Source organism: Streptosporangium sp. NPDC002544, from assembly GCF_040295965.1.
GTDB lineage: Bacteria > Actinomycetota > Actinomycetes > Streptosporangiales > Streptosporangiaceae > Streptosporangium.
This window is the reverse complement of sequence record NZ_JBEOWJ010000018.1, coordinates 114,461-171,967: the sequence shown is the minus strand read 5'-3', so window position 1 is coordinate 171,967 and position 57,507 is coordinate 114,461. Positions and strand designations below refer to the sequence as shown.

General features: G+C 69.5%; 52 protein-coding genes and 1 tRNA gene (1 of these 53 running past the window's edge). 35 read left to right on the top strand and 18 right to left on the bottom strand.

Going from position 1 to position 57,507, the window contains the following annotated elements:
* Positions 1-213: 213 nt before the first annotated feature.
* Together ABT061_RS26740 and ABT061_RS26735 are read right to left on the bottom strand one after the other, a co-directional pair.
* Positions 214-375 carry a hypothetical protein gene (locus ABT061_RS26740; RefSeq protein WP_169750203.1) on the bottom strand — a complete coding sequence of 54 codons (162 nt, stop codon included), beginning with the start codon at positions 373-375 and terminating at the stop codon, positions 214-216.
* 407 nt (positions 376-782) lie between these two features.
* Positions 783-1,415, bottom strand: coding sequence for a TIGR03085 family metal-binding protein (locus ABT061_RS26735; protein ID WP_350922838.1), 633 nt, complete (start codon positions 1,413-1,415; stop codon positions 783-785).
* A gap of 168 nt (positions 1,416-1,583) precedes the next feature.
* Here ABT061_RS26735 and ABT061_RS26730 point away from each other — a divergent pair, with 168 nt between their 5' ends.
* Together ABT061_RS26730 and ABT061_RS26725 are read left to right on the top strand one after the other, a co-directional pair.
* Positions 1,584-3,383, top strand: coding sequence for an ABC transporter ATP-binding protein (locus ABT061_RS26730; protein WP_350922906.1), 1,800 nt, complete (start codon positions 1,584-1,586; stop codon positions 3,381-3,383).
* A complete protein-coding gene (locus ABT061_RS26725) occupies positions 3,380-5,152 on the top strand; it encodes an ABC transporter ATP-binding protein (RefSeq protein WP_350922835.1) in 1,773 nt (590 codons plus the stop codon). Before ABT061_RS26730 ends, ABT061_RS26725 begins: the two co-directional genes overlap by 4 nt.
* Before the next feature lie 65 nt (positions 5,153-5,217).
* On the opposite strand, the gene ABT061_RS26720 is transcribed toward ABT061_RS26725, so the two are convergent.
* The 4 genes from ABT061_RS26720 to ABT061_RS26705 are packed head-to-tail and all read right to left on the bottom strand — an operon-like array spanning position 5,218 to position 8,575.
* Positions 5,218-5,775: a GNAT family N-acetyltransferase gene (locus tag ABT061_RS26720; protein WP_350922833.1), complete on the bottom strand. Its 558-nt coding sequence runs from the start codon at positions 5,773-5,775 to the stop codon at positions 5,218-5,220.
* Positions 5,772-6,767 (bottom strand): ABC transporter substrate-binding protein, encoded by a 996-nt coding sequence (locus ABT061_RS26715; RefSeq protein ID WP_350922831.1) that lies wholly within the window; start codon positions 6,765-6,767, stop codon positions 5,772-5,774. The genes ABT061_RS26720 and ABT061_RS26715 overlap by 4 nt, the downstream gene beginning before the upstream one ends.
* A 27-nt stretch (positions 6,768-6,794) precedes the next feature.
* Entirely contained in the window at positions 6,795-7,559 is a 765-nt protein-coding gene (locus tag ABT061_RS26710; protein ID WP_350922828.1) for an amino acid ABC transporter ATP-binding protein, read from the bottom strand.
* Positions 7,556-8,575: an amino acid ABC transporter permease gene (locus ABT061_RS26705; RefSeq protein WP_350922826.1), complete on the bottom strand. Its 1,020-nt coding sequence runs from the start codon at positions 8,573-8,575 to the stop codon at positions 7,556-7,558. Before ABT061_RS26705 ends, ABT061_RS26710 begins: the two co-directional genes overlap by 4 nt.
* Positions 8,576-8,908: 333 nt before the next feature.
* Here ABT061_RS26705 and ppk2 point away from each other — a divergent pair, with 333 nt between their 5' ends.
* A complete protein-coding gene (gene ppk2 / locus ABT061_RS26700; RefSeq protein ID WP_350922824.1) occupies positions 8,909-9,856 on the top strand; it encodes a polyphosphate kinase 2 in 948 nt (315 codons plus the stop codon).
* A gap of 11 nt (positions 9,857-9,867) precedes the next feature.
* Here the strand turns inward: ppk2 and ABT061_RS26695 are convergent, their stop codons facing one another.
* From ABT061_RS26695 to ABT061_RS26680, 4 genes are all read right to left on the bottom strand, one after another.
* Entirely contained in the window at positions 9,868-10,677 is an 810-nt protein-coding gene (locus ABT061_RS26695; RefSeq protein WP_350922821.1) for an ABC transporter permease, read from the bottom strand.
* A complete protein-coding gene (locus ABT061_RS26690; protein ID WP_350922819.1) occupies positions 10,674-11,549 on the bottom strand; it encodes an ABC transporter permease in 876 nt (291 codons plus the stop codon). The genes ABT061_RS26695 and ABT061_RS26690 overlap by 4 nt, the downstream gene beginning before the upstream one ends.
* Positions 11,550-11,670: 121 nt before the next feature.
* On the bottom strand, positions 11,671-12,903 hold the full coding sequence (locus tag ABT061_RS26685; RefSeq protein ID WP_350922817.1) for an ABC transporter substrate-binding protein: 1,233 nt from the start codon (positions 12,901-12,903) through the stop codon (positions 11,671-11,673).
* A gap of 16 nt (positions 12,904-12,919) precedes the next feature.
* The gene (locus tag ABT061_RS26680; protein ID WP_350922814.1) at positions 12,920-13,948 is read right to left on the bottom strand and encodes an ABC transporter ATP-binding protein; all 1,029 of its coding nucleotides are present in this window, start codon (positions 13,946-13,948) and stop codon (positions 12,920-12,922) included.
* 150 nt (positions 13,949-14,098) lie between these two features.
* Here ABT061_RS26680 and ABT061_RS26675 point away from each other — a divergent pair, with 150 nt between their 5' ends.
* The 15 genes from ABT061_RS26675 (at position 14,099) to ABT061_RS26605 (ending at position 25,603) form a co-directional block, all read left to right on the top strand.
* Entirely contained in the window at positions 14,099-14,854 is a 756-nt protein-coding gene (locus tag ABT061_RS26675) for a FadR/GntR family transcriptional regulator (protein WP_350922812.1), read from the top strand.
* A 29-nt stretch (positions 14,855-14,883) separates the two neighbouring features.
* Positions 14,884-15,591: a cache domain-containing protein gene (locus ABT061_RS26670; RefSeq protein ID WP_350922810.1), complete on the top strand. Its 708-nt coding sequence runs from the start codon at positions 14,884-14,886 to the stop codon at positions 15,589-15,591.
* Positions 15,581-15,928 (top strand): phosphoribosyl-AMP cyclohydrolase, encoded by a 348-nt coding sequence (hisI, locus tag ABT061_RS26665; protein ID WP_350922807.1) that lies wholly within the window; start codon positions 15,581-15,583, stop codon positions 15,926-15,928. The genes ABT061_RS26670 and hisI overlap by 11 nt, the downstream gene beginning before the upstream one ends.
* Positions 15,925-16,500, top strand: coding sequence for a Trp biosynthesis-associated membrane protein (locus ABT061_RS26660; protein WP_350922805.1), 576 nt, complete (start codon positions 15,925-15,927; stop codon positions 16,498-16,500). Before hisI ends, ABT061_RS26660 begins: the two co-directional genes overlap by 4 nt.
* Before the next feature lie 182 nt (positions 16,501-16,682).
* Positions 16,683-17,117, top strand: coding sequence for a DUF4190 domain-containing protein (locus ABT061_RS26655; RefSeq protein WP_350922802.1), 435 nt, complete (start codon positions 16,683-16,685; stop codon positions 17,115-17,117).
* Positions 17,118-17,194: 77 nt separating this feature from the next.
* The gene (locus ABT061_RS26650; RefSeq protein WP_350922800.1) at positions 17,195-17,635 is read left to right on the top strand and encodes a DUF2752 domain-containing protein; all 441 of its coding nucleotides are present in this window, start codon (positions 17,195-17,197) and stop codon (positions 17,633-17,635) included.
* Between the two features lie 169 nt (positions 17,636-17,804).
* On the top strand, positions 17,805-18,614 hold the full coding sequence (gene trpC / locus ABT061_RS26645) for an indole-3-glycerol phosphate synthase TrpC (RefSeq protein ID WP_350922798.1): 810 nt from the start codon (positions 17,805-17,807) through the stop codon (positions 18,612-18,614).
* Positions 18,615-18,692: 78 nt separating this feature from the next.
* Positions 18,693-19,862, top strand: a complete 1,170-nt coding sequence (gene trpB / locus ABT061_RS26640) for a tryptophan synthase subunit beta (protein ID WP_350922904.1) — start codon at positions 18,693-18,695, stop codon at positions 19,860-19,862.
* Positions 19,863-19,920: 58 nt separating this feature from the next.
* On the top strand, positions 19,921-20,715 hold the full coding sequence (trpA, locus tag ABT061_RS26635) for a tryptophan synthase subunit alpha (protein ID WP_350922796.1): 795 nt from the start codon (positions 19,921-19,923) through the stop codon (positions 20,713-20,715).
* A gap of 211 nt (positions 20,716-20,926) precedes the next feature.
* Positions 20,927-21,457 (top strand): MauE/DoxX family redox-associated membrane protein, encoded by a 531-nt coding sequence (locus ABT061_RS26630; RefSeq protein WP_342666858.1) that lies wholly within the window; start codon positions 20,927-20,929, stop codon positions 21,455-21,457.
* On the top strand, positions 21,457-22,221 hold the full coding sequence (locus ABT061_RS26625; RefSeq protein WP_350922793.1) for a DsbA family protein: 765 nt from the start codon (positions 21,457-21,459) through the stop codon (positions 22,219-22,221). Before ABT061_RS26630 ends, ABT061_RS26625 begins: the two co-directional genes overlap by 1 nt.
* 26 nt (positions 22,222-22,247) lie before the next feature.
* Positions 22,248-23,357, top strand: a complete 1,110-nt coding sequence (gene lgt, locus ABT061_RS26620) for a prolipoprotein diacylglyceryl transferase (RefSeq protein WP_350922790.1) — start codon at positions 22,248-22,250, stop codon at positions 23,355-23,357.
* Entirely contained in the window at positions 23,354-24,073 is a 720-nt protein-coding gene (locus ABT061_RS26615) for a VIT1/CCC1 transporter family protein (protein WP_350922787.1), read from the top strand. Before lgt ends, ABT061_RS26615 begins: the two co-directional genes overlap by 4 nt.
* Positions 24,070-24,909 carry a hypothetical protein gene (locus tag ABT061_RS26610; RefSeq protein ID WP_350922784.1) on the top strand — a complete coding sequence of 280 codons (840 nt, stop codon included), beginning with the start codon at positions 24,070-24,072 and terminating at the stop codon, positions 24,907-24,909. The genes ABT061_RS26615 and ABT061_RS26610 overlap by 4 nt, the downstream gene beginning before the upstream one ends.
* A 73-nt stretch (positions 24,910-24,982) precedes the next feature.
* Complete coding sequence (locus ABT061_RS26605) at positions 24,983-25,603, top strand: hypothetical protein (RefSeq protein ID WP_350922781.1); 621 nt, start codon at positions 24,983-24,985, stop codon at positions 25,601-25,603.
* On the opposite strand, the gene ABT061_RS26600 is transcribed toward ABT061_RS26605, so the two are convergent.
* Positions 25,569-27,251 (bottom strand): bis-aminopropyl spermidine synthase family protein, encoded by a 1,683-nt coding sequence (locus ABT061_RS26600; RefSeq protein ID WP_350922778.1) that lies wholly within the window; start codon positions 27,249-27,251, stop codon positions 25,569-25,571. The genes ABT061_RS26605 and ABT061_RS26600 overlap by 35 nt on opposite strands.
* A gap of 199 nt (positions 27,252-27,450) precedes the next feature.
* On the opposite strand from ABT061_RS26600, the gene gltB reads away from it, so the two are divergent.
* The 3 genes from gltB (at position 27,451) to ABT061_RS26585 (ending at position 35,440) form a co-directional block, all read left to right on the top strand.
* Positions 27,451-31,956 (top strand): glutamate synthase large subunit, encoded by a 4,506-nt coding sequence (gene gltB / locus ABT061_RS26595; RefSeq protein WP_350922776.1) that lies wholly within the window; start codon positions 27,451-27,453, stop codon positions 31,954-31,956.
* An 88-nt stretch (positions 31,957-32,044) separates the two neighbouring features.
* A complete protein-coding gene (locus ABT061_RS26590; RefSeq protein ID WP_350922774.1) occupies positions 32,045-33,532 on the top strand; it encodes a glutamate synthase subunit beta in 1,488 nt (495 codons plus the stop codon).
* A 237-nt stretch (positions 33,533-33,769) separates the two neighbouring features.
* A complete protein-coding gene (locus tag ABT061_RS26585; protein ID WP_350922771.1) occupies positions 33,770-35,440 on the top strand; it encodes a S8 family peptidase in 1,671 nt (556 codons plus the stop codon).
* Between the two features lie 30 nt (positions 35,441-35,470).
* On the opposite strand, the gene ABT061_RS26580 is transcribed toward ABT061_RS26585, so the two are convergent.
* Positions 35,471-37,633 carry an ArnT family glycosyltransferase gene (locus ABT061_RS26580; protein WP_350922769.1) on the bottom strand — a complete coding sequence of 721 codons (2,163 nt, stop codon included), beginning with the start codon at positions 37,631-37,633 and terminating at the stop codon, positions 35,471-35,473.
* Between the two features lie 222 nt (positions 37,634-37,855).
* On the opposite strand from ABT061_RS26580, the gene ABT061_RS26575 reads away from it, so the two are divergent.
* On the top strand, positions 37,856-38,275 hold the full coding sequence (locus tag ABT061_RS26575; RefSeq protein WP_350922767.1) for a hypothetical protein: 420 nt from the start codon (positions 37,856-37,858) through the stop codon (positions 38,273-38,275).
* Between the two features lie 274 nt (positions 38,276-38,549).
* A complete protein-coding gene (gene pyk, locus ABT061_RS26570) occupies positions 38,550-39,980 on the top strand; it encodes a pyruvate kinase (RefSeq protein ID WP_350922764.1) in 1,431 nt (476 codons plus the stop codon).
* Positions 39,981-40,060: 80 nt separating this feature from the next.
* On the opposite strand, the gene ABT061_RS26565 is transcribed toward pyk, so the two are convergent.
* From ABT061_RS26565 to ABT061_RS26550, 4 genes are all read right to left on the bottom strand, one after another.
* The gene (locus tag ABT061_RS26565; protein WP_350922763.1) at positions 40,061-40,867 is read right to left on the bottom strand and encodes a maleylpyruvate isomerase family mycothiol-dependent enzyme; all 807 of its coding nucleotides are present in this window, start codon (positions 40,865-40,867) and stop codon (positions 40,061-40,063) included.
* Positions 40,868-40,967: 100 nt separating this feature from the next.
* Positions 40,968-41,558: a GNAT family N-acetyltransferase gene (locus tag ABT061_RS26560; protein WP_350922761.1), complete on the bottom strand. Its 591-nt coding sequence runs from the start codon at positions 41,556-41,558 to the stop codon at positions 40,968-40,970.
* Between the two features lie 70 nt (positions 41,559-41,628).
* Positions 41,629-42,399 (bottom strand): helix-turn-helix domain-containing protein, encoded by a 771-nt coding sequence (locus tag ABT061_RS26555; RefSeq protein WP_350922758.1) that lies wholly within the window; start codon positions 42,397-42,399, stop codon positions 41,629-41,631.
* 64 nt (positions 42,400-42,463) lie between these two features.
* A tRNA-Leu gene (locus tag ABT061_RS26550) sits at positions 42,464-42,536 on the bottom strand.
* A gap of 93 nt (positions 42,537-42,629) precedes the next feature.
* Between ABT061_RS26550 and ABT061_RS26545 the strand changes: the two genes are divergently transcribed.
* The 6 genes from ABT061_RS26545 to ABT061_RS26520 all read left to right on the top strand — a co-directional run bounded on the left by ABT061_RS26545 (position 42,630) and on the right by ABT061_RS26520 (position 48,640).
* Positions 42,630-43,244, top strand: coding sequence for an ANTAR domain-containing response regulator (locus tag ABT061_RS26545; protein ID WP_350922756.1), 615 nt, complete (start codon positions 42,630-42,632; stop codon positions 43,242-43,244).
* A 337-nt stretch (positions 43,245-43,581) separates the two neighbouring features.
* Positions 43,582-44,754 carry a branched-chain amino acid ABC transporter substrate-binding protein gene (locus ABT061_RS26540; RefSeq protein ID WP_350922901.1) on the top strand — a complete coding sequence of 391 codons (1,173 nt, stop codon included), beginning with the start codon at positions 43,582-43,584 and terminating at the stop codon, positions 44,752-44,754.
* Positions 44,755-44,912: 158 nt separating this feature from the next.
* Entirely contained in the window at positions 44,913-45,881 is a 969-nt protein-coding gene (locus ABT061_RS26535) for a branched-chain amino acid ABC transporter permease (RefSeq protein ID WP_350922754.1), read from the top strand.
* Complete coding sequence (locus ABT061_RS26530; RefSeq protein ID WP_350922751.1) at positions 45,878-47,047, top strand: branched-chain amino acid ABC transporter permease; 1,170 nt, start codon at positions 45,878-45,880, stop codon at positions 47,045-47,047. Before ABT061_RS26535 ends, ABT061_RS26530 begins: the two co-directional genes overlap by 4 nt.
* Positions 47,044-47,877: an ABC transporter ATP-binding protein gene (locus ABT061_RS26525; protein WP_451935899.1), complete on the top strand. Its 834-nt coding sequence runs from the start codon at positions 47,044-47,046 to the stop codon at positions 47,875-47,877. Before ABT061_RS26530 ends, ABT061_RS26525 begins: the two co-directional genes overlap by 4 nt.
* Positions 47,867-48,640: an ABC transporter ATP-binding protein gene (locus ABT061_RS26520; RefSeq protein WP_350922749.1), complete on the top strand. Its 774-nt coding sequence runs from the start codon at positions 47,867-47,869 to the stop codon at positions 48,638-48,640. Before ABT061_RS26525 ends, ABT061_RS26520 begins: the two co-directional genes overlap by 11 nt.
* Positions 48,641-48,711: 71 nt before the next feature.
* Here the strand turns inward: ABT061_RS26520 and ABT061_RS26515 are convergent, their stop codons facing one another.
* On the bottom strand, positions 48,712-49,272 hold the full coding sequence (locus ABT061_RS26515; RefSeq protein ID WP_350922747.1) for a DUF4352 domain-containing protein: 561 nt from the start codon (positions 49,270-49,272) through the stop codon (positions 48,712-48,714).
* Positions 49,273-49,559: 287 nt separating this feature from the next.
* Between ABT061_RS26515 and ABT061_RS26510 the strand changes: the two genes are divergently transcribed.
* Genes ABT061_RS26510 through ABT061_RS26500 form a run of 3 tightly spaced genes read left to right on the top strand, consistent with a single transcriptional unit; the run spans position 49,560 to position 51,988 of the window.
* Positions 49,560-50,378, top strand: a complete 819-nt coding sequence (locus tag ABT061_RS26510; protein WP_350922744.1) for an ABC transporter substrate-binding protein — start codon at positions 49,560-49,562, stop codon at positions 50,376-50,378.
* A 3-nt stretch (positions 50,379-50,381) separates the two neighbouring features.
* Entirely contained in the window at positions 50,382-51,230 is an 849-nt protein-coding gene (locus tag ABT061_RS26505; protein WP_350922742.1) for an amino acid ABC transporter permease, read from the top strand.
* The gene (locus tag ABT061_RS26500; RefSeq protein WP_350922740.1) at positions 51,227-51,988 is read left to right on the top strand and encodes an amino acid ABC transporter ATP-binding protein; all 762 of its coding nucleotides are present in this window, start codon (positions 51,227-51,229) and stop codon (positions 51,986-51,988) included. Before ABT061_RS26505 ends, ABT061_RS26500 begins: the two co-directional genes overlap by 4 nt.
* Positions 51,989-52,195: 207 nt before the next feature.
* Here the strand turns inward: ABT061_RS26500 and ABT061_RS26495 are convergent, their stop codons facing one another.
* Complete coding sequence (locus tag ABT061_RS26495; RefSeq protein ID WP_451955160.1) at positions 52,196-52,621, bottom strand: PaaI family thioesterase; 426 nt, start codon at positions 52,619-52,621, stop codon at positions 52,196-52,198.
* A 61-nt stretch (positions 52,622-52,682) separates the two neighbouring features.
* Here ABT061_RS26495 and polA point away from each other — a divergent pair, with 61 nt between their 5' ends.
* The 3 genes from polA to rpsA form a co-directional block, all read left to right on the top strand.
* On the top strand, positions 52,683-55,376 hold the full coding sequence (gene polA, locus ABT061_RS26490) for a DNA polymerase I (RefSeq protein WP_350922737.1): 2,694 nt from the start codon (positions 52,683-52,685) through the stop codon (positions 55,374-55,376).
* A 226-nt stretch (positions 55,377-55,602) separates the two neighbouring features.
* Positions 55,603-56,727 carry a polysaccharide deacetylase family protein gene (locus ABT061_RS26485; protein WP_350922735.1) on the top strand — a complete coding sequence of 375 codons (1,125 nt, stop codon included), beginning with the start codon at positions 55,603-55,605 and terminating at the stop codon, positions 56,725-56,727.
* A 220-nt stretch (positions 56,728-56,947) separates the two neighbouring features.
* Positions 56,948-57,507, top strand: the 5' end (the start) of a protein-coding gene (gene rpsA / locus ABT061_RS26480) for a 30S ribosomal protein S1 (protein WP_350922732.1). 937 nt of this gene lie beyond the right edge of the window; 560 of the gene's 1,497 nt are visible here — the first part of the coding sequence; its start codon is at positions 56,948-56,950; its stop codon lies off the right edge, out of view.

Here is a 57,507-nt window from a genome sequence, read left to right as displayed (position 1 = left end):
GGTCGTTCGCCGCGCGGCTCTGGGCGGCGGGTGGGGTTTCGTCGGGGGCTCACGGGCAGGGGGTGGCGGCCTACGGCGATCCTTGTGATGCGCTCTCGGGATCGGCGAAGCGAACGGTGCGGCGGTCTGGCGTCGGGGGAGTGTGGCGCTCCCCCGTGGATCGGTCAGGAGCGCGGATGACATGGTTCGGGGCGGGGGGTTCCCGCCGGTCGGTCAGCTAAGTACTCGTGTCACGAACAGAGCCAACTGGTCTGCTCCCCTCACGATCCCGTCGAAGACTCCGTTGACCGCGCCCGCCGCCTCGGCGGGCTTGGTGAACAGATAGAAGACCACGAACGCTACCCCGAGGTAGGTGAGGACCTTCTTGACCTGCATGGGGGCCTCCTGGCAGTTCCAATCCCAGCCGTATATACCCGAATTTTATCGATCTTTGGCATCTGCGGCCCGGGTGGCTCCCGGATTTTGATGATCATACCCATCCCATAGGGGCAAACCATGGTCTGGTCGCGAGTTTGGCATAGGTCACACCAGCCATCGTGCGGTGGCCGAGGTGCTCCTGTCCAATCCTCACAGCCAGGTATACCGGTAGGGCTAGGGGCGGGCGGCGGGATCGCGAATACCGGTGTGCGGTAAAACCAAGGGGGCTTGGTGTCCGGTGGCATCCGGTCGCCCCGGGCCCCGGGTGAGACCGGGGGGCGAACGCGCGACGCCTGGCGTGTGCGTGTCCCGGCTCGGTCACGATCTCGCACGGGCCGTGAGCGAGCCGGCCGGGCGCACAGCCCTTAGACGCCCAGGGGGGCGTCCATCAGCCTGGCCACCGCCTCGTCGTCGCCGCTCAGGTCGACCTTGGCGTGGGCCTGGCGGCCGAAGCAGAACAGCAGCAGTTCCCCGGCCCGGCCCGTCACCTCGACCTGCTGCGTGGCGTCCTTGGAACCGCCGATGGCGACGCCTCCGCCGATGCGGTGCAGGATCACCCGGACGGGGGAGCGGCGGAGGAACACCCGGATGCCGGCGCGGATCTGCTTCCAGAACCTCTCCTCAAGGTCGGCGGGCAGCTCGCGCGGCTCCCAGACCCGCTGTGCGCGCCGCACGTCCTCGTGGTGGATGAAGAACTCCACCGTGTTGACGGTCTGGTCGAGGCCGGGAAGGCGGTAGAGCCCGGACGGCCCCGAACGCACGAGCTCGACGAGGCCCGGGTAGCCCTTTCTGGTCTTCAGCGACTCCTGCACCCTGCCGGTGTATCCGGCCAGCGGCTTGAGGAGGATGCCTCCGAGCGCGTCGGCGCGGCGCTCGCGCAGGACGAGGTGGGCGGCGAGGTCGAAGGTTGTCCAGCCCTCGCAGAGCGTAGGGGCATCCGGGCCGAGCTGGGCGAACAGGTCGCTGAGCGCGGCGCGTTCGGCACGGGCGTGATTCATTTGATGATCCTAACAAGGTCGTTGTGTGAGCAACCAGAGGTGTGGGTGCGATCTTGTCGGAGGTGGTTCGGGAATAACCGCATGATCCAGAGTGATAGGGACTTAGGTAGCAATGTTTCCCGTCGAAAGGACACCTCCCGCGTGGCGAGCAAGGTGACCACCGCAGTCATGCGACAGGGGCTCGGTGTCCTCGGGGTGGCGATCCGGGCTGAAAAGTCGATCTTCGCTGCCGCGGTGCTGTCCAGCGCCCTGTACGGCCTGATGACCGTCGCCGCGGCGTGGGCGCTCGGCTGGGCGACCGACCACGTCGTGCTGCCCGCCTTCGAGAACGGGCGGATCACGACCGGCGCGCTGGCCTTCGGCGCGCTCCTCATCCTCGGGGTCTCCCTGATCAAGGCGCTGGGCGTGGCGGGACGGCGGTATTTCGCCGGGGTCATGCAGTACCGGATGCAGGCCCGCTCCCGCCGGGACGTCACCCGGCAGTATCTGAGGCTCCCGCTGGCCTGGCACCACAGGCACCCGACCGGGCAGCTGCTGTCGAACGCCGGCTCCGACGTCGAGGCCGCCTGGGCGCCGCTCGCGCCGCTGCCGATGGCGGTCGGCGTCGTGGTGATGCTGGTCACCGCGGCCGTCGCAATGGTGATCACCGACCCGATCCTCGCCCTCGTCGGTTTCCTGGTCTTTCCCGCGATCGCCGTGCTCAACCTGGTCTACCAGCGAAGGCTCAACCCGCTGGCCACCCGCGCCCAGCAGCTGCGCGCCGAGGTCAGCGAGATCGCCCACGAGAGCTTCGACGGCGCTCTGGTCGTCAAGACCCTCGGCCGCGAGGACGAGGAGACCGCCAGGTTCCTGGCCAAGGCCCACGAGCTGCGCGATGCCAACATCGCCGTCGGCCGGGTCCGCGGCCTGTTCGACCCGGTGCTTGAGGCGCTGCCCACCCTGGGCGTGCTCGCCGTGCTGCTGATCGGCGTGATGCGGCTGGAGAGCGGCGCGATCGGCTCCGGCGTGCTCGTCCAGGTCGCCTACCTGTTCACCCTGCTGGCCTTCCCGATCCGCGCGCTGGGCTGGGTGCTCGCCGAGCTGCCCCGGGCGGTCGTCGGCTACGGGCGGATCAGGGCGGTGCTCGAGGCGACCGGCTCCATGGAGCACGGCGCCGTCGAGCTGACCGGCGCCGACCCCGCCAGGCTGGAGGTCCGCGACCTCGGTTACGCCTACGGCGGCGGTGACGGTGACGATGACTTCCCCGTCCTGCACGACGTGAGCCTGGAGGTCGCCCCCGGCCGCACCGTCGCCCTGGTCGGCCCCACCGGGTCCGGCAAGTCCACGCTCGCCCAGACCCTCGTCCGCCTGGTCGATCCGGCGCGGGGCACCGTCCTGCTGGACGGCACGGACCTGCGCGAGGTCACCAGGGGCGGGGTCAGCGACGCGGTGGCGTTGGTGCCGCAGCAGACGTTCCTGTTCGACGACACCGTACGGGGCAACGTCACCCTCGGCCTGCCGGTCGGCGACGAGGAGGTCTGGGCGGCACTGCGCCTGGCCCAGGCCGAGGGGTTCGTCAGCGCCCTTCCCTCGGGGCTGGACACCAAGGTCGGCGAGCGCGGCACCAGCCTCTCCGGTGGCCAGCGCCAGCGGATCGCGCTGGCCCGCGCGCTGGTGCGCCGCCCCCGGCTGCTCGTCCTGGACGACGCCACCTCCAGCGTCGACCCGCAGGTCGAGGCCAGGATCCTGTACGGGCTCAGGGACGCGGCCCAGGCCTCCACGGTGGTCGTCATCGCCTACCGGATGGCCACCATCGCCCTGGCCGACGAGGTCGTCTACCTGGAGCACGGCCGGGTCGTCGACCGAGGCGGCCACGCGGAGCTGCTCGCCCGCTGCGCGGGCTACCGCAATCTGGTCACCGCCTACGAACGTCAGGAAGCCGAGCGCGAGGCGCTCGACGCCGAGCAAGAGGAAGAGGTCAGCGCTTGAGCTCGCTTCAGGGGGTCGAGCGTTCCGGGGTGGCCACCGTCAGGCACGGGCTGTCACTCACGCCGGAGTTCCGCAAGGGGCTGGCCGGAACGCTCGTGCTGGCCGTGGTCGCCACGGTCGGCAAGATCATCGTACCGATCGCGGTCCAGCAGACCATCGACACCGGGCTCGGCGGAGCGACCCCCGACCTGGCCTACGTGCGCACCGCGGTGCTGCTGTGCGCCGCCGCCGTGGCGCTCACCGCGCTGTGCGGGTACCTGATGAACGTCCGCCTCTACCGGGCCACCGAGTCCTCCCTGGCCGCGCTCAGGGTGCGCGGCTTCCGGCACGTGCACGACCTGTCGGTGCTCACCCAGAACTCCGAGCGGCGCGGCGCCCTCGTCTCCCGGGTCACCGGCGATGTCGACCAGATCAGCACGTTCATGCAGTGGGGCGGGCTGATGATCATCATCACCCCGGGGCAGCTCCTGGTCGCCACCGTGCTGATGTTCGTCTACTCCTGGCAGCTCACCCTGGTGGTGTGGGCCTGCTTCCTGCCGCTCATGGTCGTGCTGCCGCGCTTCCAGCGGTGGCTCTCCGGCGCCTACACCCGGGTCCGCGAGCGTACCGGCGACATGCTCTCGGCGGTCAGCGAGTCGGTGGTGGGCGCCGCGGTGATCAGGGCCCACGGCTCCGAGGCCCGTACGGCGGAAAGGCTCGACGTCGCGATCGACGCCAACAAGGCGGCGCAGGCCCGCACCCAGCGGATCGTCGCGACGGTGTTCCCGCTGACCGAGATCGTCGCCTCGGTGGCCCTGGCCGCCGTGGTGCTGGTCGGGGTGCGGCTCGGCCTGGCCGGCGATATCACCGTGGGGAGCCTGGTCGCCTTCCTGTTCCTCATCACGCTCTTCGTCTCGCCGATGCAGATCGCCACCGAGGTACTCAACGAGGCGCAGAACGCCGTCGCCGGATGGCGGCGCATCCTCGGCGTGCTCGACACCCCGCCCGACGTCGCCGACCCCGGCCCGGAGGGCGTCGAGCTGCCGCGCGGTCCCATCTCGGTCTCCTTCGAGAACGTCGGGTTCGCCTATTCCGGCGGGGTGCCGGTGCTGCACGAGGTCTCGGCGGACATCCCGCCCCGCTCGCGGATCGCCGTGGTGGGGGAGACCGGCTCCGGCAAGACCACCTTCGCCAAGCTGCTCACCCGCCTGATGGACCCCGTCTCGGGACGGATCACGGTGGACGGCCACGACCTGCGGACCGTCAGGTTCTCCTCGCTGCGCCGGCGCATCGTCATGGTCCCGCAGGACGGGTTCCTGTTCGACGGCACCCTGGCCGAGAACATCGCCTTCGGCCGCCCCTCGGCGACCGAGGAGGAGATCCGGCTGGCCCTGACCGAGCTGGGGCTCGCCGACTGGCTGGAGGGGCTGCCCGCCGACCTGTCGACCAGGGTGGGCCAGCGCGGCGAGTCGCTGTCGGCCGGCGAGCGCCAGCTCGTCGCGCTCGCCCGCGCCTACCTGGCGGATCCCGACCTGCTGCTGCTGGACGAGGCCACCTCCGCGGTGGACCCGGCGACGGAGGTACGGCTGGCCCGAGCCCTGGAGGGTGTCACCCGGGGCCGCACCGCCGTCTCCATCGCCCACCGGCTCTCCACCGCCGAGGCGGCCGACGAGGTGTTCGTCTTCGACCGGGGCCGGATCGTGCAGCGCGGCCCGCACGCCGAGCTGGTAAGGCAGCCAGGCGTCTACGCCGACCTGTACGCCTCCTGGGTCTCGTCGGCCCGTTCCTAGGCAGTCGGGGCGGTCGGTGTCCGGCAGAGGTCCTCTCCGGCGCTCCCCGGCGGGCGGTGGCACGGTCAGCCGGTCCGCGTTTCCCGGATGGTCTTCTCGAAGGGGTGGGGGCCGATCGTCTCGGGATCGGCGTCCTGGTCGTAGAGCGGGGTGTATCCGGTCGCGAGATACAGCCCGGCGGCCTCGGGCTGGCGGGGACCGGTGGTCAGGTAGATCCTGCGGTAGCCCTGCCGCGCGGCCTCCCGCTCCAGCTCCCGGACGACGGCGACACCCAGGCCGCGCCGCCGGTGGTCCGGATGGGTCCAGATCCGCTTGAGCTCGGCGGTCTCCTCGTCGCGGCGGAAGAACGCGCCACCGGCGACGGTCTGTCCGTCCTCGGCGAGGATGAGGAACGCACCCCCCTGCTCAGGGGCGAACCGCTCGTCGGGGTAGCGGTTGATCTCCTCGTTGGGGCCGTACCGGCTGTTGTACTCGGCGTGCAGGTCCTCAAGGAGCGGCCTGACCCGCGGGTCGCGGACGGCCACGTGGTGCACCTCGACGGTTGTGCCGGTCCGTCGTGGCAGGGGTGTCGTCCGGAGGATGTTCTCGGCGCCGGGGGCGGGCCTGGTGGAGTCGACCGTCACTTGGGCTGCCTCGGCAGGCCGGGCGGGTTGATCAGCGACTTGGGCAGCGCCTCGTTCTCCAGGCCCCAGCGCTTGAGCACCTCAAGATACCTGCCGTTCTCGATCAGCGTGTTGATCGCCTCGTTGACCGGCTGGACCAGGCCGTTGCCCTTCAGGGTCATGACCGCGATCAGGCCCTCGACCGACCCGCCGCCCGAGAGCGTCCCGACGATCCTGCTGTCGCCGCCGACGGCGACCTGGTAGGCGATGGGCGGGTTCGGGCCCAGGTAGGCCTGGATGCGGCCGGATTTCAGGGCGAGCAGCACGTCGCCGTACTTCTGGTAGTACTGGATCTGCGCGGCCTTGAGCCCGGCCTTCTGGTTCTGCGCGTCCCACTCCAGCAGGATCTTCTCCTGGTTGGTGCCCGATCCGACCGACACGTTCAGCCCGGCGATGTCGGCGGGCTTCTCGATCTTGGTGATCGGGCTGGAGGCGCCCACCTGCCAGGCGAGCTGGTCCACCCGGTAGGTGGCGAAGTCGTAGATGTCCTTGCGCTCCTCGGTCACCGTGACATTGTTGAGCACCGCGTGGTACTTGCCGGACTTGACGGCCAGGAACAGGTTCTCCCAGGAGGTGTTCTCCTCCCGCACCTTCAGGCCCAGCACGTCGGCGATCAGATGGGCGAAATCGGTCTCCACCCCGATCAGGGTGGTGTCGTCGTCGGCCAGGGACACCAGGGGCGGCGCGCCCTCGCCGTTGAAGCCCACGATGAGTTCGCCCTTGGACCGGATCGCCTCGGGGACCTTGGCGGCGATCGCGTCCACCTTGTCGGCGCGGATCCGGTTCTGCTCCGGCGAGGTGTTGATCCTGACTCCGCCGGCCGTGGACGGGGCGGCGGATGGGACCGCGGCACTGTCGGTGGTGCCGGCGGAGGGCTCGGCGGTGCCGCAGGCGGCGGCGAGGAGGAGAGGCAGGGCGACGGCGGCGGGGGCGAGCCTCGATATGAACGACATGTCGATCCTTGTTCAGGTTGGGCGGGGTCAGAGGACCTTGCTGAGAAAAAGACGGGTTCGCTCGTGCCTGGGGGCGTCCAGCACCTCGGCGGGAGGGCCCTGCTCGACGATCCGGCCCTCGTCCATGAAGACCACCGTGTCGGCGACCTCGCGGGCGAAGCCGACCTCGTGGGTGACGACGATCATGGTGGTGCCGCTCCCGGCGAGGTCCTTCACCGTGTCGAGCACCTCACCGACGAGTTCGGGATCCAGCGCGGACGTCGGCTCGTCGAAGAGGATGACCTTGGGCTCCAGGGCCAGGGCGCGGGCGATGGCCACCCGCTGCTGCTGGCCGCCGGAGAGCCGGCCGGGGTAGGAGTGGGCCTTGTCGGCGAGCCCGACGCGCTCAAGCAGCCGGGTCGCCAGCGCGTCCACCTCCGCCTTCGGCCTGCGCTGGGCCGACAGGGGCGCCTCGGTGACGTTCTGGTGCACGGTCAGGTGCGGGAAGAGGTTGAAGTTCTGGAAGACGAAACCGATCTTGGTTCGCTGCCGGAGGATCTCGCGCTCGGGCAGTTCGTACAGCCGGTCGCCGGCCCTGCGGTAGCCGACCAGCTCGCCGTCGACGCTGATCGACCCGCTGTCCACCTTCTCCAGGTGGTTGACGGTGCGCAGTAGCGTCGACTTGCCCGACCCCGACGGGCCCAGGATCACCGTGACCTCGCCGGGGTCGACCCGCAGGTCCACCCCGCGCAGCACTTCAAGCGACCCGAAACTCTTGTGCACGCCCCGCAGTTCGACCATCGCGGCGCTCATGCGCGGCCCCTGCCGTAGTACCGCTCGATGTAGTGCTGCGCGACGGACATCACCGAGGTCATGACGAGGTACCAGATGGTCGCGACCAGCAGCAGGGCGATGACCCGGCCGTTGCGGTTGTAGATGACCTGTACCTGGTAGAAGAGCTCGGGCAGGGCCATGATGTAGACGACCGAGGTGCCCTTGACCAGGCCGATGATCTCGTTACCCGCGGTCGGCACGATCGACCGCATGGCCTGCGGCAGGACGATCCGGAACAGCTGCCTGGTCCTGGGGATGCCCAGTGCGGCGGCGGCCTCCCGCTGGCCGTGGTCCACCGAGAGCAGCCCCGCCCGGACGATCTCCGCGGCGTAGGCGGCCTGGTGCAGGGCGAGGCCGAGCGCGGCGGCGGTGACCGGGCCGATCAGGTCCATCGTGCCGATGTCGAAGAACGCCGGGCCGAACGGCACGCCGAAGGAGATTCTCGGATACAGCAGGGCCAGGTTGTACCAGAACAGCAGCTGCAGGATCAGCGGGACCGACCGGAACAGGGCGATGTAGCCCCAGGCGACCGAGTTGAGCAGCGGGTTCCTCGACAACCGCATGAGCGCCAGGACGGTGCCGAGCAGGAAGCCGAAGACGATCCCCAGCGCGGTCAGCTCCAGCGTGAAGACGACGGCCCGCAGCACGGAGGGGGCGAACAGGTATTCCCCGACCACCTCCCACTCCCAGGCCGGGTTGGTGATCAGCGCGCTGGCCACCATGGCCAGCAGCACCGCGATGCCCGCGGCCGCCACCCACCGCCAGGGGTGACGGGTGGTGACCACTTTCAGCGGAGGCTCGCCGGCCTCGGTGTCTCCCGTGCCGCCCGCCGGGAGTGTGGCGGTCCGGGCGGGCGTGGCGGTGAGCAGCACCCGGTTTCCCCCGTAGCCGCGATGGGTGCGCACCCGGGCGCCCGTCACCGGGGCCGGGGGTGGTGCTTTCGCGGATACTCCGTGCGTGTCACCGCCGTCGGTGCCTGAGAATTCGACGGGCATGGTTGAGGCCTTTCTGGCTGGTTCGTCCAGGGGGAGGGGGACGGGCGCGAGGGAGCGTCGCCGGCGAATCGTCAGAAGGTCAGCGGTGACACGAGGGGAGGCGGAGGGGGCGCGGGTCGATGTGCCCGCGGACCGCCGGCCGGAGCTTTGGGCGCATGACATCACTTCAACACACGCTCATAATCCCGTCAAGTCCTACTTGTTTAGTAGGTTTTACATGACGCCAAACGAGATCGGTGCAAACCGGGCAGCCCGCCGATGATTAGCCTGCTCAAAGCGAGGTAGGGGGCAGGACGAGGGCGGATCCCATGTCCGCCCGAGGGGAAGGGAACGATGGCAGAGGCGGAGCCCGCAAAGGAGCGGTTCCCCGTTCTGGACCTCCGTTCGGCGCTGGCCCGCGGGAACCTGCTCGATGACCTGTCCAACCTGCGGGTCGACGACGATGACGACGACGACCCCGTTCTGATCCGCCTGGACGGCACCCCCGTCGACACCTGGCGGGAGAAGTATCCCTACGGGGAACGGATGAACCGGGCCGAGTACGACCGGCTCAAGCGGCTGCTCCAGATCGAGCTGCTCAAGCTCCAGTACTGGATCAAGGACACCGGGGGACGCCTGGTCATCCTCTTCGAGGGGCGCGACGCGGCGGGCAAGGGCGGCACGATCAAGCGGTTCATGGAGCACCTCAACCCCCGCGGGGCGAACGTGGTGGCGCTGGAGAAGCCGAGCGAGCGCGAGAGCACCCAGTGGTACTTCCAGCGCTACGTCTACCACCTGCCGTCCGCCGGAGAGATGGTCTTCTTCGACCGTTCCTGGTACAACCGCGCCGGGGTCGAGCGGGTGATGGGCTTCTGCACTCCCGGGGAGTACCTGGAGTTCCTGGAACAGGCGCCCGAGTTCGAGCGGATGCTCGTCCGCGACGGCATCCACCTGGTGAAGTTCTGGTTCTCGGTCTCGCGTTCCGAGCAGCGCACCCGGTTCGTGATCCGCCAGGTCGATCCGGTACGGCAGTGGAAGCTGTCGCCGATGGACCTGCAGTCGCTCGACAAATGGGAGGAGTACACCGCCGCCAAGGAGGACATGTTCGTCCACACCGACACCGAGGAGGCCCCGTGGACGGTGATCAAGAGCAATGACAAGAAGCGGGCCAGGGTCGAGGCCATGCGCCACGTCCTGAGCCTTTTCGAGTACGAGAACAAGGATCACGAGGTCGTCGGCACCCCCGACCCCAGGATCGTCGTCCACGCCGCCGACGTGCTCGACGACGACCGCGCCCGCTGAGCCGTCCCCGCTCAGCGGACTCCCGCGTCACCGCCCGACAGGCGCTGGGCAAGATAGATCGGGACGACCGAGGCGACGATGAGAGCCGCGGCGACCACGTTGACCACGGGCGCCTGGTTGGGGCGGAACAGGTTCTCGAAGATCCACAGAGGCAGGGTCCTGACCCCGGCCCCGGCGGTGAACGTGGTCACGATGATCTCGTCGAAGGACAGGGCGAAGGCCAGCAGCCCGCCCGCGAGCAGTGCCGAGCGCATCATCGGGAAGGTGACCAGCCGGAACGTGGTGAAGGTGTCGGCGCCCAGATCGGCCGAGGCCTCCTCCAGGGAGGTGCCCGTACGCCGCAGCCTGGCCAGCACGTTGTTGTAGACGGTCACCACACAGAAGGTGGCGTGCCCGACGATCACCGTGAACAGCCCCAGACTCACCCCGAACGGGCTCAGCACCGCACGAAAGGCGTTGTTGAGCGCGATGCCGGTGACGATGCCGGGCAGCGCGATCGGCAGCAGGACCAGCAGCGAGACCGCGTTCTTGCCGAAGAAGTCGTAGCGCTGGATCGCGAAGGCCACCATCGTGCCGAGCACCAGAGCGATCACCGTGGCGCCCGCCCCCGCCTGGACCGAGGTCCACAGCGCGTCGCGCACGCCGGTGGAGTTCCACGCCGCCTCCCACCACCGCACGGTGAACCCGCTGGGCGGCCAGGCGAACGTCCGGTCGGTGTTGAAGGAGTTGAGCACCACGATCAGCAGCGGAACGTAGACGACGCCGAGCCCGGCGGCCAGCATGGCCCACAGCGCCGTGCGCGCCGTACGGGACAGGTTCACAGGTTCTCCAGGGCACCGGTGCGGCGGACCGCGGCGAGGTAGACCAGCATGATCATCACGGGGACGGTGGCGACCGCGGCGGCGAAGGGGAGGTTGTTGGCCGCGCCGATGTTGTCGTAGACGACGTTGCCGATCAGCTGCGAGGTGCCGCCCACGATCTTCACGGTGATGTAGTCGCCGAGCGACAGCGAGAACGTGAAGACCGAGCCCGCGAGCACGGCGGGGAGGGCGAGCGGCCACACCACGGTGCGAAACGTCCGCCAGCCACGCGCCCCGAGGTCTCCGGCGGCGTCCAGCAGCGAGTCCGGCAGCCGCTCCAGCCCCGCGTAGATCGGCAGGATCATGTACGGCAACCACAGGTAGGACAGGGTGAGGACGGTGGCGGTCAGCCCGTACCCCCAGCCGAGAAGGCCCTCGGAGCCGAGCATCACCCGCCAGGCGTACGCCTTGACCAGGTAGGAGGCCCAGAGCGGGGTGAGCACGGCGATCACCAGCCAGCGCTGGGCGCGCGGCGAGGCCAGCTTGGCCATCGCGAACGCCATCGGGAAGGCGATCAGCAGGTCGATCAGCGTCACCGCGACCGCCACGCCCACCGAGCGCAGCGCGATCGTACGGTAGACGTCGGCGGTGAGCAGATCCTGGAAGTTCCCCCAGGTCGGCACCCTGACCAGGTCGCCGGTGAAGGTGTCGGTGCTCCAGAAGGCCGTCACGAACAGGGCGGCCAGCGCGCCGAGATAGGCGAGGCCGAGCCAGAGCGCGGGGGCCGACAGCAGCAGCGAGAGTCGCACGCCCGCGTGCCGGTGCAGGAAGGCCGCGAGCCTGCGTCGAGGGGTGCGGGGCGGTGTGGGTCTCGCCGGTGCCGCGATGTTCAACGTCGGCTCCTTCCCGGTCAACGTCGGTTCTCTCCCCGGGCGAGGCGGGCTTCCGGCCCTTCTCGCGGGGCGGGCGCGGCGGGCACCCGGGTGCCCGCCGCACGGGTGGTTCCGGCGGGGCTCAGCCCTTGATCTCGGTCCAGGCCCTGGTCCACTCGGAGTAGTCCTTGCACGTGACGTCGGTGCGCCCGTCCAGGCACTGGGCGATGGGGGTGGTCCAGTACCAGACCTTCGAGTAGTAGTCCTCGTCGGTCGCGTGGAAGGTGTCGCAGTGCTTCGGGTCGGCGGTCAGCTCGCAGGACTTCGCGTTCGAGGGCGCCTCCCCGAAATACTCGGCGACCTGGGCGTTGGCCTGGGGCGAGATGATCCAGTCGAGCCACCTGTAGGCGCAGTTCGGGTTCTTGGCGGCGGCGGCGACCATCCAGGTGTCCGACCAGCCGGTGGCCCCCTCCTTGGGCAGCGTCACCTCGACCGGTGCCTTGTCGGCCAGGGCCACATTGGCGATGACCTGCCAGGTGGTGCCCAGCACGGAGTCACCGCTCTTGAAGGCCTGGACCTCCTTGGTGTAGTCGGACCAGTACTCGCCGATGATCTTCCTCTGCTGCTTGAGCAGGTCTACCGAGGCCTGGAACTGCCCCTCGTCCAGGGAGTACGGGTTCTTGATGCCGAGTTCGGGCCTGGTCGCCATCAGGTACAGCGCCGCGTCCGCGATGTAGATCGGGGAGTCGTAGGCGGTGATCTTCCCCGCGTACGGTGAGGCGGGATCGAACACCGCGCCCCAGGAGTCGGGTGCGGGCTTGACCTGGTCGGTGCGCCACATGAGCAGGTTGGCCCCGCGTCCGTGCGGCACGCCGTAGGCGGCCCCGCCGGCCGAGTTCCACGCCTTGTCCTTCAGGCCGGCGAAGACGTCGGCGTAGTTCGGGATCAGGGCGGTGTTGACCGGGGCGACGGTCCCGCCGGCGATCAGCCGCAGCGAGGCGTCTCCCGAGGCGGAGACCGCGTCGTACTCGCCGGTCTTCATGAGGTTGACCATCTCGTCGGAGGTGCCGGCGGTCTTGGAGTTGACCTGGCAGCCGGTGGCCTTCTCGAACGGGGTGACCCAGTCGACCTTGGGGTCGTTGCTCCCGTCCTCGACGTATCCGGCCCAGTTGACCAGGTTGACCTGCCCCTCTCCCGGGCCCAGCGACTGCAGCGCCTCGATCTTGGGCGGGGTGAAGCCGGTCTGGCCGGGGGCGGCGGCGGAGGCGCCGGGTGCGGGCGCGGAGCCGGTGCCGCAGGCGGTGACGGTGGCCAGGGCGAGCGCGGAGAGGACGACCGCGCCGTGCCGGGTGACAATCCGGGGGGTGGACCGCATGGGATGACGACCTTTCTTACGGGACGATCGCGAACTCGTGCCGGCGGTGCCAGATGAGCCGGACCCTGGTGCCACGCAGGCCCATCACGTCCATTGACGAGACCTGCAGGTTCTGCTGGAGTGCGATGAGCCGCCCGCCCGCGTCGAGCTCGACCACGAACCGGGTCGCGGGGCCCGCGTAGACGACCTCGGCGACGGTGCCCGTCGCGCTGTGCTCCGTGCCGTCGACCGTCTCGTCGAGGCCGGCGAGGCGCAGCTTCTCCGGGCGCACGCTGAACGTGCCCTCCCGGCCGAGCACCGCCTGCGCGGCCTGGCCGGAGATCAGGTTGGAGGTGCCGACGAACCCCGCGACGAACGTGCTCGCGGGCCTCTCGTAGATCTCGGCCGGGGTGCCGACCTGCTCGATCCGCCCCCGGTCGAACACCGCCACCCGGTCGCTCATGGTCAGCGCCTCCTCCTGGTCGTGGGTGACGAACAGGAAGGTGATGCCGACCTCGCGCTGGATCGACTTGAGCTCGACCTGCATCTCCTCACGGAGCTTGAGGTCCAGTGCGCCGAGCGGCTCGTCGAGCAGGAGCACCCGGGGACGGTTGACCAGGGCGCGGGCCAGGGCGACCCGCTGCCGCTGGCCGCCGGAGAGCTGGTTCGGCCTGCGCCGCTCCATGCCCTCCAGCCGGACCGAGGCCAGCGCGGCCAGTGCGCGCTCGCGCCGCTCGGCCCGGGGGACCCGCTTGACCCGCAGGCCGTACTCCACGTTGTCCGCCACGTTCATGTGCGGGAACAGCGCGTAGTCCTGGAAGACCGTGTTGACGTCGCGCTCGAAGGGGGCGAGCCGGGTGACGTCGACCCCGCCGAGCTCGACGGTGCCCGCGCTGGGCGTCTCGAAGCCGGCGATCATCCGCAGCACCGTCGTCTTGCCCGAGCCCGAGGGGCCGAGCATGGCGAAGAACTCACCGTCGGCGATGTCGAGGTCGACGCCGGTGACCGCGTCCACGGCTCCGAAACTCTTGCGGAGGCCGGTCAACCTCACCGCTGGGTCTGACATGACCGAAAACATATGAGGTTAGATGTTTGATGGCAAGAGCCGTTCGGACATCACCGTCGAGGGGACGCGGAGTGAGATCCTCGCGGCGGTGCCGGCCACGCGCGGGCGGCACTCGGGGGACCTCGGACGGGACCCCAGGTGGGAGACTGTATGACCGTCGAAGGCGAGGGAGGGCGCATGGGCATGGCAGACATCTCCGGTGGTGCCCGTCTGGCCGCGTTCGCGCCGGTCGACAGCACCGCGCGGGTCGACGCCGTGGTCAGGCGGCTCACCGACGCCATAGTGCTCGGCCTGGTGGCCGACGGCGAGCAGTTGCCCAGCGAGGCGGAGCTCGCCGCCCAGCTGGGCGTGTCCACGGTCACGCTGCGGGAGGCCCTGATGGCCCTGCGCCAGCAGGGCATGGTCGAGACGCGGCGGGGGCGCGGAGGCGGTAGCTTCGTGCGGGCCCCGCGTGAGGCTCCCCGGGCACTCGATCGACTGTGCGCCTTCACCGCGGAGGAACTCCGCGACCTGGGCGACCACTACGCGGCCATCGCCGGGGCCGCCGCGAGGCTGGCCGCGCAGCGGGCACTGCCGGAGGACATCGCGCCGCTCCGCCGCACGCTGCAGGAGATGGCCGGCTCCCGCGACCAGGCCCACCTGCGCAGGCTGCACGGGCGTTTCCACATCGAGGTGGCCGCGGCTTCCCAGTCGGCACGACTCACTCAGGAAGAGATCAGGTTACAGGCTGACATCGGACCATTGCTCTGGTCCGCTCACGGGGGAGACGATGGAACGTCGGCTCGGCACCACGCCATCGCCGAGGCCATTCACCGCGGAGACGACGACCACGCCAGGCTCCTGGCGGAGCGGCACGTGCTCGACGCGATGGAACACCTCATCGAGCTGCGTCTGCGGGAGCCGTGATCGTCGGATGCCTGGGGCGGATGGATCAAGTGAGTGAACACGGTGCGCTGCTGGCGCCCGGCGGCGCGGCCGAGGCGGCCGTAGCCGTCGGCGGCATCGTCGAGGATGTCTTCGAGGGGCTCCACCAGGTACGCGATGCCGTGGTCGGGCTCGTGGGCACCGCGCCGGTGCGCGGCGACCTGGCCGCGCTGCGCCCGCTGCTCTTTCCCCGGCTGGGCGGGCTGATCTCCGGCATCGGGTTCATCGCCGCGCCCGGCCTGCTCATCGACGCGCCCTGGTATCTGGAGTGGTGGCAGGAGGGCGCCTCGGGGGAGCCCGTGCAGCTGCTCCGGGACATGGACCCCTCCAGCAGCGCCTTCTACGACTACACGCACTGGGACTGGTTCGCCGGTCCGCGCTCCGGTGCCGAGCACACTCTCACCGGCCCGTACGTGGATTTCCTCTGCAGCACCGAGTACTCCCTGACCCTGTCGGTGCCCGTGCTGAAGGGCGGGGAGTTCATCGGCGTGGCGGCGGCCGACGTGTTCGTACGCCGCTTCGAGGTCGCCGTCTCGCCACTGCTCCGCAGGGTGGGAGGACCGGCCTTCCTGGTGAACGCGCACGGCAGGGTGGTGGCCTCCACCACCGCCAGATGGCTCGCCGGGTCGGTCTTCAGGGGAGCCCCCGGTCTGCTCGCGAGGCCATGCCGGACGCTACCCCTCTCCCTGGTTGCGGCACAATTGCCGCATGCCCCTTGACCCTGCCATCGCGGCCCGGCTGAAGCGCACCACCGACGGGCTGGTTCCCGCCGTCGTCCAGCAGTACGACACCGGCGAGGTGCTCATGCTCGCCTGGATGGACGACGAGGCGCTGCATCGCACGCTCACCACCGGCAGGGCCACCTACTGGTCACGCAGCAGAGGGTCCTACTGGGTGAAAGGTGACACCTCAGGCCACGTCCAGCACGTCAAGTCCGCCGCGCTCGACTGTGACGGCGACACCATCCTGCTCAGGGTCGACCAGGTGGGCGCCGCCTGCCACACGGGCGATCGGACCTGCTTCGACGCCGACGAGCTGGCGGTGACCCGGGCGTGACGGCCAAGCGGGAGCTGTGGACCTGGCTGGCGGCCTGCGTGGCCGGCGCCGCGCTCGTGCTGCTCGCCGCCGGGCGCGACTGGTTCACCGTGACGTACGGCACCCGCGAGGTGGTGGTCCCCGCCGCGGAACTGGCCCCCGCGCTGGGGCCCGCGGCCTGGGCGGCACTCGCCGCGGTGGTCGCCGTGCTCGCGACGGCAGGCGTGTGGCGCAGGGTCGTCGGCGCGGTGATGGCGCTCTGCGGGGCCGGGGTGGTGGCCGCCTCCTGGTGGGGGAGCGGCGCGAGCGCCGCGCTGCGGATCTCCGCGGAGCAGGCGCCGGTGGTCGTGGACTCCGTGCCGCGGGTCGCCTCGGCCGTCGTCTGGCCGATCATCGCCTCCGCAGGGGGGCTGCTCCTGCTGGCCGGGGGAGTGACGGCCCTCCTGCGGGGCGGCCGATGGCCGGGCATGTCCGATCGCTACAACCGCCAGGGCTCCGCCCCCGCCGAGAGCGCCCCCAGCGAGCGGGCACTGTGGGACGCCCTCGACGAGGGCACCGACCCGACGGCCGATCAGGACCCCCGGGAGCACTGACCTCGGCGGAAACGCGGCCTCCGCGCGCTCGGTGCGCTCTCCTCGATCCCGCGGCCTGAGATCCGAGGTCCGAGGGGCGTGCGCCCCGGCTACGACTTGCTTACAGGCGTGCCCGGACTCCTTCGGCCCGGGAGTGTTTTCGCTAGGATTTCGCCCGCAACTTAGATAAATGGGAGTCATTCATGAGCTATGGCAATCAGCCGGGTGGTTACGGGCAACCCCCGGGAGGCGGTGGCTATGGCTCTCCGGGTGGTTACGGTTCGTCCGGTGGTTACGGTTCGCCGCCCGGTGGCGGTTACGGCCCGCCGCCCGGTGGCGGTTACGACGCCTACGGCGGTTACGGCGCGCCGCCTCCCCGGGGGAACAACGGCATGGCCATCGCTGCGCTGATCATGGGGATCGCGGGGCTGTTCGTCTGCGGTCTCACCTCGATCGTGGGCGTGGTGCTGGGCCACATCTCGCTGGGGCAGATCAAGCGGACGGGCGAGGAGGGGCGGGGCATGGCCATCGCCGGCCTGGTCCTGTCCTACTTCGGGATCGCGTGCTGGCTGGCGGTGCTGGCCTGGCTGGTCGTGGTCGGTGCCATCTTCAGCAGTGCCTCCCTGACGGGTGTCTGAACCTGACGGTCGGCTGAGGCGGGTCCGCGTCCGGCGCGAGTAGGGTGGCCGGTAAGGGGGTGCCGACGGCCGTGCTCATGGGGAAGATCGCTGGTTCACGCGCGCGGGCCGTGCTGGCGCCGCTCGGTACCGCGCTGGTGGCGGGTGCCGCGGTCGCGTTCGTCGGGGCGGTCGATCCGAACGAGCCCGGTCACTACCCGACCTGCCCGTTCCTCATGCTCACCGGTCTGTACTGCCCCGGCTGCGGCGGCCTGCGGGCCGTGCACGCGCTCGTGCACGGCGATCCGGTGACGGCGCTGGGGCTCAACCCGATCGTCACCCTCATGGTCCCGGTGCTGGTCGTGCTCTGGGGTCGCTGGGTGCTGCGTGCCTGGTGGGGTGGCCGGTCCGGAAGGGAATCGGGTGGGCCGCCCGTGGCGAAATCCATACGTCCGGCCTATGTCTGGTTATTTCTTGCTTTAATGATCGTGTTTTGGATAGTACGAAATCTCCCTTTTGGGGAATTCTTGGGCCCATAGTCGCCTTTGTGCTTCACCCAGTGGCGGGGCGACCCCGGCCGGGCCGATAGCATCGGCGGGACAAGGGCAGTCGATCGGGAGGGGCCTTACTCGTGAGCGAGCGGAGCGAGCGAACCACGGACACGGCAGCGTTCGCGAACCTGGCCTCTGAACTTCGCGGGGAGGGCAAATGAGCGTGCTTGAGGAAATCCTCGAAGGAGTCCGCGCCGACCTGGCCGAGCGGCAGGAGAAGGTGACGCTGGCCGAGCTCAAGGAGCGGGCCGGGCGGGCGCCCGCCCCCCGTGACGCCTACGCGGCGCTGGGCGGCGACCAGGTGGCGGTCATCGCCGAGGTCAAGCGTTCCAGCCCGTCCAAGGGCGCGATGGCCGCGATCGCCGACCCCGCCGCGCTGGCCGGCGACTACGAGTCGGGCGGTGCCCACGTCATCAGCGTGCTCACCGAGCGACGCCGCTTCGGCGGCAGCCTGGACGACCTGGCCGCCGTGCGCGCCGTCGTCGACATCCCGGTGCTGCGCAAGGACTTCATCGTCACCTCGTACCAGCTCTGGGAGGCCCGCGCCTACGGCGCCGACCTGGCGCTGCTGATCGTGGCGGCGCTCGACCAGAACGCGCTGGTCTCGCTCATCGAGCGGGCCGAGTCGATCGGGCTGACCCCGCTGGTCGAGGTGCACACCGAGGAGGAGCTCGACCGGGCGCTCACCGCCGGAGCCAAGATCATCGGTATCAACGCGCGGAACCTCAAGACGCTTGAGGTGGACCGCGACGTGTTCGCCAAGCTCGCCCCCAAGGTTCCCGACGGGATCATCAAGATCGCCGAGTCGGGCGTGCGCGGCCCCCATGACCTGCTCGCCTACGCCAGGGCGGGCGCCGACGCCGTCCTGGTCGGCGAGAGCCTGGTGACCGGCAAGGATCCGCGGGCCGCCGTGGTCGACCTGGTCACCGCCGGTGCCCACCCCGCATCCCGACCCGAGGGGCAGTAAGCAGTGACAACGCACGAAGGAACCGTCCTCACCGCCGCGGACCTCGCCGGGAACGGCCTCCACGGCAACGACCCGGACATCCACGGCAAGTTCGGCGTCTTCGGCGGCCGCTACGTGCCCGAGGCGCTCATCCCGGCCCTGGACGAGGTCGCGGCGGAGTACGACAAGGCGAAGAGCGACGTGGCGTTCCTTCGGGAGTTCGACCACCTGCTGCACACCTACGCCGGGCGGCCGACCACGCTGACCGAGGTGCCCCGCTTCGCCGAGCAGGCGGGGGGCGCCCGGATCATCCTCAAGCGCGAGGACCTGACCCATACCGGCGCCCACAAGATCAACAACGTGCTCGGCCAGGCCCTGCTGACCAAGCGCCTGGGCAAGACGCGGGTGATCGCCGAGACCGGTGCCGGCCAGCACGGCGTCGCCACCGCGACCGCCGCCGCCCTGATGGGCCTGGAGTGCGTGATCTACATGGGGGCCGTCGACTGCGAGCGTCAGGCGCTCAACGTCGCCCGGATGAAGCTGCTCGGCGCCACGGTCGTCCCGGTCACCAACGGCAGCCAGACCCTCAAGGACGCCATCAACGAGGCCTTCCGCGACTGGGTCGCCAACGTCGACCGCACCCACTACCTCTTCGGCACCATCGCCGGGCCGCACCCGTTCCCGGAGATCGTCCGCGACTTCGCCCGCATCATCGGCGTCGAGGCCCGCCGTCAGATGCTGGAGCTCACCGGCGGGCTGCCCGACGCGGTCGCCGCGGCGGTCGGCGGCGGTTCCAACGCGATCGGCATCTTCCACGCCTTCCTCGGGGACACAGGCGTCCGGCTGCACGGCTACGAGGCGGGCGGCCGGGGCCTGGAGAGCGGCGAGCACGCGCTCACCCTCACCGCGGGCTCCGTCGGGGTGCTGCACGGCTCGCGCACCTACGTGCTGCAGGACGAGGAGGGCCAGACCGTCGAGTCGCACTCGATCTCAGCCGGGCTCGACTACCCGGGCGTCGGCCCCGAGCACGCCTGGCTCAAGGACACCGGCCGCGCCACCTACCACGGCATCACCGATGCCGAGGCGATGGATGCCTTCTCGCTGCTCGCCCGCACCGAGGGCATCATCCCCGCGATCGAGTCCTCGCACGCGCTCGCCGGAGCCCTCAAGCTCGGTCGCGAGATGGGTCCCGGGGCGACGATCCTGGTCAACCTCTCGGGGCGGGGCGACAAGGACATGGGCACCGCGATGAAGTACTTCAACCTCTGACTACCGACTTGCCTCCCCTCCGGCGTGCCGGAGGGGACGAACCGCAACGGAAACCACGATGACGACTCTTCAGACGGTGTTCGCCAAGGCCAAGGCGGACGGCCGCGCCGCCCTCATCGGATATCTCCCCGCTGGGTTCCCCAGCAAGGAGGGTGCGATCGCCGTCGCCACCGCCATGGTGGACGCCGGCTGCGACGTGATCGAGATCGGCCTGCCCTACTCCGATCCCCTCATGGACGGCCCGACGATCCAGGACGCCGTGCACCGGGCGCTGACCAACGGCACCCGTATCGCCGACGTGCTGCGCACCGTCGAGGGCGTGGCCAAGACCGGTGCCGCCACCCTGGTCATGACGTACTGGAACCCGATCGACCGCTACGGCGCCGACCGCTTCGCCCGTGACCTGGCGAACGCGGGCGGGGTGGGCACCATCACCCCCGACCTGACCCCCGAGGAGGCCGGGCCCTGGCGCGAGGCCAGTGCCGGGGCCGGGATCGACACGGTCTTCCTGGTCGCGCCCAGCTCCACCGAGGCCCGTATCAAGGCGGTCGTCGACAGCTGCACCGGCTTCGTCTACGCGGCCTCGCTGATGGGCGTCACCGGTGCCCGCGACTCGGTCGGCGCGGCCGCGCAGGGCCTGGTCGAGCGCACCCGCTCGCACACCTCCCTTCCGGTCTGCGTCGGCCTGGGCGTCGGCACCGGCAGGCAGGCCGCCGAGGTGGCGGGTTACGCCGACGGCGTCATCGTGGGGTCGGCGTTCATCCGCCGCGTTCTCGACGCGCCGGACGAGGCCTCGGGGCTGGCGGCGGTCCGTGAGCTGGGCGCCGAGCTGGCGGCGGGTGTCCGCGGCTGACGAGCCCGTTCGAGAGCGGCTCCCTTACTCGAAGAAAGGGGCCGCTCCCGCTTCCGCGCCTGCCAGGCAGGCTTATTCGATGCTTATCAGGCTCGTGATGAGGTTTTCCTCGAATACCTGGCATTCGCCGAAGACGTCTGTGGCCGGGGCTTGGAATAGGAGAATGGTGCTCGTGACCTCTGATAACCCCGCGCCCAATAGGTCGCGTATCGTGATTTCGACGCTACCCTGGGTAACGACCGTCTCACGGCTGGTGCTGGCGGGAGTGCTGATCGTCGCGGGTTGGGGCAAGATCGGCACTCCGGTGCTCTCGGTTCAGGCGGTCGAGGCATACGATCTGCTCCCCAAATCGCTCGCCACGGCGGTCGGGTACGGCCTGCCGATCCTGGAGATCGTCGTGGGGTTGTTGCTGGTCGTCGGGCTGCTCACCCGAGCGGCGGGTGTCATCTCGGCGCTGCTTATGCTGGCGTTCGTCATCGGCATCGCCTCGGCGTGGGCGCGCGGGCTGCGCATCGACTGCGGCTGCTTCGGCGGTGGCGGTCAGCTGGCGGCCGGGGTGGAGCCCGACTACCTCATCGACATCCTGCGTGACTTCGGTCTCTTCGGACTCGGCGTGTTCGTCGCGGTCTTCCCCCCGGGCCGCTTCGCGCTGGACTCCGCGCTTGGGCTCACCCCGGGCGAGGAGTCGTACGAGGACGTCGAGAGCGATGACGAGGAGCTCCAGGAGAAGGAGGCTTACTGATGGGCAAGGCCGCGCGGGAACAGTCGGCGCGTGATCGGATCAAGGCGCAGCGCGCAGAGCAGATGCGGAGGGACAAGCGAAAGCGTGTGGCGACCATCGTGACCGCGGCCGTCGTCGCGATCGCCGCCGTCGGCGGTGGCTGGTGGTTCGCCGCCCAGAGCAGCAAGTCCGAGCAGGTCGGAGCCTCGCTCGCGCCGATCACCGTCGCCGGGGACGGTTCGGTGGTCATGGCCAGACCGGGTGTGGAGAAGCCGGTCCTGGACGTCTTCGAGGACTTCCAGTGCCCCGCCTGCAGGGCGCTGGAGGAGACCAGCGGCCCAACGATCAAGAACCTGGCGGCCGAGGGCAAGGCCAAGGTGGTCTACCACCCGATCACGATCTTCCAGGAACAGACCAACAAGGGAATCACCCGGGCCAACTCGCTGCGCGCCGCGTCGGCGATCCGCTGCATCCCCGGGGGCGCCCCGTGGATCGCCTTCCACGACAAGCTGTTCAAGGAGCAGCCCTCGGAGCTCGTGGAGGGTTTCAAGATCCCTGACCTGATCGCCTGGGGCAAGGACGCCGGGGTGACCGATCCCGGCTTCGAGGCGTGCGTGACCAGCCAGGAGAAGGCGCCCGCGCACATCGCCTACAGCACCAAGGTCATGGAGTCCCAGAAGCTCACGGGCACCCCGACGCTGAAGCTCAACGGCGTCGAGTTGGACACGAACGTGGCTTTCAAGCCGGCCGAGCTACGCCAGGCCGTTCTTGATGCCGCCAAGTAGCCCGGGACACGGTAACGTCACCTGACATGCCCCTCGCCTCGATTCCCAGCCCCTCCCAGGGGGTCTGGTATCTGTTCGGCGTGGTCCCCATTCGGGCCTACGCACTGTGCATCGTGCTCGGCGTCGTCGTCGCGGTAGTCATCGGCGAGCGCCGCTGGCGTGCCCGCGGCGGTGAGCCGGGGACGATCGTGGATCTCGCCGTCTGGGCCGTGCCGTTCGGCCTGGTCGGTGGACGCCTCTATCACGTCATCACCGACTGGCAGCTCTACTTCGGGCCGGACGCACCCAACGAGCCGATCGAGGCGCTGTTCATCTGGAACGGCGGCCTGGGCATCTGGGGTGCCGTCGCACTGGGTGGAGTGGGCGTCTGGCTGGGGTGCCGCAACAGGGGCATCTCCCTGTCCGCGGTGGCCGACACCGTCGCCCCCGGGATCGCGGTGGCCCAGGCCATCGGCCGCTGGGGCAACTACTTCAACCAGGAGCTGTTCGGCAGCCCCACCGACCTGCCGTGGGGTCTGGAGATCGACCCCGACCGGCCGGGCACGGTGCCGGGCGAGGCCACCTACCACCCGGCGTTCCTGTACGAGTCGATCTGGGACCTGGGCCTGGCGCTGGTTCTCATCTGGGCAGGGCGCAAATTCGCGCTCCGCCACGCCCGCCTGTTCGCGCTCTACGTCGCCGGCTACACCGTGGGCCGCTTCTGGATCGAGGGGCTGCGGGTCGACAGCGCCCACCACATCCTCGGCCTGCGGCTCAACCAGTGGACCTCGATCGTTCTGTTCATCGGGGCGATGGCCTACTTCTGGTACGCCAGGAACAAGAGCAACGCCGAGCAGGTCCGCCCGCTGCCCGATCCGGCCGCCGAGCCCGTGCAGGGCGAGATGGCCGACGCGGACAAGGGCGAGGCCGGGGCCGACACCGATGCCGAGCCGGTCATCACCCCGGCCGCCTCGGACGGGGAGGACACCGCCGACCCGGCTCACCCGTCCGGCCTGGCCGACCCCGACGAGAGCGGCGGCACGGCGAAGGAGGACGGTGAGCCGCGGCTCATCTCCGGCACGCTCACGGCCGACGACTCGGTCGACCCGGCCCACCCGTCCGACCTGGCCGACCAGGAGGAGAAAGGATCCCGGTGAGCGGCGACGACTCGGGGGGCCGCGCCGAGATGCACCACCGGCATCGCGACGTCAACGGCGGCTGGCTGCGGCCGTCGGTGTTCGGCGCGATGGACGGCCTCGTCTCGAACTTCGCCCTGATCGCCGGTGTCGCCGGCGGCACCGGCGACACCACGGTCATCGTGCTGGCCGGGGTCGCGGGGCTGGCGGCGGGCGCGTTCTCCATGGCCGGGGGTGAGTACGTCTCGGTGGCCAGCCAGCGGGAACTCGCCCTGGCCGAGATCGACGTCGAGCGGCGCGAGCTTGAACGCCACCCCGAGGCCGAGCAGCAGGAGCTCGCCAAGCTCTACGAGGACCGGGGCGTCGAGCCCGCCGTGGCGGCCGAGGTGGCCCGGCAGATCTCGATGGACCCCGACCGGGCGCTCGAGGTGCACACCCAGGCCGAACTGGGGGTCACCGCCCAGGACCTGCCCTCGCCCAGGGTCGCCGCGATCTCCTCGTTCCTGTCGTTCGGCGTGGGCGCGCTCCTGCCGCTCCTGCCGTACCTGCTCGGGGTCACCAGCCTGGTGACCTCGGCGGTGATCTCCTGCCTGGCCCTGTTCGGCGCGGGCGCGCTGGTCTCCCGGGTCACCGCGCGCAGCTGGTGGTACAGCGGGCTGCGCCAGCTCCTCGTCGGCGCGGTCGCCGCGGCCCTGACCTTCGGCCTGGGCACCCTCCTGGGAGGGGTCGGACTGTGACCCCCCCGGCCGGCCCGCCCGCCACACCCGCGCGCAAGCGCCGCCGCACCTCCGCCAGGGCGCGGACCGAGGACATCACCCGGCTGGACGAGTGGGGGCTGACCCGGCCCCAGCAGCGGCTGCTGATGATCTTCGGGGCGGTGGCGGGCGTGCTGGTCGCCGCGGTCGCCCTCACCCTCGCGATCTCCGCGATCGGCAACGACTTCGTGCCCGAACGGGCCACCGCCTCGGTCATCGGCACCGAGCCGAGGCCCGACGTCTACAAGGGCTGGCCCTCCTCCAAGGTGTTCGCCCCGATCGCGCAGAGCAAGGCCGACCCCAAGCCGCTGACGGTCAAGGACCTCTTCGCCACCAGGACCATCAAGGAGGGCAGGGTCACGCTGAGGCTGGCGGCCACCCGCCTGGAGGCCGGCTGCGCGATGGCGACCTGGGGGCAGGGGCTCGCCGACCTGCTCGCCCAGGGCGGGTGCACCCAGGTGGCCAGGGGCCTGTACGTCAGCGCGGACGGCCGCTACGTCGCTCAGTACACCCTGTTCAACCTCCGCGACACCGCCTCGGCCGACACACTGGTGAACACGCTGACCACCCTGCACCGAGGTGGCTGGGTCCGGCCGCTCCAGGCGGGCAAGGCCGTCTTCCCCGCCGGGGGTCACACCGAGTCCAGCGGGCACGCCATGGGGCACTACGCGGGCCTGGTCTGGATCGGCAGGACCGACGGCGCCGATCCCGGGCCGAAGGACGACTTCGTCTCGCTGGCTCTGACGGTCCGCGGCGTGGAGAAGGCGATCTTCCGCCGCATCGTCGCCGCCTCTCCCGCGCCCGCCCCGTCCAAATAGTCCCCGCCGTCCCCGGGTCCACCCCGGCTCAGTGGTCCCTGGCGTCCCGCCTGTCGAAGTAAGCTCTTTCCCCATGCGCAAGTGGATCGCCGTCACCGTCGCCGTGCTGGTCGTGGTCGCCGGGGTGGCGGCCTTCCTCCTGCTGGGGGGCAGGCCCGACCCGCGCGCCGCCGTCCTTCGCGCGGAGCCCAGTACGGCCCACTACGCGCCCATCGCGACCCGCGCCCTCGACCCCCAGCCGCTGACCGTCGCCGAGATGTTCCCCGGCCCCTCGGTGTCGGCGGGCACGACCAGGCTCGCGCTCAAGACCACCGAGACCCTCGCCGACTGCGCCGAGGCGGCCTGGGGGAGCGCGCTGGACGCGCTTGACGGGTGCACGCAGGTGCTGCGGGCCCGCTACGAGACCGAGGACGGCGAGGTCTCCGGCCAGTTCTTGATTTTCAACCTCGCGGACTCCGCCGCCGCGGACAGACTCGTGGCGGCGCTCAGGAGTGACGGCTTCGTCCGGCCCGCTCCCGACACGCCCGAGGGTTTCGACGGCTCACGCAGCTGGGCACAGGCCCGTGCCCTGGGGCACTACGCCACGGTGAGCTGGGTCGCCCCGGTGGTCGAGGGGGGTCAGGTGGATCTCACCTACCCGCAGGTCGCCGTGGACGGCCTCAGCCTGGCGATCCAGCGCCGGCTGGTGAGCTGAGGGAGCTCTCCACCGCCGCCCGGAGCTCCAGTAGCCGGTGGGCGGGCAGTTCGAGGACCGTGACGTCGTCCGCCCACGGGGCGACGGCGGCGATGACCGCCCTGGCCTGCTTCTTCGTCAACTCGCCCCGGACCTTGATCAGGGCCTCGCGCCAGGTGTTGGCGAGCTTGCCGTGCGCGTTGTCCAGGACGCGGCGCAGGATCCGGGCCGTGTCGTCCTGGTGAGGCGTCGTCCGTACGGCGCGTACGGACGCGCCCTCGACGGTGAGGTCGTAGACGGGGGCGAGCAGGTCGACGGGGAGGTTTCCGGGGGCCGCGGCCAGGGTGACCCGGACCTCCCCGGCGCGGGTGGCCAGCAGCAGCCGGGGCAGCGCGGCCTCCAGCCCGGCCGGTACGGAGATCGCCACCCTGGCCGGGGCACTGGCGTAGGGTTTGGCCAGCCAGGTCGCCAGGCGCGCCCTGGGGGCTCTGGGCAGCACGTCGCGGGGCCACTCGCCCACCAGCACCTCCGGGACGAACCCGCCCTCGAAACCGGCTGCGGAGGCCACCGTGGAGTCCACAGTGGAGGTCACAGTGGACTCCACGGACTGGGGACCCTGCGTGTAGATGGCGGTGCCGGAGGAGTCGGTGCGGGCGGCCGCGGCCGGCCAGGTCCTCGTGGTGGGGCGCAGGACGTACAGGTCGGCGGCCGAGCCGATGGCCTCGGCGCCGAGGTAGCGGTTGAAGTCGGGGTAGATCGCCTCGTTGACCAGGTTGAGCTGGGACAGGGCCTGCTGCACCTTGAGGGCGAGCGCGGGGGTGCGCTCGCTCGCGCCGTACGCCAGCATGATCCGGCCCTGCTCGCGGTCGCGCAGCCCCTCCGCGCAGCGGGCGACGAACAGCCCGACCCCCTCGGGGGTGTAGGGCGGGTCGGTGATCGCCAGATCGGCCCAGGCCTGTGTGGAGGCGGGCAGTCCCAGGCGCAGGTCGGCCCAGCGGGTCCGCACGGCCAGCCCGAGCCGGTCGGCCTGGCCGGCGATGTAGGCCAGGATGCGCTCGTCGACGTCGACGACCGTCACCTCGACGCCGGGGTGCAGCATCGCGGTGGCCAGCGAGGTCAGGTCGTGGTCGCCCACGCACAGCAGCCGGGCGCCGTCCAGCCAGAACCGGGCGTCCAGCAGCAGCGCCCGCCGGACCACGGTGTCGCCGGTCGCGGCGACGTGGTCCAGCGTGTGGCGGCCCCGGGGGGCCTTGGCGATCAGCTCGTCCATCCGCGCGACCAGTTCCGCCCGGTCGGAAAGGAGGTGCGCCACCGGGTCGGCCGGTGCGAGGGTGCTCACCTCCTGCCCGGCCCAGTGGGCGGGAAGCCTGAAGCGGTCGCCGGAGCGTTCCAGCTCCCCGTCCACCTCGCGCAGCAGCGCCTCGATGGTCCGCCGCGACGTCGCGGTCCGCCTGACCAGGTCGGCGAGAGTCCACCAGCGGCCGTCGCCCAGCGCGGCCAGCGCGATCCTCAGCCGCCTGCCGTCGACGCCCAGCCGGGCGACGAGCGCCCTGACCCCCTCGTGGGCGGCCGGGCCGCCCGGCACCTCCGACACGCCCGGGGTGTGCGCGGTTCCGGTGTTTGTCAGGCCGCTGTGGTCGCCCGATTCGGCGGGGGCGCTCGGTTCCATTCGGCCACCTTAAAGCCCGGACCTGGAATGTCGTGCCATCAGCGCGTGTTAAACAAACCGGGCGAATCGGTGCCAAATAGGTGTGACCTGACCGGGTAGGCCGGTATCCGGCAGGGTACGGTAACCTCTACCCACCACGCAGCAGGGCCAACGTCGTCCCTTGCTTGTTCCAAAGAAGCAAGACGACGGGAGGGATTCGATGCCCGCTGCCCACCTCGGCTTTCCCGAGCCCCAGGGCCTGTACCACCCCTCGCACGAGCACGACGCCTGTGGCGTCGCCATGGTCGCGGACGTGGCCGGTCGCCGCAGCCACGACATCGTCGCGAAGGCACTGACCGCCCTGTGCAACCTCGATCACCGAGGAGCCCAGGGAAGCGAGCCGGACACCGGCGACGGCGCCGGGATCCTGACGCAGATCCCCGACACCTTCTTCCGCACGGTGGTGGGCTTCCCCCTGCCGGTGGCGGGCGCCTACGCCGTCGGCACGGCCTTCCTGCCCGCCGACGCGCCGGCCCGCGCCGCGGCGGTGCGGCTGATCGAGGAGATCGCCGAGCAGGAGGGCCTGACGGTCATCGGCTGGCGCGACGTGCCGACCACCCCCGACCTGCCCGGGCCGAGCGCCCGCGCGGTGATGCCGTTCTTCGGCCAGCTGTTCGTGACGTCCCCCAACGGCGAGACCGGCCTGGAGCTGGACCGGCTGGCCTTCTGCCTGCGCAAGCGGGCCGAGCACGAGGCGAACGTCTACTTCCCCTCGCTGAGCTGCCGGACCATCGTCTACAAGGGCATGCTCACCCCGCTGCAGGTCGAGCAGTTCTTCCCCGACCTCAGCGACGAGCGCTACGAGACCGCGATCTCGCTGGTCCACTCGCGTTTCTCCACCAACACCTTCCCCTCATGGCCGCTGGCGCACCCGTACCGCTACATCGCCCACAACGGTGAGATCAACACGGTCAAGGGCAACCGCAACTGGATGCGGGCCCGCGAGGCCATGCTGCGGACCGCGAACCTGCCGGGAGACCTGTCGCGGCTCTTCCCGATCTGCGACCCGGCCGGCTCCGACACCGCCTCCTTCGACGAGACCCTGGAACTCCTGCACCTCGCCGGGCGCCGGCTGCCGCACGCGGTGCTGATGATGATCCCCGAGGCGTGGGAGAACCACACCGAGATGGACCCCGCCCGGCGGGCGTTCTACGAGTTCCACTCCACCCTCATGGAGGCCTGGGACGGCCCGGCCTCGATCACCTTCTCCGACGGCACCCTGGTCGGCGCGGTACTCGACCGCAACGGCCTGCGCCCGGGGCGGTTCTGGGTCACCACCGACGGCCTGGTCGTGCTGGCCTCCGAGGCCGGCGTGCTCGACATCGCCCCCGAGGACGTGGTCCGCAAGGGCCGCCTGCAGCCCGGCAAGATGTTCCTGATCGACACCGAGCTCGGCAAGATCATCGAGGACGACGAGATCAAGGCCGAGCTGGCGGCCGAGCTGCCGTACGCGGACTGGCTGCACGCCGGGCTGGTCCGCTTCGAGGAACTGCCCGCCCGCTCGCACGAGGTCCCGACGCACGAGGCGCTGATCAAGCGGCAGCAGACCTTCGGCTACACCGAGGAGGAACTGCGGATCATCCTGGCGCCGATGGCCAGGGCGGGCGCCGAGCCGATCGGCTCGATGGGCACCGACACCCCCGTCGCGGTGCTCAGCGAGAAGCCCCGGCTGCTGTTCGACTACTTCAGCCAGCTGTTCGCGCAGGTCACCAACCCGCCGCTGGACGCGATCCGGGAGGAGCTCGTCACCTCCCTGGCCACCACCATCGGCCCCGAGGGCAACCTGCTCGACCCGGGCCCGGCCTCCTGCCGCCAGCTGGTGCTGCCCTACCCGGTGATCGACAACGACGAGCTCGCGAAGATCATCCACATCAACGACGAGGGCGCGCTGCCGGGCTTCCGCCCGCACGTGGTCCGTGGCCTGTACGAGGTCGCGGGCGGTGGCGAGGCACTGCTCGGCCGCATCGAGGAGATCCGCGCCGAGGTCTCCGAGGCGATCGAGAGCGGGGCGCGGATCATCGTCCTCTCCGACCGGGGCTCCTCCGACGTGCTGGCGCCGATCCCGTCGCTGCTGCTCACCGGTGCCGTCCACCACCACCTGATCGCTGAGAAGACCCGCACCAGGGTCGGCCTGGTCATCGAGACCGGCGAGGCGCGCGAGGCGCACCACATGGCGCTGCTCATCGGCTACGGCGCGGGTGCGGTCAACCCGTACCTGGCCATCGAGACCGTCGAGGACATGGTCGACTCCGGTGTGCTGCGGGTCGACAGGCACAAGGCCGTGCGCAACCTCATCAAGGCGTACGGCAAGGGCGTGCTGAAGGTCATGTCCAAGATGGGGGTGTCCACCGTCGCCTCCTACACCGGTGCGCAGATCTTCGAGGCGCTCGGCCTGAGCCAGGAGGTCGTCGACGCCTGCTTCACCGGGACCACCTCCCGGCTGGGCGGTGTCGGCTTCGACGTCCTCGCCGAGGAGGCGGCGCTGCGCCACCGGCGCGCCTACCCCCGGGCCGAGAACGCCCACCGCCGTCTGGAGGTCGGCGGCGAGTACCAGTGGCGCCGCGAGGGCGAGCCGCACCTGTTCAACCCCGAGACCGTCTTCAAGCTGCAGCACGCCACCCGCTCGCGCCGCTACGAGATCTTCAAGGAGTACACCGGCCTGGTGGACTCCCAGGCGGAGCGGCTGATGACGCTGCGGGGCCTGTTCAAGCTGAAGGAGGGGGTCCGCGAGCCGGTGCCGATCGACGAGGTCGAGCCGGTCAGCGAGATCGTCAAGCGGTTCTCCACTGGCGCCATGTCGTACGGTTCCATCTCGATGGAGGCGCACGAGACGCTCGCCATCGCGATGAACCGGCTGGGCGGCAAGTCCAACACCGGTGAGGGCGGCGAGGACCCCGAGCGGCTCCATGACCCGGTCCGCCGCTCGGCCATCAAGCAGGTGGCCTCCGGCCGGTTCGGCGTGACGTCGGAGTACCTGGTCAACGCCGACGACCTGCAGATCAAGATGGCCCAGGGCGCCAAGCCCGGCGAGGGCGGCCAGCTGCCCGGCCACAAGGTCTACCCGTGGATCGCCAAGACCCGGCACTCCACCCCGGGCGTCGGCCTCATCTCGCCGCCGCCGCACCACGACATCTACTCCATCGAGGACCTCGCCCAGCTCATCCACGACCTGAAGAACGCCAACCCCGCCGCCCGCGTGCACGTCAAGCTGGTGGCCGAGGTCGGCGTCGGAACGGTCGCGGCGGGCGTGTCCAAGGCCCACGCCGACGTCGTGCTCATCTCCGGCCACGACGGCGGCACCGGTGCCTCCCCGCTGACCTCGCTCAAGCACGCGGGCGCCCCCTGGGAGCTCGGACTGGCCGAGACCCAGCAGACGCTGCTGCTCAACGGCCTGCGCGACCGGATCATCGTCCAGGTCGACGGCCAGCTCAAGACCGGCCGCGACGTGGTCATCGCCGCGCTGCTCGGCGCCGAGGAGTACGGCTTCGCCACGGCACCCCTGGTCGTCTCCGGCTGCGTGATGATGCGCGTCTGCCACCTGGACACCTGCCCGGTCGGTGTCGCCACCCAGAACCCCGAGCTGCGCAAGAGGTTCACCGGCAAGCCCGAGTTCGTGGTCAACTTCTTCGAGTTCGTCGCCGAGGAGATCCGCGAGTATCTCGCCGCGCTGGGCTTCCGCAGCCTGGAGGAGGCCGTCGGCCACGCCGAGCTGCTGGACACCACCTCGGCGGAGAACCACTGGAAGGCCGCGGGTCTTGACCTGGCACCGATCCTGCACCAGCCCGAGTTGCCCGCCGGCGCCTCGCTCCGCCGCGTGGTGGGGCAGGACCACGGACTGGCGAGGGCGCTGGACAACACGCTGATCCAGCTCGCGGAGGGCGCGCTCAAGGACGGTTCCCGGGTCACCCTCGAACTGCCCATCCGCAACGTCAACCGCACCGTCGGAACCATGCTCGGCCATGAGGTGACCAAGCGGTACGGCGGCGCCGGTCTGCCCGACAACACCATCGACGTGCGCTTCACCGGCTCCGCGGGCAACTCCTTCGGCGCCTTCCTGCCCAGAGGCGTCACGCTGCGGCTGACCGGCGACGCCAACGACTACGTCGGCAAGGGCCTGTCCGGCGGCCGGATCTCGGTCCAGCCGCACGAGGCGGCCCCGCTGGAGGGGCACATCATCGCCGGCAACGTCGGCCTGTACGGCGCGACCTCCGGCGAGGCGTTCATCCGCGGCGTCGTGGGGGAGCGGTTCTGCGTCCGCAACTCCGGCGCCACCGCGGTGGTCGAGGGCGTCGGCGACCACGGCTGCGAGTACATGACCGGCGGCAGGGCGGTCATCCTCGGTCCGACCGGCCGCAACTTCGCGGCCGGCATGTCGGGCGGCGTCGCCTACCTGCTCGACCCCGACGTCGAGCGGGTCAACCGCGAGATGGTGGAGATCGAGGAGCTCGACGAGGCCGACTCCGAGACGCTGCGCGAGATCGTCGAGGCGCACCTGGCCGAGACCGGCTCCACGGTGGCCAAGGCGCTGCTGGCCGACTGGGACCCGTCCCGCTTCGGCAAGATCATGCCGACGGACTACAAGCGGGTCCTGCGGGCCGCCGAGTCCGCCCGGCTGGAGGGCCGCGACATCGACGAGGCGGTCATGACCGCCGCGGTCCAGGGGTGAGGCCGATGTCCACGCGCACCCCGGCCGGGAACCCCCGGCGACTCGTCCACACCGCTCAGGCTGTTCAGGGATAAGGGAGGTACGACCGATGGCCGACCCCAAGGGTTTCCTCACTCACGGACGAGAGCTGCCGACGCGCCGCCCGGTGGACGTCCGCATCCGCGACTGGCGGGAGGTCTACGAGGACTTCCCCAAGCCCGCGCTGACCAAGCAGGCGGCGCGATGCATGGACTGCGGCATCCCGTTCTGCCACAACGGCTGCCCGCTGGGCAACCTGATCCCCGAGTGGAACGACCTGGTCTACCGGGAAGACTGGCAGGAGGCCGTCGAGCGCCTGCACGCCACCAACAACTTCCCGGAGTTCACCGGCCGCCTGTGCCCGGCTCCGTGCGAGGCGGCGTGCGTGCTCGGTATCAACTCCGACCCGGTCGCGATCAAGCGGGTCGAGGTCGAGATCATCGACCGCGCCTTCGGCGAGGGCTGGGTCACCCCCCAGCTCCCCGCCTCGAAGACCGGTAAGCGGGTCGCGGTCGTCGGCTCGGGCCCCGCGGGCCTGGCCGCCGCGCAGCAGCTCACCCGCGCCGGGCACGACGTGGTGGTGTTCGAGCGCGCCGACCGGATCGGCGGCCTGCTCCGCTACGGCATTCCCGAGTTCAAGATGGAGAAGCGGCACATCGACCGCAGGCTCGCCCAGATGCGGGCCGAGGGCACCGAGTTCCGTACCGGCGTCAACGTCGGAGTCGACATCACGGCGGCGCGGCTGCGTGCGGAGTTCGACGCGATCGTGCTGGCCGGCGGCGCGACCCAGTGGCGGGACCTGCCCGTCACCGGGCGCGACCTGAAGGGCATCCACCAGGCGATGGAGTTCCTGCCGCCCTCCAACAAGGTCCAGGAGGGTGACTTCCCGGTCTCGCCGATCAGCGCCGAGGGCAAGCACGTCGTCGTGATCGGCGGTGGCGACACCGGCGCCGACTGCATCGGCACCGCGATCCGGCAGGGGGCCGCCTCGGTCACCCAGCTGGAGATCATGCCCCAGCCCCCGGCGGAGCGCCCCGGCAGCCAGCCGTGGCCCACCTTCCCCATCCTGTTCAAGATGGAGAGCGCCCACGAGGAGCTGGCCGACGGCGGCGGCGACCGGGTCTACGCGGTCTCCACCACCGAGTTCGTCGGCGACGCCGACGGCAACGTCAGGGCGCTGCGCCTGGTCGAGGTGGAGGGTCCCGGCAGCGGGTTCAAGCCGGTGCCCGGCTCGGAGCGGGAGATCCCCGCCGAGCTGGTCACCCTGTCGATGGGCTTCGTGGGACCGGAGAAGAAGGGCCTGCTCACCGAGCTCACCGAGCTCGCCGAGGTCGCCGAGGGCGAGTTCTTCGACGCCAGGGGCAACGTCGCCAGGGACAGGGGTTACATGTCCTCGGTCGACGGCGTCTTCGTCGCCGGGGACATGGGCCGCGGCCAGTCCCTGATCGTGTGGGCGATCGCCGAGGGCCGCTCGGCCGCCTCGGCCGCGGACCGCTACCTCACCGGCCAGACGGCCCTGCCGGTGGCGATCCCGCCGACCGCGAGGCCACTGGTCTGAGCACAGCCGGTCTGAACACTGAGTAGGTTGTATTTGGTCCGTGTATGTCACGGCCGGTATGAGCACGTCATGGCATTCCCGGGTGCGGCGCCGCCCGCCGCACCCGGGAACGCCGTGTGTACCGGCTGTTTCACTGACCCCTTCACGGAAAAATGCGCAGAGCGGATGTTGAGTTCGCTTTGTCGCGCGTATCGCTGAAGGATAAATTTTCGTGATCAGGCCAGGTGCGGAGGATCGATGAGACGCGGGATCAGAAGCCTGACGGGCGCGGGAACGGTTCTCGCCCTGGCGGCTACCCTCACGGCGGGAGCCCTGAACGGCGGGGTCACCACGGTCGCGAGCCAGGCCCGCGAGTACCTGGTCTTCTACGCCGACGGTGCCCACGACCGCGCGATCGACGCGATCGACGCGAGCGGCGGCACCGCGCTGTCCACGGAGACGAGGCTCGGCTACGTCGTCGCCAGCGGCCCAGGCTCCCGGTTCGTGGAGAACCTCGCCGGCAGCGACGCCGTCGTGGGTGTCTCCTCCGACCGCAGGATCGGCTCCGCCACCGCGATCCCCGGGACAGGAGCCCCCGCGGCCCTCGGGCAGAGCGGTACTCCAGGCATCCGGAAGACCGGAATCGGCGCACCGGAGCCGCTGGCCGAACGCCAGTGGGACATGAAGATGATCGGCGCCACCGCGGACGGCTCCCACGCCACCGCCCCCGGCAGCAAGAAGGTGCTGGTCGGCGTCATCGACACCGGCATCGACGGCAGGCACCCCGACATCGCCCCCAACTTCAGCTACGCCCTGAGCCGCAACTTCGTGACCGACCGGCCCAAGGACCCCAACGGCAAGCTCCTCGACGGGCCCTGCGAGTTCAAGGACTGCAAGGACCCGGTCGACTGGGACGACGACGGCCACGGCACCCACGTGGCCAGCACCATCGCCTCGCCGGTCAACGGCCGGGGCGTCGCCGGAGTCGCCCCCGGGGTCACCCTGGTGAACCTGCGCGCCGGCCAGGACTCCGGCATGTTCTTCCTCAAGCCCAGCATCGAGGCGCTCACCTACGCCGCGGACGCCGGGATCGACGTGGTCAACATGAGCTTCTACGTCGACCCGTGGCTGTTCAACTGCAAGGCCAACCCCGCCGACTCCAAGGCCGAGCAACTGGAGCAGCGCGGCATCATCACCGGCATGCAGCGCGCCCTCGACTACGCCCGCAAGCGGGGCGTCACCCTCATCAGCGCCATCGGCAACGGCTCCACCGACCTCGGCAGGCCCAAGACCGACGAGAGCAGCCCCGACTATCCCAAGGAGTCCGAGCGCACCCGCAAGATCGACAACTCTTGCCTCAACATCCCGGCCGAGTCCGAGGGCGTCATCTCGGTCTCCGCGGTCGGCCCGACCGGGCGCAAGGCCTACTACTCCGACTACGGCATCGAGCAGACCGACCTGTCGGCACCCGGCGGTGACGAGTTCGACGGCGGCCCCTCCTACGACACCACCAGGGGCATCCTGGCCGCCGCCCCGGAGAACGCGCTGCGGGCCAAGGGGCGGATCAGCGCCGACGGCACGCCGAAGGACACGTCGATCATTCGGGAGTGCCGCGACAACGTCTGCGCCTACTACCAGTACCTGGTCGGCACCTCCATGGCCGCCCCGCACGCCACCGGCGTGGCCGCCATCCTGATCAGCCGCTTCGGCAAGCCGGACAAGAGCGGCCTCACCATGCCTCCCGGCGACGTCCAGCGCCTGCTGTACGCCACCGCCACGAGCAAGGCCTGCCCCTCGCCCCGCAAGTACGTCTACAAGATCGACCTCGTGGCGGACGAGGTTCACAAGTGCGAGGGTTCGAAGGCGCGCAACGGCTTCTACGGCCACGGCATCGTCAACGCCGCCAAGGCGGCCTCCGTCACCCCCTGAGGCTCCGGCCTGGAGGGACGCACCTGGCCGTCAGGTACCGCACCGATAGAGATCGGTGACGTCCTCCAGGTCGACCCGGGCGCAGCTCTCCTGGATCCAGGAGAGCCGGGGGTCGGCGTCGGCCCCCTGGCCGGTGAAGCCGGAAAGCTGGACGAACCGCAGGTCGCCCGCCGCCACCAGGCTCTGCAGTTCCGCCAGGTTCACCGCCTGGTCCGTGGCGTTGTAGCCGCCCATCGCGACCACGTCCTCGCCCGTCGCGATGATGTAGGGCGCGGCGCCGGTCGCGGAGAGCGTGGCGAGCAGGATCCGGGCACCGTCCCGGTTGGCCCTGACGTGGTCCAGCACGCGTTGCCGGTCGGCGGTCAGGGTTCCGGTGGAGACCCCCCAACCGGACGGCCCGCCACCCCCCGTACCCCGGCGACCGCCCCCGCCCGGCGCGAACGACCCTCCGCCGTCCCTCCCGTCCGAGCCCGTACCGTCCTGCCGGGTCCCGTCGGGGCCGGTGCCGCCGGGACCCGCGCCGCCGGGACCCGCGCCGCCCCGTCCCGACAGGCCGCGGCTCGCGCCGGGGCCACCCCTGCCGGGCCCCGCACCGCCACCGCCGGAACCCGTCTCAGGTCCGGCGGTCGGGTTCACCCCGCCCATGCCACCGGGACCGTCGAGGGGTTCGGCCGCCGACCACGCGGCGGGGGCGGCGAGCAGGGCGACCGCCGCCAGTACCGACGCGACCGTCGCGGTCCGCATCGCCCGGCGGCGGAACGCGCGCAGCAGGACCCGGCCCGCCAGCAGCCCCGCCACCCCCAGCGCCCCGGCCGCCGCCACCGCCACCGGCAGCCACGCCGCCCAGTCGGGTGTCCGCCGCACCAGAACGACGGACCACAGGGCCGTCGACCCCACCGCCACCGGCAGCAGCGCCCACGCCGCGCCCACCGGCCGCAGGTACAGCCGCCACATGGTCACCGCCCCCGCGCCGCTCAGCGCCGCCACCGCCGGCCCCAGCTGCGTCGTGTAGTACGGGTGGAAGATGCCCTCGGCGAAGCTGAAGACGGCCCAGCACAGCACCAGCCAGCCGCCCCACAGGACCCACCCCGCCCGAGTCGCCCCGATGGCCGCCGCGCCGGGCCGCCCATTCTCCCCCGGACCGGTCAGCCGTCCTCTCGTGACGTCCATGACGATCGCCGCGACCAGGGCCACCGCGCAGAACGGCAGCAGCCAGCTGATCTGCCCGGCCACCTGGTCGTTGAAGAGCCGGCCCCAGCCGGGATCCCCGCCCATGCTCGGCCCCGCGTTGCCCAGCCCCGTCCCGGCACCGTCGCGCGTCCCCAGCACCCGGCCCAGGCCGTTGTAGCCGACCACCAGGTCCCAGGCGCTGCCGTCCCTGCTGCCCCCGACGTACGGCTTGGCGCCCGGCCACAGGTCCACCGCGGCCCCCCACGCCGTCGACGTCATCAGCATGACCGCACCCGCGGCGACCAGATGCCGCAGCCTTCTTGGTGAAGGCTCCGCGACCAGGTAGGCGCCGAGCAGCGCGGGGGCCACCACCCACGCCTGCAGCATCTTCGTGGTGAACGCCAGGCCCACCAGCGCGCCCGCCGAAAGGAGCCACGCCAGAGGCCGCCCCCGGCCACCTCGCGCACCGGAGGGCCCGACGGCCACGCCCTCCGCCGTCGGCCCGGCCGCCGGTCCTGCCGTGCCGGGGTGACCCGCGCTCGCGGTGACGGCCCGGGTCACCGCGTAGGCGGCGCAGACCAGCAGCAGCACCAGCAGCGTGTCCGGGTTGTCGTTGCGGTTCACCGCCACCGTGATCGGCGTCAGGGCCAGCACCAGGGCAGAGATCGACGCCGCGGCGGGGCCGGCCCAGCGCAGTACGGCCCTGTGCAGCACGGCGACGGCCAGCACCCCCTCCACCACCTGCGGCATGATCAGCGCCCAGCCGTGGTAGCCGAAGACCCGCACCGACAGCGCCTGCACCCACAGCGCTCCCGGGGGCTTGTCCACGGTGGAGACGCCCAGCGGGTCGAACGCGCCGAAGAAGAAGTTCGACCAGCTCTGGCTCATCGAACGGGCGGCGGCCGCGTAGTAGGAGTTGCCGTACCCGATCGAGTCGAGTGCCCAGCCGTACAGCACACCGCCGAGCACACACGCCGCGACCAGCGCCCACCTCGACCACCGCGGCTCTCTGCGCACATCCATGGCCACACCCTGCGGAGACCAGCTCAATGCCCGCTTGGCGTCCGATGAGGATCCGATGAGAACGCCGGCCGCAGGGGCGGGCTCCGGAGGGGCTCCCCGGCGGAAACCGTGCCCCGTTATGTTCGTTTTGTCGCGTTCAAAAGAGGATCAACAGGCGGGTGGAGCGGTCAGGCCGGGGAAGGAGAACGGTTCTCCGGCTCCATCTCGTCACTGTGAGGACCCATGAGACTTCTAGCGCGCCCACACCAGCTTCCACCCCGAACCGCCGCCGGTGTGTTCATCCTGAACTCGGGGCTGAGCAAGTGGTCCGCCGACGAGGAGACCGCCGCGGGGGTCCACGGGATGGCGGTGGGGACCTACCCGTTCCTCAAGAACATCAAAGCGACGCGGTTCGTGAGACTGCTCTCCACCGCGGAGATCGCCCTGGGCACGGCACTGCTGGTCCCCGTGGTGCCCTCGCTGCTGGCGGGCGCCGGGCTGACCGCCTTCGCCGGAGGGCTGCTCGGGCTCTACCTCAAGACACCGGGCATGCGGGAGGAAGACAGCCTGCGCCCCACCCAGCAGGGCATCGTCCTCGCCAAGGACGTCTGGCTGCTGGGCATCGGCGCCGGACTGGTCGTGGAGGAACTCGTCTACGAGTGACCCGCGCCTCCGTCCCGTCCGGTCCGTCCCGTCCGGGGAGCGGGGCCGAACCGAGGGGTCTCCGGCACCCGCGCTGTGGAACCTGAGGTCGCCAGGGGAGCGGCCCGGGCAGGCGGGGATCTGTGCACCTGATGAGAAAGATCGCGGTGCGGGTGACGTGCGGGGCGATTCGCAACCTTCCGTTCACCCAGGGTAGCGTTGTGTCACCGAATTTTTCATCGCTGCTATGACCAACGTCACGACCAAGTGGTCTGTACCAATTAGGGTGGGATCCGTGACTCGTCGCGCGAAAATCGTCTGCACTCTCGGCCCCGCCACCTCCTCTCCCGAACGTCTCCGCGAGCTGATCGCGGCCGGGATGGACGTGGCCCGTTTCAACCTCAGCCATGGCAGCCACGAGCTGCACAAGGAGGTTTACGACAGGGTGAGGGAGGCTGCCGCCGAGCTCGGACGTGGCGTAGGTCTGCTGGCCGACCTCCAGGGCCCCAAGATCCGGGTCGGCAAGTTCGAAGAGGGCCCCGTCCGCCTCGGCTTCGGTGATGTCTTCACGATCACCACCGAGGAGGTCCCCGGCGACCGTGAGCAGGTCTCCACCTCCTACCTGGGGCTCCCCAAGGACGTCCACCCCGGAGACAGCATCCTGGTCGACGACGGCCGGGTCCGCCTGGAGGTGACCCGGGTCGAGGGCCAGCGCGTCACCACCCGCGTGATCATCGGCGGCATGATCTCCGACAACAAGGGCCTCAACCTGCCGGGCGTCAACGTCAGCGCCCCCGTCCTCACCGACAAGGACGAGACCGACCTGCGCTGGGCCCTGCGCACCGGCTTCGACCTGGTCGCGCTCTCCTTCGTCAGGCGTCCCTCCGACGCCGACGTGGTGCGCAACATCATGGAGCAGGAGGGCATCCGCCTCCCGCTGCTCGCCAAGATCGAGAAGCCGCAGGCGGTGGAACGGCTCCCCGAGATCATCGAGGCCTTCGACGGCATCATGGTCGCCCGCGGCGACCTCGGCGTCGAGCTGCCCCTCGAAGAGGTGCCCATCGTGCAGAAGCGGGCCATCGAGCTCTGCCGCGAGAAGGCCCGCCCGGTCATCGTCGCCACCCAGATGCTCGACTCGATGATCACCGCACCGCGCCCCACCCGGGCGGAGGCCTCCGACGTCGCCTACGCCGTCATGGACGGCGCCGACGCGGTCATGCTCTCCGGGGAGACCTCGGTCGGCAACTACCCCATCGAGGTCGTCGAGACCATGAGCCGCATCGCCACGACCGCGGAGAAGAGCTCACTCCAGGCCACCCACAGCCTCGACCGGCTGCCGGAGACCACCGGCGGCGCCATCGCCCGCGCCGCCGCCGAGGTCGGCGCCATCGTCGGAGCCAAGGCGCTGGTGGCGTTCACCATGTCCGGTGAGACCGCCCGCCGCCTGGCCCGCTACCGCTCACCGATCCCGCTGCTGGCCTTCACCTCCGCCAGCCACGTCCGCAACCAGCTCGCGCTGACCTGGGGCGTGGAGACCTTCGAGGTGCCGTTCGTCCACCACACCGACGACATGGTCCGCCAGGTGGAGGCCTCGCTGCTGGCCCACTCCCGCCTGGAGAAGGGCGACAAGGTGGTCATCGTCGCCGGCTCGCCTCCCGGCACCGCGGGCTCCACCAACGCCCTGCGCGTGCACACCATCGGGGCGGCGGTCTCCAACCCCTCCTGATCGACACACCAGCGTACGGCCACCGCTCCGGCGGTGGCCGTACCCGTCTTCGCCGGCCGTCCTCCGACGACCGGCGAACGTCAGATCCCCGGAAACACCCGCCGCAGGTCGTCCAGAGTGACGCCGTCACCGGTGACGGTCACCGACGGCGGGGTGTGCTCGGGAGCCAGCCTGCCGCCGAGCAGACGCACCCACGCCTCCGCCGAGAGCGACAGGGTGTCGGCAGGCTCGGGGACCTCGCTGAAGCCGACGGTCTCACCGAGAGTGAGGCCCAGCACCCGCTCGGGGTCACTCGTCTCGACCCGGAGGGTCGTGGCAAGGCGCGGATCGAGGGCGTCGGGCCTGCCCAAGAAGCCGATCATGAAATCAAGCGGCCCGGAGTACAGATCGGTCAGCACCCCGCTCGTGTCCGGCGCCACGGTGGCCGCCGGGTCGAAGGCGACCATGATGTCCCAGGAGTGCAGGGCAGCCTCGTTCAGCCGCATCCCGGCCACCAGAGCGACATCGCCGGGCGCGGGCAGGAAGCTCAGCTTGACCCGGAGCCGTTCGCGGGCTTCCGCGTCGAGACCCTCGAAGGTGGAGACGATCTCCGCGTCCACGACGAGGAAGTCCTTGGCCTGCCCCTCGGGGTCCTTCGCGTTCCAGCGATCCCAGACCTCGTGGTTGAAATCCTGGCCCGGAGTGTCCTGACCGCCCAGCGCCGCCCGCAACGCCGCCAGACCGATCTCGGCGCCGCTACCGAGGTGGCTGAGCACCTGGGCGACGGTCCACTCCGAACAGGCCGAAGGCCGGGTCAGGTCGGCGGCGTCCAGGCCGCGGACGAAGGCCGCCAGCCCGTCATGGGTGGCGCGCAGGGCCGCGATGGTCCTGTCAGCGAGTGTGCTCATGATTCTCCTACCGAGATGGGTGGTCGCCCCGGACCCGCACCGATTCCTACCCGCCGTCGCCCGGGTCACCATCATCCTGCCCCGCACCCGGCACTCACGGTCAGGTCCCCTCGTACTCCCACGTCCGCAGCGCTATCGGCCGGCCCTTCTCCTCAGCGGGAACCGGTGGCGCGTCCGTCAGGCGGTACCCCGCCGCACGGGCCACCGCCACGCTCGCCGCGTTACCCGCCTCGATCTCCAGCAACAGCCGCGACACCCCGACCGTGTCCCGGGCGAACTCCGTCATCACCCGCACCGCCCCCCGCGCCAGCCCCCGCCCCCGGAAGGCGGCCCCCACGCTGTAACCGATCTCCGCGACATCCAGGCCAAGACCGCTCAACATCAGCAACACCTCACCCATGGGCTCACCCCCGTCCACGGTGATCGCCAACTGCAGCCGCTCCCCGGCCGCCCGCCGCTGCCGGGCACGTTCCAGATAGGCCCGCGCCGCCTGCGGGCCGAACGGCGAGACCAGCGGCGTCCAGTACGCCACCTCGGGGTCGTCGAACAGCTTCACCATCGCCCCCAGGTCGCCGTCCTCCCACTCCCGCAGCACCACCCCGTGCCCGCGGAGCCGCACCCCCTCCGGAAGACGCACCCGCCCCGCACCGGGACCGCTCAGCTCCGCCTGGCCGTTCTCCACGATTCCCACGCATCCCCCTCCGTCACGCCGTCTTGCGAGCAACCTACTCGCCCACCGGGCCGCCCCTCGCCGAACCACCTCAGTACTTCGGCCCCACGAACTCGTCCAACCGCTCAACGGCCGCTCGCCTGGCCACGGAGATGGTGTTGGGCTTGGAATAACGCCATGCCACGCCCAGCATGTCGAGCGCCTCGCCGCAGAGATCGAGGATGTCCCGGGACTCGTTCACGAAGAGGTAGCGCGGATACTCGTACCAGTGGGTCTCGCCGGGTAACTGCCGTCGAACGCGGTTGATGATGCGACAACCGTCGGAGTGCATCAGCCCTCGAACGAGATGGCCCGGATTCGCTGCGACGATCTGACGTTGCCAGGCTTCCAGTTCGATCAGGCGAGTGTGCTTCTTCCCTGGCCCATGTTGTGGGAACAAGTGCGGCCAATGCTTGGAGAAGGAATTGATTTCGGTACAGCCCTGTCTGGGCAGCATGCGGACCTTGTTGTCCGGTCTGATGGATATAAGTGCCTTAATGCACTCTTCCTGTAGTCCTGGCCATGTATCGGCGCACATGATGCGCAATGACCACACTTGCTTGGAAGGGTCGCCGATGGTGCTGATGTAGCCGTCTCCAAGGTAGAGGCCGAGAAGGTAGGCGTACTTGTCTGGTGGAGCGGGAAGTTCCGGAATCTCCAGGCAGCGAGGGCAGGAAGCCACCCGTCGGACTAGGTGGTCCGGACGTTCCCGCCATGCCCTGACGGTCGACCGTGAAATGCCGGTGCGGCGGCTGACCGCGCTGATCGTCTCGCCCGAGTCGAGGAGATTGCGAACTCTTTCACGGATAGTTACGTCGTACATACGGAAAGTGTTTCAGCTGGGTACGACAAAAACCGCCCAGCCATGTGGCTGGGCGGCTGAAGCGTGCCCCGGGTGGGATTCGAACCCACACTGTGCGCTGTTTGAGAGCGCCCTCTCTGCCGTTGGAGTACCGGGGCTTGTTCAATTCAAGGTGAGCAATTGCATCATAACGCTCTCATGCTTCGCCCTGACGTGGTTCCAATCTAGCGGACGTCGGTACTCTCTTGCTCGTGAGTACGCAGCGGCGAGTGGTGATCGCGGAAGATGAAGCACTGATCCGTCTCGACCTCAAGGAGATGTTAGAGGAAGAAGGATACGAGGTCGTCGCGGAGGCCGGGGACGGGGAGTCGGCGGTCAAGCTGGCGATGGAGCAGCGGCCCGATCTGGTGATCCTGGATGTGAAGATGCCCGTCCTGGACGGGATCTCGGCGGCCGAGCAGATCGTGTCGCAGCGGGTCGCGCCGTGCCTCATTCTCACGGCCTTCTCGCAGCGTGACCTGGTGGAGCGGGCGAGGGACGCCGGTGCGATGGCGTACCTGGTGAAGCCGTTCACGAAGTCGGATCTGGTGCCGGCGATCGAGATGGCGGTCAGCAGGCATCAGGAGATCGCCGCGCTGGAGCGGGAGGTCGGGACGCTCTCCGAGCGGTTGGAGACGCGCAAGCTGGTGGAGCGGGCGAAGGGTCTGCTGATGGAGCGGCACGGGTGGAGTGAGCCGCAGTCGTTCCGGTGGATTCAGAAGGCGTCGATGGATCGCAGGCTGAGCATGCGGCAGGTTGCGCAGATCGTGGTCGCGGACGCGGATCGGGGCGGGGGTGGCTCCGAGATGGGGGCGGAGGAGCCCTGAATCGGACTCTCCGGTTCTTTTCGCAGGCCCGTGCCTGTCGGGGGTGTGGCTCGCGGAGGAGGCGATGTGGACTTTCCGGGGGCCGGTGTGATGGCCGTTGGGGCGGCGAGGTCGCCGGTGACCATGGCTTTTGCGGCTGATAGCCGAAAAGGATCGGTGTTATAAAGAAACGGTAACGGCGGGCCGTCCTGTATCGACCCGTGACATCGGCTGGCTGTACTAACCGACACAACCCCCTGGCCACCCGCCAGGGAAGGGCATCTGTGAACCCGGTCCTGACGAGGGAACGGGCGAAAGGAAGGCAACCTTGCGGCCTAAGACTGCACGCCTCGGTGGAGTGCTTGCCGCCGGTGTGGCGCTCACCCTCGGTCTCGCTGCCTGCGGTGACGGTGGTACGGAAGCCACGCCGGCTGAGGGTGGCTCCAGTGCTGCCGCCCCCGGTACCATCAAGCTTGGCTTCATGGGGGACCTGACCGGCGCCAATGCCGGCATCGTCATTCCCCCCCGGAACGGTGCGAAGCTCGTCATCGACGAGTACAACAAGACCAACCCGGCTGTGAAGATCGAGCTGGTCGAATACGACAGCCAGGCGGACCCGTCGAAGGCGGTCGCCCTGGCCCAGCAGGCGATCAAGACCGACAAGATCGTCGGCCTGATCGGTCCTGCGTTCTCCGGTGAGTCCGCCCAGGTGGCGCCGGTGCTGGAGGAGGCGAAGCTGCCGAGCGTCTCGGCGTCCGCCACCAACGCCGCGCTGTCGGCGAACGGTTGGAAGTACTGGCATCGGGTGCTGCCGAGTGACAACGTTCAGGGCCCCGGTATCGGTGACTTCATCGCGACGGGCCTCGCCGCGAAGAACGTTTTCGTCATCGACGACAAGTCCGAGTACGGCAAGCCGCTTGCCGACGCGGTCAAGGGCGCGCTTGAGGCCAAGAGCGTGAAGCTGACGACCGACTCGCTTGACCCGACCGAGAGTGACTTCTCCTCGGTGGTGAACAAGGTCGCGGCCGCCAAGCCTGACGCGATCTTCTTTGGTGGTTACTACGCCGCGGGCGGCAACCTGCTCAAGCAGCTCCGCGACAAGGGTGTCAAGGACGCGAAGTTCCTGTCCGGTGACGGTTCGCTGGACAAGGGTCTGATCGACGGCGCCGGTGCCGCGAACGCCGAGGGCGCGCTGGTCGGCTGCCCGTGCTACATCGCGACCCCGGATGTGACCGACGCCAAGGTGAAGGCGTTCGCCGACTCCTACAAGGCCGCTTACAGCGCGGACCCGGCGATCTACGCGGCCGAGGGTTACGACGCCGCGACGGTCTTCGTCGAGGCGATCAAGGCGGGCAACACCACTGCTGAGAAGATCAACGAGTTCATCTCCACGGTGGACTTCGCGGGTGTCTCCAAGCAGGTCAAGTTCGAGGCCAACGGTGAGGTCTCGGCGAAGGACATCTACATCTACCAGGTCAAGGATGGTGCCATCGGCCTGCTGGGCAAGGCCACCGAGGCCAAGCTGGGTTAGTCCGGCGCTGAAGGAGATTAGGTAGTCGGCGCGTGAGAAGCGGGAACGCGCAGCGCGTTCCCGCTTCTCGCGTACTTCCAGAGAGTCCACGAGGTTCTGCTGGAGGCGGTGTGCTACCCGGAAGTGCAGGCGACCCCCGCTAGAAGTGGTAAACCCTAGTGCTCAATGACTTCATCAATCAGTTCTGGCCGGCGACGATCGACGGCCTGGCCTTCGGCTCGATCTACGCCCTGATCGCACTCGGCTACACCATGGTGTACGGCGTGCTGCGGCTGATCAACTTCGCGCATTCAGAAGTTTTCATGATCGGCACGTTCGGCGCGATGCTGGTGCCGTTCGTGTTCGGCATCAACTCGGCGCTGACCGGCATCGCGTTGGTCGGTGTCGTGTTGGCGATGATCCTGGCCGGCATGCTCGCCTCGGCGGGCACCGCGATCACGCTGGAGCGGATCGCCTACCGGCCGCTGCGCAAGCGCGGCGCGTCCCGGCTGGCGGCGCTGATCTCGGCCATCGGCGCCTCGATCTTCCTCCAGGAGTTGTTCGCGCTCCTGGTGATCCCGAATGTCTTCAACCGTCCGGAGCAGGGTCGTATTCAGATGGCTCTGCCCCGGCTGATGGAGCGGAGCGAACTTTTCTCGATCTTCGGGCACCCTGTCCGGATCGACCAGATATTCGTTATCCTCGCGGCGATCGGCATGATGATCGCGCTGGACGCCCTGGTGAACCGCTCGAAGATCGGCCGAGGTATTCGCGCTACCGCGCAGAACCCCGAGGCGGCCGTGCTGATGGGCGTCGACATCAACAGGATCGTCCGGATGACCTTCCTCATCGGCGGCGGCATGGCCGGTGTGGCGGGTGCGCTCTATCTGATCTCGTACGAGAACACGCACTACTTTGTCGGATTCCTCTTCGGTATCAAGGCGTTCACCGCGGCGGTCCTGGGTGGCATCGGCAACCTGCGCGGCGCCCTGGTGGGTGGAATCACGCTCGGGCTGGTGGAGAACTACGGAGCCATCTTCTTCGGCTCCGACTGGAAGCACGTGATCTCCTTCACCATCCTCGTCTTGGTCCTGATGTTCCGCCCCACCGGAATCCTCGGTGAATCACTCCAGCAGGCGCGCGCATGAACCAGAAGAATTCCCTGGCAGGTATCCGCAATGGCCTCGGCCGCTTCGGCGACGCCATGCACGATCGCTGGCTGAGCACTCCCGGCTGGCAGCGCTGGGTGCTGTACGTGCTCCTGATCGTCGGGGCGCTGCTGCTGCCGTCGGAGAGTCTCGCCCCCTTCATGTCGCCCTACACCGACTGGGCGAGCATCCTGTTCTTCCCGATCGGGACGTATGTGGTCCTGGCGATCGGCCTGAACGTGGTGGTCGGTCAGGCGGGTCTGCTCGACCTGGGTTTCGTCGCGTTCTACGCCGTGGGCGGTTACGCGATGGCGCTGATCGGTACCCGGCTGGGCTGGAACTTCTGGCTCATCCTGCTGGTCGGCATCGGGATCTGTGCCCTGTCGGGCCTCACGCTGGGCGCTCCGACGCTGCGGTTGCGCGGTGACTATCTGGCGATCGTCACGCTGGGCTTCGGTGAGATCATTCGGATCACCGCCCGTAACACCGACGAGATCGGTGGCCCGAACGGCATCCGCGGCATTCCGCACCCGCCGAGCATCGAGGACTTCCAGCTCTTCGGGATCAACTTCTCCGAGGTGTTCGGAGTGGATCCGCTCAAGTACGGCGTGCTGGACCCGCGTCCCTACTACTACCTGCTGGTCGCGCTGGCCGTCGTCGTGATCATCCTGGTCAAGCGCTGGGAGAAGAGCCGGGTCGGTCGTGCCTGGGCGGCGATCCGTGAGGACGAGGACGCGGCCGAGGTCATGGGCGTGCCGACGTTCCGTTTCAAGATGCTCGCCTTCGCGATCGGTGCCTCCATCGGTGGCGCGATGGGCGTGCTGTGGGCGGCGAAGGCCATCTCGATCAACCCGAACGACTTCCAGTTCCTGCTGTCGGCGACGATCCTGGCCGCGGTGGTCATGGGTGGTTCGGGCAACCTGCCGGGTGTCATGCTGGGTGCCTTCCTGGTGGCCTGGCTGCCCGAGCGGTTCCGTGGCCTGCAGGAGTACCGCATGCTGATCTTCGGCGCGGTGCTGGTGGCGTTGATGATCTTCCGTCCGGAGGGTCTGCTGCCGTCGCGTCAACGCAAGGCGGAGTTGCAGGAGGGAACAGGCGGGATGGGTACGCTCGGGGCCGAGGTTCCCGGGCCCGATTCGCAGGTTGAGGAGGTGGCTTCCAAGTGAGCGCCGAGGTGAATCCGGCCACTGTGACCTCGGAGGTGGCACAGCCGGAGCGGAGCGGCCGCACCATGTTGGAGCTGCGGAACCTCGTGATGCGGTTCGGCGGTGTCACGGCGCTGCGCGAGGTCGACCTGACCATCAAGGAGGGGGAGATCTTCGCGCTCATCGGCCCGAACGGCGCCGGCAAGACCACGGTCTTCAACGTGGTGACCGGGGTCTACCAGCCGACCGAGGGCGAGGTCCGGTTCCTGGACGAGAAGATCAGCGGCGTCAAGCGCTTCAAGATCACAAAGCGGGGTATCGCCCGCACGTTCCAGAACATCCGCCTGTTCCACAACATGACGGCCATCGAGAACGTCATGGTGGGCGCGGACGCGCACCACAAGTCGGGCATGGTCAGCGTGGCGCTGGGGCTTCCCTGGCACCGCAGGGCCGAGCGCGACGGGCGTGCGCTGGCGATGGAGCTGCTCGACTTCGTCGGCATCTCGCACCGCGCGCAGGACCACGCCAAGAACCTGCCCTACGGTGACCAGCGCCGTCTGGAGATCGCCCGCGCCCTGGCGACCAACCCGAAGCTGCTGCTGCTGGACGAGCCCGCCGCCGGTATGAACCCGGCGGAGAAGGTGGCGCTGCAGCAGCTGATCCGGGATATCCGGGACGCCGGGCGGACGATTCTGATCATCGAGCACGACATGAGCCTCATCATGGGCATCAGTGACCGCATCGCGGTGCTGGACTTCGGCCAGAAGATCGCCGATGGCCTGCCGGACGAGGTGCGGACCGACCCCCGGGTCGTCGAGGCGTATTTGGGAGCTCCCGCCGATGCTTCTTGAGGTCAAGGACATCCATGTCCACTACGGCAAGATCGAGGCGCTCAAGGGCATCTCGGTCGAGGTGAACGAGGGCGAGATCGTCACGCTCATCGGGGCGAACGGGGCGGGTAAGACCACCACCCTGAAGACGATCTCGGGCCTGCGCCCGCTGTCGTCGGGGCGCATCACCTTCGACGGCAATGACATCAGCAAGATGCCCGGTCACCAGCGGGTCGTCGCGGGTCTGGGGCAGGCGCCCGAGGGCCGGGGCGTGTTCCCGGGCATGACGGTGCAGGACAACCTGCTCATGGGCGCCTACACCCGCTCGGGTGATTTCAGCGCCGACCTGGACGAGGTCTACGAGCTGTTCCCCCGCCTGCTGGAGCGCAGGACCCAGATGGGCGGCACGATGTCCGGAGGTGAGCAGCAGATGCTCGCCATCGGCCGCGCGCTGATGGCCAAGCCCAAGCTGCTCCTGCTCGACGAGCCGTCGATGGGTCTGGCGCCGCTGATCGTGCAGCAGATCTTCTCGATCATCGAGGAGATCAACCGCCGGGGCACCACGGTGCTGCTGGTGGAGCAGAACGCCCAGCAGGCGCTGAAGCTGGCCCACCGCGCCTACGTCCTGGAGACCGGGCAGGTGGTCAAGAGCGCGCCCGCGGACGAGCTGCTCAACGACCCGGCCGTGCAGGCCGCCTATCTGGGTGGTGGAGCGGCGCACGACCTGGTCGAGGAGGCGGCGGGTGCTCCCGGCTCCGCCTCCGCTTCGGAGGAGCCGGCCTGATCCGTGCCTTCCATGGCAGGGGGCGGGCCCGCCGCGCGTCGGCGCGGCGGGCCCGCCCATGCCGGGGAGGCTCAGGACAGTGGCACCCGCACGCCGTCGGTGGTGCCCCCCACGCCGAGGGGCGGGTCGCCGAACAGCCTGATCGCGGAGACCTGCGCCTCGGAGGGGACGTCGTACCACAGGTCCATTTCGATTCTGACTCCGGCACCGAGCGGGAGCGTGTCCGGCTGCCGCTTGGTGGCCTGCGCGAACCGGTCGATCGTGTGGACGGTGCCGTCGGCGGTGATGAGCTGCTGCCGCTTGGCGTCGAAGCGGGAGTTGGTGCGCCCGGGGTTCTCCACGAGGATCCGTACGACCACGTACTGGCCCTTGGCCTGCCACTCGGCGTGGCTGCCGAAGAAGCCGCTCAGGCCCTTCTGCAGGCCGATCACCTGGAACCGGGTGTCGCCGTCGGTCACCGGCGCGGCCCGGATGGGGCTCTCGCCCGGCCGAACCGGGCGCGGCGGGAGTTCGTAGGTCGGGGTGGGGGTGGCCGAGGGGGAGGCGGATGCGGCCGGTTCCCCTGCGGTGCAGCCGGACAGGACGGTGACGGCGAGAGCGACACCGGTGAACAGGATCAGGGGGGCGCGCACATCGGGCAACGTAACCGAGTCGGACCCCGAAGTTCAACGACCGGCCCGGCCGGCGTTGACGATCCGGCAAGTGTTCGCATTCCGGTCCGCGGCTGGAGCAGGGTGTGGATTGGGGGACTCCTGACACGGTTGTTGTCCGAATTGTGTCATACCGGTGATCTGCACGATTATGCAGGTGATGGAGCATGACCTGCATTGAGGTATCCATAAAAGAAGCGACATTTGACCGTAAGGAGGCCTTTGTGGGCCTGAGTTTTGTTTCCCGTCGTGCACTCACGGTGGGCGCCATGGTCGTCGCCGGTGCGCTCGGCCTTGCGGCCTGCGGTGGTGGCGAGACCACCAGCGCGAGCCCGAGCGATGGTGCCTCGGCAAGCGCTCCCGCGGCCGCGGCCGGCCCGCAGGTGATCACCCCTGGCAAGCTGACCACCTGCACCAACCTGCCCTACGAGCCCTTCCAGTTCAAGGAGGGGGAAAAGGTCGTCGGTTTCGACGTCGACATCGTCGACCTGGCGGCCAAGAAGCTCGGCCTGACGCAGGAGATCGTCGACATCGACTTCGCCGTCATCAAGAGTGGCGCGGCGATGGCGGCGGGCAAGTGTGACGTGGCCGCCGCCGGTATGACGATCACCGAGGAGCGCAAGGCCAACATCGACTTCTCCGAGCCCTACTTCGACGCCACGCAGGCACTGCTGGCCAAGAAGGGAGCCGGCGTGGCGACCCTTGACGAGATCAAGGCCAAGGGCCTCAAGCTCGGCGCCCAGGCCTCGACCACGGGCCTCGACTACGTCAAGGGCAAGGGCATGGACCCGAAGGAGTTCGCCGACTCTCCCAAGGAACTGCTCGGCCTGCAGTCCGGACAGGTCGACGTGATCGTCCAGGACCTTCCCGTCGTGCTGACCTGGCTGAAGAAGCCTGAGATCGCGGAGAAGTTCGAGCTGGTCGCCAGCCTCGACACCGGCGAGCAGTACGGCGTCGGCCTGAAGAAGGGCGCCGACCCGGTCCTGCTCAAGGCGATCAACGACGCGATCACCGAGGCCAAGGCGGACGGCACCTACGAGCAGATCTTCGTCAAGTGGTTCGGTAAGAAGCCCGGGGAGCTCGGCTAACCGATGACGGACCAGCCAACGACGACCGAGCCCACTCCCGGCGGGGGTGCTCCCGCCGGGAGTGGGCTCAGTCCCCGTAAGAGACAGCAGATCAGCCGCGCCGTCCAGTACGTCGTACTGGCGGCCGTGGCCGTCTTCCTGGCCCTGACCATCGAGTGGGGCGAGCTCGGAAAGAACTTCGCCAGGCTCGACGTCGCGGAGAAGACGCTTCCAGAGCTGTTCACGATCGCGCTGAAGAACACCATCATCTACTCGGTCGGTGGGTTCGTCTTCGCCTTCCTGCTCGGTCTGCTGTTCGCGCTGATGCGGATGTCGTCGGTGCGGCCCTACCGGTGGATCGCGATCGCCTACATCGAGATCTTCCGCGGCCTGCCCGCGCTGCTGATCTTTCTGCTCATCCTGTTCCTGCCCCTGGCCCTGAGCGGCTTCCAGGTGCCGGGCGGCACCTACGGCGAGGGCATCCTGGGTCTGACGATCGTCGGTTCGGCCTACATGGCGGAGACGCTCAGGGCGGGCCTTCAGGCGGTGCCCAAGGGGCAGATGGAGGCGGCGCGCTCGCTGGGCATGTCGTACACGCGGGCCATGGTCTCCATCGTCATCCCGCAGGCCGTGCGCATCGTGATCCCGCCGACGACCAACCAGTTCGTCTCCCTGCTCAAGGACTCCTCGCTGGTGCTGTTCCTCGGTGTCTCCGGTGACTACGTCGAGCTCACGAAGTTCGGCAACGACATGGCCTCGACCCATGCCAACGCCACGCCCATCCTGGTCGTGGGCGTGACATACCTTCTGGTCACCATCCCGCTGGGCTATCTCGCGTCCCGGCTGGAGAAGCGCCAGGCGAAGGGACGGTGACTCCGGTGAACCACGCGGTTGAGATCCGTGACCTGCACAAGTGCTTCGGCAAGCTCGAGGTTCTCAAGGGCATCGACTTCGCCGTCGACCCCGGCCAGGTGGTCTGTGTCATCGGCCCCTCGGGGTCGGGCAAGTCCACCCTGCTGCGCTGCGTGAACCTGCTGGAGCAGCCGACGTCGGGCAAGGTGGTCGTCCACGGAGTGGAGCTGACCGACCGCGACGTCGACATCGACGCCGCCCGCCGCGGCATCGGGATGGTCTTCCAGCAGTTCAACCTCTTCCCGCACATGACGGTTCTGCAGAACGTGATGATCTCGCAGCGCCGGGTGCTGAAGCGGGGCAGGGCCGAGGCCGAGAAGATCGCCAGGGAGAACCTGGACAAGGTCGGCATCGGTGAGAAGTGCGACGCCTACCCCACCCAGCTCTCCGGCGGCCAGCAGCAGCGGGTGGCCATCGCCAGGGCGCTGGCCATGAGCCCGGCGCTGATGCTCTTCGACGAGCCCACCTCGGCGCTCGACCCCGAACTCGTCGGTGACGTGCTCACGGTCATGCGCAAGCTCGCCGAGGAGGGGATGACGATGCTCGTGGTCACCCACGAGATGGCGTTCGCCCGCGACGTGGCCGACCGGGTGGTCTTCATGGACGGCGGCGTGATCGTGGAGGACGGCCCGGCGGAGCAGGTGATCGGCGCTCCGCGGCACGAGCGCACGAAGACCTTCCTGCGCCGGGTGCTCGACCCGACGCACACGGACATCTGAGTTCCGTCTCTCAAAGGCCCGCACCCGCCCGGTGCGGGCCTTCGCGCGATGAAGGTCGAAGCCCAGGGAGCCCGGGGGAGGCCTTTGGCGCCGTACGGAGCTTCCCCGACCCCGTACGTTTTCTACTCGGCCTCCCCGCGGGCATCGCCGTCACCCACCGTAGCGGAATCATCGCTCGATGACGGCAAAAAGGCGGTCCGGGTGTGTTCAGACGTCGCGCAGCATGCAGGTGAGGCGCGCGCTGCACACCCGGCGGTCGCGCTCGTCGACGATCTCGATGTCGTAGGTGGCGAGCGTGCGGCCGCCGTGCAGCCGGGTGGCCACGCCGGTGACCAGCCCCGAGGTGGCCGAGCGGTGGTGGGTGGCGTTGATCTCGATGCCCATCGCGATCCGCCCGGGGCCCGCGTGCAGTGCCGCGCCGACCGAGCCCAGCGTCTCCGCCAGCACACACGAGGCACCGCCGTGCAGCAGGCCGTACGGCTGGGTGTTGCCCTCGACGGGCATCGTGCCCGTCACCCGCTCGGGAGTGGCCTCGGTGATCAGGATGCCCATCCGCTCCACCAGCGTGTTCTGGTGTGAGGCGGCCAGCAGTTCCTCGATGCGAGCGGCCTCGTCGGGGTCTGTCATGGTCAAGGGGACGTCTCCTGTCAGGTGAGTCAGGCGTTCTGTCGTACCAGGAGACTAGGCTTTCGCTGTGCCGAAGAACGAAGCGACCCCCACTCGTCCGTGTCTCCTGCTGCTGGATGGGCATTCACTCGCCTATCGGGCCTTCTACGCCCTGCCGGAGGAGAACTTCTCCACCACCACGGGCCAGACGACCAACGCGGTCTACGGGTTCACCTCGATGCTGGTCAACGTGCTCCGCGACGAGCGGCCGACCCACGTGGCGGTCTGCTTCGACCGTTCCGAGCCGACGTTCCGCCACGAGGAGTACGCCGACTACAAGGCGAACCGGAGTGCGAGTCCGGACAGCTTCCGCAGCCAGATGAGCCTGATCCACGAGGTGCTCGACGCGGTGCGCGTGCCGCACCTGTCGCTGGCCGGATACGAGGCCGACGACCTGATCGCCACCCTCGCCACCCGCGCCGCCGAGCAGGGCATGAACGTGCTGATCGTCACCGGCGACCGCGACGCGCTGCAGCTCGTCGACGAGCGGGTCACCGTGCTGATGACCCGTGTCGGCATCAGCAACATGACCCGCTTCACCCCCGAGGCCGTCCTGGAGAAGTACGAGCTCACCCCGGCGCAGTATCCCGACTTCGCGGCCATCCGCGGCGACTCCAGCGACAACCTGAAGAACATCCCCGGCGTGGGGGAGAAGACCGCGGCCAAGTGGATCCGCGAGTTCGGCTCGCTGGAGGAGCTGGTCAACCGGGTGGACGAGGTCAAGGGCAAGGTCGGTGACAAGCTCCGCGACCACCTCGACCAGGTGCTGATGAACCGGCGCCTGACCCAGCTGATCCGCGACGTCCCGCTGGAGCAGGAGATCTCCCGGCTGACGGTCGGCGCGGCCGACCGCGACGAGATCAACAAGATCCTCGACACGCTGGAGTTCCGCGGCGAGATCCGCGACCGGCTGTTCAAGACGATCGGCTCGCCCGAGGCGGAGACCGAGGAGGGCTTCGAGGTCGAGGTCGTCACCCTCGGCCCCGACGAGGTGGACCCGTGGCTGCGCGCGCTGCCCGAGGGCCGCGCCGGCCTGGCCTTCAAGGGCGCGTACGGCAGCGGCACCGGCCGCGTCGACAGCATCGCCGTCGCGGCGGCCGGAGCCGGGGCCGCGTTCATCGACCCCACCACGCTGACCGAGGCCGACGAGGCGGCCCTGCGCGCGTGGCTGGCCGACGCCTCGAAGCCCAAGGCGGTGCACGACGCCAAGGGCCCGATGCTCGCGCTGTGGGCGCAGGGCATGGAGCTGCGCGGCCTCACCTGCGACACCGCGCTCGCCGCCTACCTGGCGACGCCCGGGCAGCGCTCGTTCCCGCTGGAGGACCTCGTGCGGGTCTATCTGCGGCGCGAGTTGCGCAGCGAGGCCGACAACGGCGGCCAGACCAGCCTCTTCGACGACCAGGACGACGACGGCGCCCGCGACCTGGCCCTGCGGGCACTGGCGGTCGGCGAGCTCGCCGACGCGCTGGAGGCGTTCCTGGAGCCGCTGGGCGGCATCCGCCTGATGCGCGACGTGGAGCTGCCGCTCGTCACCGTGCTGGCCGAGCTGGAGCGGGCCGGCATCGCCGCCGACCGGGAGTATCTCAGCGGCCTGGAGGCCGAGTTCGGCGCCGCGGTCAAGCAGGCGGTCGAGGCGGCGCACGCCTCCGTGGGCGGTGAGCAGTTCAACCTGGGCTCGCCCAAGCAGCTTCAGGAGATCCTGTTCGTCAAGCTCAACCTGCCCAAGACCAAGAAGACCAAGACGGGCTACACCACCGACGCCCCCGCGCTGGCCTGGCTGGCCGCCCAGACCGAGCACGAGCTGCCGACGATCATGCTGCGCCACCGCGACCAGGCCAAGCTGAAGGTCACGGTCGAGGGCCTGATCAAGGAGATCGCCGACGACGGCCGCATCCACACCACCTTCAACCAGATCGTGGCGGCCACCGGGCGGCTCAGCTCGGAGAAGCCCAACCTGCAGAACATCCCGATCCGCACCGCCGAGGGCCGCCGCATCCGGCAGGGCTTCGTGGTCGGCAAGGGCTTCGAGACCCTGCTGACCGCCGACTACAGCCAGATCGAGCTGCGCATCATGGCCCACCTGTCCGGCGACGAGGCGCTGATCGCGTCCTTCGAGTCCGGGCACGACTTCCACCAGGCCACCGCGGCCCGGGTCTTCGACATCGAGCCCGAGCAGGTCACCGGGGAGATGCGGGCCAAGATCAAGGCGATGAACTACGGCCTGGCCTACGGACTGTCCGACTTCGGGTTGTCGGAGCAGCTCAACATCCCCGTCTCCGAGGCCAGAGCGCTCAAGGAGGGGTATTTCGAGGAGTTCGGCGGCGTCCGCGACTTCCTCAACGCGATCGTCGCGCAGGCCAGGAACGACGGCTACACCGAGACGATCATGGGGCGGCGCCGTTACCTGCCCGACCTCAACAGCGACAACCGCCAGCGCCGCGAGATGGCCGAGCGGATGGCGCTCAACGCGCCCATCCAGGGTTCGGCGGCCGACATCATCAAGGTCGCCATGCTCAACGTGCAGGGCGCGCTCAAGGAGGCGGCGCTCGGCTCCCGGATGCTGCTGCAGGTCCATGACGAGCTCGTCTTCGAGGTGGCCCCCGGTGAGCTGGAGACGTTGCGCGAGCTGGTCACGGACCGGATGAACGCCGCCTACGCCCTGCGTGTCCCGCTGGCCGTCTCGGTGGGCGTCGGCCGCACCTGGGAGGACGCCGGACACTGACGGCCGCCCCCAGGGGCCGGGGACCTCGCGCGAGCCGGTCGCCGACCGGATGAACGCCGCCTGCTCCCCGCGGGTCCCGCCGGGTGCCGGGCACCGACGACCACCTCCGAGCGGGCGGGTGACCGCCCCTCATGGAGGGCTGAACTCCACCGATTGGTCGGGCCTGTCCGAGTCTGTTCTAGGCTGGTGATCCAGTCCGAATAAGCTCGATGGGCCTGGGAGTGTTGTGCGGAGTTCAATCCCCCTGACGCAGATCATCATGCTCACCAATGTGGTGGTCGTCGCGGTGGCGGTGGTGGTGCTCCTCGTGCTTCCCGCCCCACCTGCCCCATCCGGCGCCCCGGGCGCCTCCGGGGCGGGACAGGCGGCGCCCGGTCCGTCCCAGCCGCCCGCGACGCCCTCGCCGACCCCTGACCTTCCCTCGGCCGAGCTGCCGCCGCCGGTCACCGCCACGGCGGAGTTCGCGCGGCAGGTGAAGGCCAACGAGGCCGGCATGGTCCCGATCCTGATGTACCACCGGATCATCGGCAAGCGGCTGGCGTCGATCGACCGCACGCCCGCCCAGCTGCGCAAGGAGCTGGAGATGCTCGCCAGGGACGGTTACGTGCCGGTCACCGCGCGGGAGTTCGCCGCCGGGAGGATGGACATCCCCGCGGGCAAGTACCCGGTGGTGCTGACCTTCGACGACGGTCACCCCAGCCACTTCGCGCTGGAGGCGGACGGCACCCCGGCCAGGAACACCGCGGTCGGAATCATCTATCAGGTGGCAAAGAAACACCCAGATTTCCGGCCCGTCGCCACTTTCTGGGTCAACCAGCAGCCCTTCGGCCTGCAGAACGCCAAGGATCAGGCGCAGGCCGTGCAGTGGCTGACCTCGCGGGGTTTCGAGGTGGCCAACCACACCTGGGGCCACCCCTACCTGCCGGGCCTGCCCAAGAAGAAGATCGCCGAGCAGCTCGCCAGGGTCGAGCGGCTGCTGAAGCAGCTCGGCGTTCCCCCCTCCGAGACGATGGCGCTGCCGTTCGGCGCGATGCCCCGTAAGAGGTCCACGGTGCAGTCGGGAAGGTGGCAGGGAGTCTCCTACCGGTTCAAGGCCGTCTTCCTGGCCGGTGCCGAGCCGTCGGTCTCGCCGTTCACCAAGAACTACGACTGGCGATCGGTCCAGCGGATCCAGAGCAATGGTAAAAAAGGCGAGTGCCGGAAATGGTGTTCCCAATACTGGCTGGAGTGGCTGGACAAGCACCCCCGCCAGCGCTACACGGCGGACGGCGACCCCGAGCGCATCTCCATCCCACGGGGGCTTCGGGGTAGTATCAGGGCTGACCGGAGAGAAATGATCAACGCCTATTAGGCGAGATCGTTATCCTTTCGGCACGCGGGAGCGTAGTGTCGTCGGATTGACCATACCCGTCTCGTCTCATATGCTGATCGCTGCGTTGTGGGCTCGCGCGTGTCTCGGACGGAGTGGGCTCGCGCTCGATCACGCCGATGTGAATTCTTCGGCTGACGGTAAGAAGCCTGCCGCGCGTTCGCCACATCGACATCTGTCCGCGTTCGGAGCAACTCCACACATGACGAGCAGCACTGAGGCCACCTCGAGCACCCCGCAGGTAGCGGTCAACGACATCGGCTCCGAGGAAGAGTTCCTCGCAGCGATCGACCTGACCATCAAGTACTTCAACGACGGCGACATCGTCGAGGGCACCGTCGTCAAGGTCGACCGAGACGAAGTTTTGCTCGACATCGGCTACAAGACCGAGGGCGTCATCCCCTCGCGTGAGCTCTCGATCAAGCACGATGTCGATCCGGCGGATGTCGTCGAGGTTGGCGAGCACGTCGAGGCCCTTGTTCTCCAGAAGGAGGACAAGGAAGGCCGCCTGATCCTGTCCAAGAAGCGCGCTCAGTACGAGCGGGCCTGGGGCACGATCGAGAAGATCAAGGACGAGGACGGCATCGTCACCGGCACCGTCATCGAGGTCGTCAAGGGTGGTCTCATCCTCGACATCGGCCTGCGTGGCTTCCTGCCGGCGTCCCTGGTCGAGATGCGGCGCGTCCGCGACCTCCAGCCCTACGTGGGCCGCGAGCTCGAAGCGAAGATCATCGAGCTCGACAAGAACCGCAACAACGTGGT

Bases quoted from the DNA above. Each gene is read 5' to 3' on its own strand.
- ABT061_RS26530 (WP_350922751.1), top strand. From the start codon at position 45,878: ATGAACCAGAAGAATTCCCTGGCAGGTATCCGCAATGGCCTCGGCCGC.
- ABT061_RS26600 (WP_350922778.1), bottom strand. From the start codon at position 27,251: ATGGAACCGAGCGCCCCCGCCGAATCGGGCGACCACAGCGGCCTGACA.
- ABT061_RS26675 (WP_350922812.1), top strand. From the start codon at position 14,099: ATGACCGTCGAAGGCGAGGGAGGGCGCATGGGCATGGCAGACATCTCC.
- ABT061_RS26565 (WP_350922763.1), bottom strand. From the start codon at position 40,867: ATGAGCACACTCGCTGACAGGACCATCGCGGCCCTGCGCGCCACCCAT.
- trpA (WP_350922796.1), top strand. From the start codon at position 19,921: ATGACGACTCTTCAGACGGTGTTCGCCAAGGCCAAGGCGGACGGCCGC.
- ABT061_RS26585 (WP_350922771.1), top strand. From the start codon at position 33,770: ATGAGACGCGGGATCAGAAGCCTGACGGGCGCGGGAACGGTTCTCGCC.
- ABT061_RS26710 (WP_350922828.1), bottom strand. From the start codon at position 7,559: ATGAGCGCCGCGATGGTCGAACTGCGGGGCGTGCACAAGAGTTTCGGG.
- trpC (WP_350922798.1), top strand. From the start codon at position 17,805: ATGAGCGTGCTTGAGGAAATCCTCGAAGGAGTCCGCGCCGACCTGGCC.
- ABT061_RS26715 (WP_350922831.1), bottom strand. From the start codon at position 6,767: ATGTCGTTCATATCGAGGCTCGCCCCCGCCGCCGTCGCCCTGCCTCTC.
- ABT061_RS26555 (WP_350922758.1), bottom strand. From the start codon at position 42,399: ATGTACGACGTAACTATCCGTGAAAGAGTTCGCAATCTCCTCGACTCG.
- ABT061_RS26520 (WP_350922749.1), top strand. From the start codon at position 47,867: ATGCTTCTTGAGGTCAAGGACATCCATGTCCACTACGGCAAGATCGAG.
- ABT061_RS26625 (WP_350922793.1), top strand. From the start codon at position 21,457: ATGGGCAAGGCCGCGCGGGAACAGTCGGCGCGTGATCGGATCAAGGCG.
- ABT061_RS26740 (WP_169750203.1), bottom strand. From the start codon at position 375: ATGCAGGTCAAGAAGGTCCTCACCTACCTCGGGGTAGCGTTCGTGGTC.
- ABT061_RS26575 (WP_350922767.1), top strand. From the start codon at position 37,856: ATGAGACTTCTAGCGCGCCCACACCAGCTTCCACCCCGAACCGCCGCC.
- ABT061_RS26730 (WP_350922906.1), top strand. From the start codon at position 1,584: ATGCGACAGGGGCTCGGTGTCCTCGGGGTGGCGATCCGGGCTGAAAAG.
- ABT061_RS26605 (WP_350922781.1), top strand. From the start codon at position 24,983: ATGCGCAAGTGGATCGCCGTCACCGTCGCCGTGCTGGTCGTGGTCGCC.
- ABT061_RS26510 (WP_350922744.1), top strand. From the start codon at position 49,560: ATGGTCGTCGCCGGTGCGCTCGGCCTTGCGGCCTGCGGTGGTGGCGAG.
- ABT061_RS26655 (WP_350922802.1), top strand. From the start codon at position 16,683: ATGAGCTATGGCAATCAGCCGGGTGGTTACGGGCAACCCCCGGGAGGC.
- hisI (WP_350922807.1), top strand. From the start codon at position 15,581: ATGCCCCTTGACCCTGCCATCGCGGCCCGGCTGAAGCGCACCACCGAC.
- ABT061_RS26505 (WP_350922742.1), top strand. From the start codon at position 50,382: ATGACGGACCAGCCAACGACGACCGAGCCCACTCCCGGCGGGGGTGCT.
- ABT061_RS26580 (WP_350922769.1), bottom strand. From the start codon at position 37,633: ATGGATGTGCGCAGAGAGCCGCGGTGGTCGAGGTGGGCGCTGGTCGCG.
- ABT061_RS26650 (WP_350922800.1), top strand. From the start codon at position 17,195: ATGGGGAAGATCGCTGGTTCACGCGCGCGGGCCGTGCTGGCGCCGCTC.
- ABT061_RS26705 (WP_350922826.1), bottom strand. From the start codon at position 8,575: ATGCCCGTCGAATTCTCAGGCACCGACGGCGGTGACACGCACGGAGTA.
- ABT061_RS26590 (WP_350922774.1), top strand. From the start codon at position 32,045: ATGGCCGACCCCAAGGGTTTCCTCACTCACGGACGAGAGCTGCCGACG.
- ABT061_RS26680 (WP_350922814.1), bottom strand. From the start codon at position 13,948: ATGTCAGACCCAGCGGTGAGGTTGACCGGCCTCCGCAAGAGTTTCGGA.
- ABT061_RS26685 (WP_350922817.1), bottom strand. From the start codon at position 12,903: ATGCGGTCCACCCCCCGGATTGTCACCCGGCACGGCGCGGTCGTCCTC.
- lgt (WP_350922790.1), top strand. From the start codon at position 22,248: ATGCCCCTCGCCTCGATTCCCAGCCCCTCCCAGGGGGTCTGGTATCTG.
- ABT061_RS26735 (WP_350922838.1), bottom strand. From the start codon at position 1,415: ATGAATCACGCCCGTGCCGAACGCGCCGCGCTCAGCGACCTGTTCGCC.
- gltB (WP_350922776.1), top strand. From the start codon at position 27,451: ATGCCCGCTGCCCACCTCGGCTTTCCCGAGCCCCAGGGCCTGTACCAC.
- ppk2 (WP_350922824.1), top strand. From the start codon at position 8,909: ATGGCAGAGGCGGAGCCCGCAAAGGAGCGGTTCCCCGTTCTGGACCTC.